Source organism: Geodermatophilus sp. SYSU D00705, assembly GCF_054050135.1.
In genome coordinates this window covers 1-57671 of the sequence record NZ_JBJGYT010000027.1, presented here as the reverse complement: position 1 = coordinate 57671, position 57671 = coordinate 1, and the positions used below count along the sequence as shown (strand labels likewise).

General features: G+C 74.7%; 51 protein-coding genes and 1 pseudogene (1 of these 52 running past the window's edge). 40 read left to right on the top strand and 12 right to left on the bottom strand.

The features are described from left to right. Both ACI78Q_RS18310 and ACI78Q_RS18305 read right to left on the bottom strand, forming a co-directional pair. A protein-coding gene (locus tag ACI78Q_RS18310; protein ID WP_456924864.1) for a DUF58 domain-containing protein crosses the window boundary here: on the bottom strand, positions 1 to 231 show its 5' portion. 1128 nt of this gene lie to the left of the window's left edge; the window shows 231 of its 1359 coding nt (coding positions 1-231); its start codon is at positions 229 to 231; its stop codon lies beyond the left edge, outside the window. Positions 232 to 245: 14 nt separating this feature from the next. Then, positions 246 to 1226, bottom strand: a complete 981-nt coding sequence (locus tag ACI78Q_RS18305; RefSeq protein WP_456924863.1) for an AAA family ATPase — start codon at positions 1224 to 1226, stop codon at positions 246 to 248. Between the two features lie 362 nt (positions 1227 to 1588). On the opposite strand from ACI78Q_RS18305, the gene mraZ reads away from it, so the two are divergent. The 19 genes from mraZ (at position 1589) to ACI78Q_RS18210 (ending at position 21871) form a co-directional block, all read left to right on the top strand. Continuing rightward, entirely contained in the window at positions 1589 to 2023 is a 435-nt protein-coding gene (mraZ, locus tag ACI78Q_RS18300; RefSeq protein WP_448619832.1) for a division/cell wall cluster transcriptional repressor MraZ, read from the top strand. A 418-nt stretch (positions 2024 to 2441) separates the two neighbouring features. After that, positions 2442 to 3437, top strand: a complete 996-nt coding sequence (gene rsmH / locus ACI78Q_RS18295; protein ID WP_456924862.1) for a 16S rRNA (cytosine(1402)-N(4))-methyltransferase RsmH — start codon at positions 2442 to 2444, stop codon at positions 3435 to 3437. 365 nt (positions 3438 to 3802) lie between these two features. Then, positions 3803 to 4201, top strand: coding sequence for a hypothetical protein (locus ACI78Q_RS18290; protein WP_456924861.1), 399 nt, complete (start codon positions 3803 to 3805; stop codon positions 4199 to 4201). A 2-nt stretch (positions 4202 to 4203) separates the two neighbouring features. Then, entirely contained in the window at positions 4204 to 6030 is a 1827-nt protein-coding gene (locus ACI78Q_RS18285; RefSeq protein WP_456924860.1) for a peptidoglycan D,D-transpeptidase FtsI family protein, read from the top strand. A gap of 71 nt (positions 6031 to 6101) precedes the next feature. Next, the gene (locus tag ACI78Q_RS18280; protein WP_456924859.1) at positions 6102 to 7676 is read left to right on the top strand and encodes a UDP-N-acetylmuramoyl-L-alanyl-D-glutamate--2,6-diaminopimelate ligase; all 1575 of its coding nucleotides are present in this window, start codon (positions 6102 to 6104) and stop codon (positions 7674 to 7676) included. Between the two features lie 73 nt (positions 7677 to 7749). After that, entirely contained in the window at positions 7750 to 9147 is a 1398-nt protein-coding gene (locus ACI78Q_RS18275; RefSeq protein ID WP_456924858.1) for a UDP-N-acetylmuramoyl-tripeptide--D-alanyl-D-alanine ligase, read from the top strand. Continuing rightward, positions 9144 to 10223 carry a phospho-N-acetylmuramoyl-pentapeptide-transferase gene (gene mraY, locus ACI78Q_RS18270; RefSeq protein ID WP_456924857.1) on the top strand — a complete coding sequence of 360 codons (1080 nt, stop codon included), beginning with the start codon at positions 9144 to 9146 and terminating at the stop codon, positions 10221 to 10223. The genes ACI78Q_RS18275 and mraY overlap by 4 nt, the downstream gene beginning before the upstream one ends. 134 nt (positions 10224 to 10357) lie before the next feature. Then, positions 10358 to 11878 (top strand): putative lipid II flippase FtsW, encoded by a 1521-nt coding sequence (gene ftsW, locus ACI78Q_RS18265; protein WP_456924856.1) that lies wholly within the window; start codon positions 10358 to 10360, stop codon positions 11876 to 11878. Further along, positions 11875 to 12975: an undecaprenyldiphospho-muramoylpentapeptide beta-N-acetylglucosaminyltransferase gene (murG, locus tag ACI78Q_RS18260; RefSeq protein WP_456924855.1), complete on the top strand. Its 1101-nt coding sequence runs from the start codon at positions 11875 to 11877 to the stop codon at positions 12973 to 12975. The genes ftsW and murG overlap by 4 nt, the downstream gene beginning before the upstream one ends. Then, positions 12972 to 14429, top strand: a complete 1458-nt coding sequence (murC, locus tag ACI78Q_RS18255; protein WP_456924854.1) for a UDP-N-acetylmuramate--L-alanine ligase — start codon at positions 12972 to 12974, stop codon at positions 14427 to 14429. Before murG ends, murC begins: the two co-directional genes overlap by 4 nt. Next, positions 14426 to 15229, top strand: a complete 804-nt coding sequence (locus ACI78Q_RS18250; protein WP_456924853.1) for a cell division protein FtsQ/DivIB — start codon at positions 14426 to 14428, stop codon at positions 15227 to 15229. The genes murC and ACI78Q_RS18250 overlap by 4 nt, the downstream gene beginning before the upstream one ends. Before the next feature lie 21 nt (positions 15230 to 15250). Further along, the gene (locus ACI78Q_RS18245; RefSeq protein ID WP_456924852.1) at positions 15251 to 15835 is read left to right on the top strand and encodes a peroxidase-related enzyme; all 585 of its coding nucleotides are present in this window, start codon (positions 15251 to 15253) and stop codon (positions 15833 to 15835) included. 360 nt (positions 15836 to 16195) lie between these two features. Beyond that, entirely contained in the window at positions 16196 to 17482 is a 1287-nt protein-coding gene (ftsZ, locus tag ACI78Q_RS18240) for a cell division protein FtsZ (RefSeq protein ID WP_456924851.1), read from the top strand. A gap of 93 nt (positions 17483 to 17575) precedes the next feature. Beyond that, positions 17576 to 18277 carry a peptidoglycan editing factor PgeF gene (gene pgeF / locus ACI78Q_RS18235; protein WP_456924850.1) on the top strand — a complete coding sequence of 234 codons (702 nt, stop codon included), beginning with the start codon at positions 17576 to 17578 and terminating at the stop codon, positions 18275 to 18277. A 20-nt stretch (positions 18278 to 18297) separates the two neighbouring features. Beyond that, positions 18298 to 19038 carry a YggS family pyridoxal phosphate-dependent enzyme gene (locus ACI78Q_RS18230; RefSeq protein WP_456924849.1) on the top strand — a complete coding sequence of 247 codons (741 nt, stop codon included), beginning with the start codon at positions 18298 to 18300 and terminating at the stop codon, positions 19036 to 19038. Positions 19039 to 19079: 41 nt separating this feature from the next. Then, positions 19080 to 19880: a cell division protein SepF gene (locus tag ACI78Q_RS18225; protein WP_456924848.1), complete on the top strand. Its 801-nt coding sequence runs from the start codon at positions 19080 to 19082 to the stop codon at positions 19878 to 19880. Between the two features lie 54 nt (positions 19881 to 19934). After that, on the top strand, positions 19935 to 20231 hold the full coding sequence (locus tag ACI78Q_RS18220; RefSeq protein ID WP_097204615.1) for a YggT family protein: 297 nt from the start codon (positions 19935 to 19937) through the stop codon (positions 20229 to 20231). Between the two features lie 103 nt (positions 20232 to 20334). Beyond that, entirely contained in the window at positions 20335 to 21057 is a 723-nt protein-coding gene (locus ACI78Q_RS18215) for a DivIVA domain-containing protein (protein WP_456924847.1), read from the top strand. A gap of 103 nt (positions 21058 to 21160) precedes the next feature. Beyond that, positions 21161 to 21871, top strand: a complete 711-nt coding sequence (locus ACI78Q_RS18210; protein ID WP_456924846.1) for a hypothetical protein — start codon at positions 21161 to 21163, stop codon at positions 21869 to 21871. A 21-nt stretch (positions 21872 to 21892) separates the two neighbouring features. Here ACI78Q_RS18210 and ileS read toward each other — a convergent pair whose 3' ends face one another. Continuing rightward, entirely contained in the window at positions 21893 to 25075 is a 3183-nt protein-coding gene (ileS, locus tag ACI78Q_RS18205) for an isoleucine--tRNA ligase (RefSeq protein WP_456924845.1), read from the bottom strand. A gap of 102 nt (positions 25076 to 25177) precedes the next feature. Here ileS and ACI78Q_RS18200 point away from each other — a divergent pair, with 102 nt between their 5' ends. Continuing rightward, positions 25178 to 26689 carry a potassium/proton antiporter gene (locus ACI78Q_RS18200; RefSeq protein ID WP_456924844.1) on the top strand — a complete coding sequence of 504 codons (1512 nt, stop codon included), beginning with the start codon at positions 25178 to 25180 and terminating at the stop codon, positions 26687 to 26689. A gap of 147 nt (positions 26690 to 26836) precedes the next feature. On the opposite strand, the gene mqo is transcribed toward ACI78Q_RS18200, so the two are convergent. Continuing rightward, positions 26837 to 28330: a malate dehydrogenase (quinone) gene (mqo, locus tag ACI78Q_RS18195; protein WP_456924843.1), complete on the bottom strand. Its 1494-nt coding sequence runs from the start codon at positions 28328 to 28330 to the stop codon at positions 26837 to 26839. A 190-nt stretch (positions 28331 to 28520) separates the two neighbouring features. Here mqo and lspA point away from each other — a divergent pair, with 190 nt between their 5' ends. The 6 genes from lspA (at position 28521) to ACI78Q_RS18165 (ending at position 35815) form a co-directional block, all read left to right on the top strand. Next, positions 28521 to 29147 (top strand): signal peptidase II, encoded by a 627-nt coding sequence (gene lspA / locus ACI78Q_RS18190; RefSeq protein WP_456924842.1) that lies wholly within the window; start codon positions 28521 to 28523, stop codon positions 29145 to 29147. Between the two features lie 6 nt (positions 29148 to 29153). Beyond that, positions 29154 to 30101, top strand: a complete 948-nt coding sequence (locus ACI78Q_RS18185) for an RluA family pseudouridine synthase (RefSeq protein ID WP_456924841.1) — start codon at positions 29154 to 29156, stop codon at positions 30099 to 30101. Between the two features lie 10 nt (positions 30102 to 30111). Continuing rightward, positions 30112 to 30891: a CPBP family intramembrane glutamic endopeptidase gene (locus ACI78Q_RS18180; RefSeq protein ID WP_456924840.1), complete on the top strand. Its 780-nt coding sequence runs from the start codon at positions 30112 to 30114 to the stop codon at positions 30889 to 30891. Positions 30892 to 30902: 11 nt separating this feature from the next. Continuing rightward, positions 30903 to 31313, top strand: coding sequence for a GNAT family N-acetyltransferase (locus ACI78Q_RS18175; protein WP_456924839.1), 411 nt, complete (start codon positions 30903 to 30905; stop codon positions 31311 to 31313). A 193-nt stretch (positions 31314 to 31506) separates the two neighbouring features. Next, complete coding sequence (dnaE, locus tag ACI78Q_RS18170) at positions 31507 to 35067, top strand: DNA polymerase III subunit alpha (RefSeq protein WP_456924838.1); 3561 nt, start codon at positions 31507 to 31509, stop codon at positions 35065 to 35067. A gap of 61 nt (positions 35068 to 35128) precedes the next feature. Beyond that, the gene (locus ACI78Q_RS18165) at positions 35129 to 35815 is read left to right on the top strand and encodes a hypothetical protein (protein ID WP_456924837.1); all 687 of its coding nucleotides are present in this window, start codon (positions 35129 to 35131) and stop codon (positions 35813 to 35815) included. 118 nt (positions 35816 to 35933) lie between these two features. Here ACI78Q_RS18165 and catA read toward each other — a convergent pair whose 3' ends face one another. From catA to ACI78Q_RS18150, 3 genes are read right to left on the bottom strand one after another with little or no spacing between them, the layout of a single operon-like run. Then, the gene (gene catA, locus ACI78Q_RS18160) at positions 35934 to 36791 is read right to left on the bottom strand and encodes a catechol 1,2-dioxygenase (protein ID WP_456924836.1); all 858 of its coding nucleotides are present in this window, start codon (positions 36789 to 36791) and stop codon (positions 35934 to 35936) included. 23 nt (positions 36792 to 36814) lie between these two features. Then, the gene (locus ACI78Q_RS18155; protein WP_456924835.1) at positions 36815 to 37918 is read right to left on the bottom strand and encodes a mandelate racemase/muconate lactonizing enzyme family protein; all 1104 of its coding nucleotides are present in this window, start codon (positions 37916 to 37918) and stop codon (positions 36815 to 36817) included. Continuing rightward, complete coding sequence (locus ACI78Q_RS18150; protein WP_456924834.1) at positions 37915 to 38865, bottom strand: LysR substrate-binding domain-containing protein; 951 nt, start codon at positions 38863 to 38865, stop codon at positions 37915 to 37917. The genes ACI78Q_RS18155 and ACI78Q_RS18150 overlap by 4 nt, the downstream gene beginning before the upstream one ends. Before the next feature lie 229 nt (positions 38866 to 39094). Between ACI78Q_RS18150 and benA the strand changes: the two genes are divergently transcribed. The 5 genes from benA to ACI78Q_RS18125 are packed head-to-tail and all read left to right on the top strand — an operon-like array spanning position 39095 to position 47881. Further along, on the top strand, positions 39095 to 40483 hold the full coding sequence (gene benA, locus ACI78Q_RS18145; RefSeq protein WP_456924833.1) for a benzoate 1,2-dioxygenase large subunit: 1389 nt from the start codon (positions 39095 to 39097) through the stop codon (positions 40481 to 40483). Between the two features lie 11 nt (positions 40484 to 40494). Next, positions 40495 to 41034, top strand: coding sequence for a benzoate 1,2-dioxygenase small subunit (gene benB, locus ACI78Q_RS18140; RefSeq protein ID WP_456924832.1), 540 nt, complete (start codon positions 40495 to 40497; stop codon positions 41032 to 41034). Positions 41035 to 41047: 13 nt separating this feature from the next. Next, positions 41048 to 43774 (top strand): benzoate 1,2-dioxygenase electron transfer component BenC, encoded by a 2727-nt coding sequence (gene benC / locus ACI78Q_RS18135; protein ID WP_456924831.1) that lies wholly within the window; start codon positions 41048 to 41050, stop codon positions 43772 to 43774. A 55-nt stretch (positions 43775 to 43829) separates the two neighbouring features. Beyond that, the gene (locus tag ACI78Q_RS18130; protein ID WP_456924830.1) at positions 43830 to 45188 is read left to right on the top strand and encodes an MFS transporter; all 1359 of its coding nucleotides are present in this window, start codon (positions 43830 to 43832) and stop codon (positions 45186 to 45188) included. Further along, on the top strand, positions 45185 to 47881 hold the full coding sequence (locus tag ACI78Q_RS18125; protein WP_456924829.1) for a LuxR C-terminal-related transcriptional regulator: 2697 nt from the start codon (positions 45185 to 45187) through the stop codon (positions 47879 to 47881). Before ACI78Q_RS18130 ends, ACI78Q_RS18125 begins: the two co-directional genes overlap by 4 nt. A gap of 88 nt (positions 47882 to 47969) precedes the next feature. Here ACI78Q_RS18125 and ACI78Q_RS18120 read toward each other — a convergent pair whose 3' ends face one another. Continuing rightward, positions 47970 to 48767 carry an LON peptidase substrate-binding domain-containing protein gene (locus ACI78Q_RS18120; protein ID WP_456924828.1) on the bottom strand — a complete coding sequence of 266 codons (798 nt, stop codon included), beginning with the start codon at positions 48765 to 48767 and terminating at the stop codon, positions 47970 to 47972. Between the two features lie 122 nt (positions 48768 to 48889). Here ACI78Q_RS18120 and hisD point away from each other — a divergent pair, with 122 nt between their 5' ends. Genes hisD through ACI78Q_RS18100 form a run of 4 tightly spaced genes read left to right on the top strand, consistent with a single transcriptional unit; the run spans position 48890 to position 52108 of the window. Then, complete coding sequence (gene hisD / locus ACI78Q_RS18115; RefSeq protein WP_456924827.1) at positions 48890 to 50194, top strand: histidinol dehydrogenase; 1305 nt, start codon at positions 48890 to 48892, stop codon at positions 50192 to 50194. Continuing rightward, a complete protein-coding gene (locus ACI78Q_RS18110; RefSeq protein WP_456924826.1) occupies positions 50191 to 51330 on the top strand; it encodes a histidinol-phosphate transaminase in 1140 nt (379 codons plus the stop codon). Before hisD ends, ACI78Q_RS18110 begins: the two co-directional genes overlap by 4 nt. Before the next feature lie 4 nt (positions 51331 to 51334). Further along, complete coding sequence (gene hisB / locus ACI78Q_RS18105) at positions 51335 to 51931, top strand: imidazoleglycerol-phosphate dehydratase HisB (protein ID WP_456924825.1); 597 nt, start codon at positions 51335 to 51337, stop codon at positions 51929 to 51931. Further along, entirely contained in the window at positions 51932 to 52108 is a 177-nt protein-coding gene (locus tag ACI78Q_RS18100; RefSeq protein ID WP_456924824.1) for a hypothetical protein, read from the top strand. 17 nt (positions 52109 to 52125) lie between these two features. On the opposite strand, the gene ACI78Q_RS18095 is transcribed toward ACI78Q_RS18100, so the two are convergent. Both ACI78Q_RS18095 and ACI78Q_RS18090 read right to left on the bottom strand, forming a co-directional pair. Continuing rightward, positions 52126 to 52260, bottom strand: a complete 135-nt coding sequence (locus ACI78Q_RS18095; protein ID WP_456924823.1) for a hypothetical protein — start codon at positions 52258 to 52260, stop codon at positions 52126 to 52128. A 44-nt stretch (positions 52261 to 52304) separates the two neighbouring features. Further along, positions 52305 to 52517: pseudogene (locus ACI78Q_RS18090) on the bottom strand (metalloregulator ArsR/SmtB family transcription factor); the annotation flags it as partial. Positions 52518 to 52620: 103 nt separating this feature from the next. Here ACI78Q_RS18090 and hisH point away from each other — a divergent pair. Further along, positions 52621 to 53259 (top strand): imidazole glycerol phosphate synthase subunit HisH, encoded by a 639-nt coding sequence (gene hisH, locus ACI78Q_RS18085; RefSeq protein WP_456924822.1) that lies wholly within the window; start codon positions 52621 to 52623, stop codon positions 53257 to 53259. Positions 53260 to 53522: 263 nt separating this feature from the next. On the opposite strand, the gene ACI78Q_RS18080 is transcribed toward hisH, so the two are convergent. Then, positions 53523 to 53765 carry a hypothetical protein gene (locus ACI78Q_RS18080; RefSeq protein ID WP_456924821.1) on the bottom strand — a complete coding sequence of 81 codons (243 nt, stop codon included), beginning with the start codon at positions 53763 to 53765 and terminating at the stop codon, positions 53523 to 53525. A gap of 188 nt (positions 53766 to 53953) precedes the next feature. Here ACI78Q_RS18080 and ACI78Q_RS18075 point away from each other — a divergent pair, with 188 nt between their 5' ends. The 3 genes from ACI78Q_RS18075 to ACI78Q_RS18065 all read left to right on the top strand — a co-directional run bounded on the left by ACI78Q_RS18075 (position 53954) and on the right by ACI78Q_RS18065 (position 56472). Next, positions 53954 to 54202, top strand: a complete 249-nt coding sequence (locus ACI78Q_RS18075) for a hypothetical protein (protein ID WP_456924820.1) — start codon at positions 53954 to 53956, stop codon at positions 54200 to 54202. Positions 54203 to 54440: 238 nt separating this feature from the next. Then, positions 54441 to 55547, top strand: a complete 1107-nt coding sequence (locus ACI78Q_RS18070) for an alpha/beta hydrolase fold domain-containing protein (protein ID WP_456924819.1) — start codon at positions 54441 to 54443, stop codon at positions 55545 to 55547. Positions 55548 to 56286: 739 nt separating this feature from the next. Next, positions 56287 to 56472 (top strand): hypothetical protein, encoded by a 186-nt coding sequence (locus tag ACI78Q_RS18065; protein ID WP_456924818.1) that lies wholly within the window; start codon positions 56287 to 56289, stop codon positions 56470 to 56472. A gap of 142 nt (positions 56473 to 56614) precedes the next feature. On the opposite strand, the gene ACI78Q_RS18060 is transcribed toward ACI78Q_RS18065, so the two are convergent. Beyond that, positions 56615 to 57286 carry a FadR/GntR family transcriptional regulator gene (locus ACI78Q_RS18060; RefSeq protein WP_456924817.1) on the bottom strand — a complete coding sequence of 224 codons (672 nt, stop codon included), beginning with the start codon at positions 57284 to 57286 and terminating at the stop codon, positions 56615 to 56617. A gap of 147 nt (positions 57287 to 57433) precedes the next feature. Between ACI78Q_RS18060 and ACI78Q_RS18055 the strand changes: the two genes are divergently transcribed. Further along, the coding region (locus tag ACI78Q_RS18055) for a hypothetical protein (RefSeq protein WP_456924816.1) at positions 57434 to 57671 on the top strand (238 nt) is incomplete at its 3' end.

Genomic DNA, 57671 nt, shown 5'->3' with positions numbered 1-57671 from the left:
CTCGGCGTCCCCGCCGCGGGGCACGCGGGCCGGGGTCACCGTGCGGCGGGAGGCCACCCGGAACCGGCGCCGGGCCACGGTGGCCGCCGACAGCAGCGGCAGGGCCAGCACGAAGACGGCCACCTGGACCAGCGGACGCTCGCCCAGCAGGACGCCGAGCAGCAGGAGCGTGAGACCCGCGGCGACCAGGCAGCGCCCGCGGAGGGTGAGCGTGGCGAGGGCGGTCGCCACCGGTCCGCGCACGGTCAGCGCCCGCGCGGCACCGGGACGGTCGCCAGCAGGTCGCTCACCACCTGCTCGCCGCTGCGCCGGGCCGCCGCGGCGTCGGCGGTCAGCAGCAGCCGGTGGGCGAGCACCGGGACGGCCACGGTCTGGACGTCGTCGGGCAGGACGTGCTCGCGCCCGGCCAGCGCCGCGGCCGCCCGCGCCGTCCGCAGCAGCTGCAGGCCCGCGCGGGGGGAGGCGCCCAGGCGCAGGTCGGGGGAGCGGCGGGTGGCCTCCACCAGGGACACCACGTACCGGCGGACGGCCTCGGAGACGTGCAACCGCCCGACCGCGGCGACCAGCGCCCGCACCAGCGCGGCGTCGGCGACCGGCGTGAGGCTGGCGAGCGGGTCGGTGGTGACCAGGTCGTCGAGCATGGCCAGCTCCGCCTCGCGGTCGGGGTAGCCCATCGACACCCGCGCGGTGAACCGGTCCCGCTGCGCCTCGGGGAGGGGGTAGGTGCCCTCCATCTCGATCGGGTTCTGGGTGGCCATCACGAGGAAGGGGCGGGCCAGCTCGTAGCTGACGCCGTCCACGGTGACCTGCCGCTCCTCCATGCACTCCAGCAGGGCCGACTGCGTCTTCGGCGAGGCGCGGTTGATCTCGTCGGCGACGACGATGTTGGCGAACACCGCGCCGGGCTTGAACTCGAACTCCCGGCTCTCCTGGTCGTAGATCGCCACGCCGGTGACGTCGCTGGGCAGCAGGTCCGGGGTGAACTGGATCCGGCGCACGCTCGCGTCGATCGAGGCGGCCATCGCCTTGGCCAGCGTCGTCTTGCCCACGCCGGGCACGTCCTCGACCAGCAGGTGTCCCTCGGCCAGCAGCACCACGAGCGCCAGGTGGACGACGTCGGGCTTGCCGTGCACGACACGGGCCATGTTGGCGGCGATGCGGGCGCCCTCGGCCGCGACGTCGATCGAGGACTCCGTGCCGTCAGCGGTGCGGGTCACCTCGGTCACGTTCCCCAAGGTACGTGCGCGTGGGGACACCGGGGCGGTCGCCGGACGCCGGACCGGTGGTTTCCCCAACTTTCGGGGTCGTGGTGGGCGGGCGCCCCACGGCGACCGTGCGCGACGACCTGCCGGGGGAGGCCGCGCCCCACCCCGCCCCACCGTGCGCCCCACCCCGCCCCACCGGGGTCCGGGACCCCCGCGGACGGCGCCCTGACCAGCGGGAGCAGCGGTGGGGGAGGCCGGTCACGACATGGTGTCGAGTGGTGTTTGGTGGGGCCCAGTGGGTTACTGTGTGGCCCGGTGGGGAGGCAGGGCCCGCTCCGGGGTCCTCCCAGAGCGAGTGGAGGACCTGTGGGGGAGGTGATCCGGTGTTCGTCGGCAGCTATCCGCTGCGGCTCGACGAGAAGGGCCGGCTCGCACTCCCCGTCCGGTTCCGCGAGCAGGTGGCCGGCGGCATGGTGATCAAGAAGGGGCAGGAGCGCTGCATCTACGGCCTCACGATGTCCCGGGTCGCCGAGCAGAGCGCCGCGGCCGCCGCCATGGCGCCCTCCGACACCGCCGCCGCCCGCATGCGGGCCCGCATGAGCTTCGGGTCGATGGTGGAGGTGGAGCCCGACAAGACCGGGCGCATCACCATCCCGGCCAACCTGCGTGAGTACGCCGGTCTCGACCGCGACGTCGTCGTGGTGGGTGTCGACACCCGCTTCGAGATCTGGGACGCCGCCACCTGGGACGCCTACGTCGCGGAGCAGGAGGCGATCTACGCCGACATGGAGAGCGAGGGGATGCCCACCCTCTCCTGACCCGACGTCTCGTCCCTCCGATCCTCCGGGCCCCACCCCGACCGAGCCGACTTCCCCGCGGCTCGACCGGCCGGCCCGAGCCGCCTTCCCCGCGGCTCGGTCCGACGCGGCACGGAGGAGCAGCTCCGCCCCCCTGGGCGCGTGGCCGGCGCGGCTCCCCAGCCGCGGACCGGCACGGGCCCTCCCCGTCCCCGCGGGGCACCACCTGGCGTACTTCCCCGGCGCCAGGCGGGCCCCGCGGGGGGCGGGCCGGCCGGAGCCGCCCCACCGCGCCCCACCGGCCCCACGCCGCCCCACCCTCCACCCGACTCGGTCTCGAAACGCCCGCCGCGCTCCACCCGCCGACCACCGCCCCGCGTCACCATGGACGGGCCCCCGGGCCCCGCGCCCACCCGACCCGTTCAAGGAGCAGTCGACGATGAGCAGCACGGGTTCCGCCGCGGCGCCGGGCCCGTCCCGGCCCGCGGTGCACGTCTCCGTCCTGCTCGACCGGGTCAGCGAGCTGCTCGGCCCCGCCTGCGCCGCCCAGGGCGCCGTCCTCGTCGACGCCACCCTGGGCCTGGCCGGGCACTCCCTGGCGCTGCTGCGGGCCCACCCCGCGCTGCGCCTGGTGGGCCTGGACCGCGACCCCGACGCCCGCGCCGAGGCCGCCCGCCGGATCGAGGCGGCCGGCTGCAGCGACCGCGTCACCCTCGTGCCCGCCGTCTTCGACGAGCTGCCCGACGTGCTCGACCGGCTGGGCATCGAGGAGGTGCAGGCGGTGCTGTTCGACCTCGGCGTCTCCTCCCTGCAGCTGGACCGGCCCGACCGCGGCTTCAGCTACGCCGCCGACGCCCCCCTCGACATGCGCATGGACCCCGCCGCGCCGCGCACCGCCGCCGACGTGGTCAACACCTACTCCGTCGCCGACCTCACCCGCGTCCTGCGGGTCTACGGCGAGGAGCGCTTCGCCTCCCGGATCGCCCGGGCCATCGAGCGCGAGCGGGCGCGCGAGCCGTTCACGCGCACCGGGCGGCTGGCCGAGCTGGTGCGCGAGTCCATCCCCGCCGCCACCCGCCGCACCGGCGGGCACCCGGCCAAGCGGACGTTCCAGGCGCTGCGCATCGAGGTCAACGACGAGCTCGGCGTCCTCGAGCGGGCCCTGCCCGCCGCGATCGAGGCCCTCGCCGTGGGCGGGCGCATCGCCGTCATCACCTTCCACTCCCTCGAGGACCGGATCGTGAAGCAGACCCTCGCCGCCGGCGCCACGGACCGCACGCCGCCGGAGCTGCCGGTGCCGCTGCCCGAGCACGGCCCCATCCTCCGGCTGCTCACCCGCGGCGGCGAGGCGCCGTCGGCGGAGGAGACCGAGGTCAACCCCCGTGCCGCCTCCGCGCGCGTGCGGGCCGCCGAGCGCATCCGGCGGGCGGCGTGAGCTCCGCTGCACGCGCCGGGGGGATGCCGCCGGAGCCCCGTCCGCCGCGCGCCGGGACGCCCCGCGCCGGGACGCCGCCCGAGCCGCGGGCGGCCCGGGGCGCTGCGGCTCCCCGGCGCACACCACCGACACCGGAGCGCGCACCCCGGACGCCGGCCCGCGCCCCGCAGGCCCCGGCGACGGGGGATCGCGTCGCCGCCCCGGCTGCTCGCGGGCGCGCCGCGGCCGCCGACGGCACGGCCGCGGCCCGGCCGGCTGCCCGCACGGGAACGCCGGCCCCGGCCCGGCCGGTGCGCGCCCACACCGCGCCGGTGCGGGTCGGCTCGCTGCGGGCCCGCCCGCCCCGCGCGCAGGCTCCCGGCCCCGTGCCGAGGCCCGCGCCGGCGCCCGCCGCGCCCCGGTCCCGGCGGGTCGTGCTGACCACCCGCCGCGCGCCGTTCGTGCTGCTGGTGGTGGGCATGCTCGTGGCCACCACCCTGGGGCTGCTCATCCTCAACACGGCCATCGCGGTCAACTCGCTCAAGGCCACCCAGCTGGCCGCGGCGAACGCCGACCGTGAGCAGGAGGTGGAGCGCCTCGAGCAGCAGGTGGTCGCCGGCGGCACCTCCGCCGCGCTGGCCGCGGCCGCCACCGCCGCGGGCCTGGTGCCCGCCGGCCCGGCCGGCTACCTCGTGATCGGGGAGGACGGCACGGTCACCCTGCGGGGCGAGGCCGTGCCTGCCGAGGACCCGGCCGCGGCTCCCGAGCCCGGTGCGGGGGGCTGACCGTGCCCACCCCACCCCGGCCGCCCGCGCCCGGCCGGCGCACCGGCGACCGCCTCCCGGCCCGCGGCGGGTCCGGTGCCTTCGCGCCCCGCCGCCCGCCGGGCAGCCGCCGCGTCGCCGCCGGACTCCGGCCCGGCACCCGCCGGCTCACCATCGGCCTGGTGCTCGTCGTCGTCCCGCTGCTGGTCGTGATGGGCAAGCTCGTGCTCCTGCAGGGCGTGGACGGCGGCGACTACGCCGCGGCCGCCACGCAGGACCGGCTGCGCAGCTACCCGATCGCCGCCCTGCGCGGGCAGGTCCTCGACCGGGACGGCAACCCGCTGGCCTACACAGTCGAGGCCTCCCGCGTGGTCGCCGACCCGACCGTCGTCGCCGACCCCGCGCGCACCGCGCTGGCGCTCACCACGCTGCTCGACGTCCCCGTCTCCGAGCTCACCGACCTGCTCTCCCGCGACAGCCGCTACGTCGTGCTCGCCGGCCAGGTCTCCCCGGAGACCGTCGACGCCATCGACGAGCTCGGGCTCGGCGGGATCTTCTTCGAGGACGACCCGGTGCGGCTCTACCCGGCCGGCTCCGTCGCCGGGCAGGTCGTCGGCTTCGTCGGCCGCGAGGGCGGCGGTCTGGCCGGCATCGAGCACACCTTCGACGACGACCTCGCCGGCAGCGACGGCGAGCGGCGGGTCGAGGTGGGCTCCGGCGGGCACCCGATCCCCTCGGGCATCGACGAGTCGACCCCGGCCACCGACGGCGAGACGGTGCAGCTGACCCTCGACACCGACCTGCAGTTCGTCATGGAGCAGCGGCTCGCCGAGGCCTGCCAGGACGGCGCCACCACCCGCGCCTCGGCCGTCGTGCTCGACGTCCACACCGGCGAGGTCGCCGCCATGGGCTCCTGCCCGGGCTACGACCCGGGCGCGGCCTCCGGGACCGACCCGGAGCTGCTGGGCAACCCGGTGGTGTCCGGCGTCTTCGAGCCCGGCTCGGTGATGAAGGCGGTCACCCTCGCCGCCGCCGTCGAGGAGGGCGTGGCGGAACCGGACACCGTCCTCACCGTCAACGGGCACATCCAGGCCGGGGACGCCGTGGTCACCGACGCCCACGACCACGCCCCGATCGACTGGACGGTCACCGGCATCCTCGCCAAGTCCAGCAACGTGGGCACGATCATGCTGGCCCGCGAGGTGGGCGACGCGAAGCTCGAGCAGTACCTGCGGGCCTTCGGCGTCGGCAGCCGGACCGGCATCGAGCTGCCCGGTGAGAGCGCCGGCATCCTCCAGGACTCCGCCGACTGGGAGGACAGCCGCGCGGCCAACATCGCGATCGGCCAGGGCGTCTCGGTGACCACGCTGCAGATGGCGTCGGTCTACCAGGCGATCGCCAACGACGGCGTGCGGATCGAGCCGCGGGTGGTCGAGTCCGTCGGCGGGACGGCGACCCCGGCCCCGGAGTCCGCGCGCGTGGTCAGCGAGTCCACCGCCGACCAGATGGCCTACATGCTCGAGGCCGTCGTCGGCCCGGGTGGCACCGCGCCGCTGGCGGAGGTCGACGGCTTCCGGGTCGCGGGCAAGACCGGCACCGCCCAGCGGGCCAACCCCGAGTGCAACTGCTACGCCGGCGGTGGCTACGTGACCACCTTCGTCGGGTTCGCCCCGGCCGACGACCCGCAGTACGTCGTCGCCGTCGACCTGGAGCGCCCGACCAGCTCGGCCGAGGGCGGTCAGGTGGCCGCCCCCGTGTTCGCCGACATCATGCGGCAGGCGCTCACCGCGGACGGCATCGTGCCCTCCGGCACACCCCGCCCAGAGTTCGACCTCACGGGCTCGGACTGAAGGCCGAACCCCCTCCGCATCCTCGGGGCGGTCCCCGGGCCGGGGCCTGCCCGCCGGTAGATTGGAGCCCCGTGACCCCGACCGCGGACGGGTCGGCCGCCCGCCCGGCGGGCACCGCCCCGCCGAACCCCTCCCCGACACTCGGCGACCTCGCCGACCTGATCGGCGCGCCCGTGCAGGGCGACGCCGCGACGCCGGTCACCGGCGTCACGCTGGCCTCCGGGGAGGTCGGCCCGGGCGACCTCTACGCGGCCCTCCCCGGCGCCCGCACCCACGGCGCCCGCTTCGCCGCCGACGCCGCCGCCCGCGGCGCGGCCGCCGTCCTCACCGACCCCACCGGCCGCGAGCAGGCCGGCGCCACGGGGCTGCCGGTCTGCGTCGTCGAGGACCCCCGCGCCGTGCTGGGCGCCGTCGCCGCCCGGGTCTACGGGGAGCCCGGCCGGCGGCTGCAGGTCGTCGGGATCACCGGCACCAACGGCAAGACGACGACCAGCTACCTGGTCGAGGCCGGCCTGGCCGCCGCCGGCCGGGGGACCGGCCTGATCGGCACGGTGGAGACCCGCACCCGCGGCCGGGCCGACGACGGCACCCCGACGGTCACCACCCTGCCCAGCGTCCGGACGACGCCCGAGGCGCCCGCCCTGCACGCGCTGCTGGCCCGCATGGCCGACTCCGGCGTGCAGACGGTGGTCATGGAGGTGTCCAGCCACGCACTGGTGCTCGGCCGGGTCGGGGGCGTGCCGTTCGCCGCGGCCGGCTTCACCAACCTGGGCCGCGACCACCTGGACTTCCACGCCGACCTCGAGGACTACTTCCTCGCCAAGGCCCGCCTGTTCGACGGCCGCGCCGCGGTCGAGGTGGTCGACGTCGACGACCCGTACGGCCGGCGGCTGACCGGCATGCTGGAGGGCCGCCGGGCGGTCACCGTGTCCGGCCGCGGCACCCCCGCCGACTGGACGGCGACCGACGTCACCGTCGCTTCTGACGGTGGCTCCGCGTTCACCCTCACCGGCCCCGGCGGGCGCACCTGGCCGGCCCGGGTGCGGCTGCCGGGGGCGTTCAACGTCGCCAACGCCGTCCTGGCCGTGGCCCTGCTCGACGCCGTCGGCGTCCCTGTCGAGGCGGCGCTGACCGGGCTGGCCGAGACCGTGGTCCCCGGGCGCATGGAGCCGGTGGACGCCGGCCAGCCCTTCGTCGCCGTCGTCGACTACGCCCACACCCCGGACGCCGTCGCGACCGCGCTGTCGGCGCTGCGCGCGGCCACCGCCGGCCGGGTGGTCACGGTGCTCGGCTGCGGCGGTGACCGCGACCCGGGCAAACGGGCGGCCATGGGCGAGGCCGCCGCGCGGGGCAGCGACCTGCTCGTCGTCACCGACGACAACCCGCGCTCGGAGGACCCCGCCGCCATCCGGGCCGCCATGCTCGCCGGCGTCCCCGCCGACCGCCGCGCCGACGTCCTGGAGATCGGCGACCGGCGCGCGGCGATCGCCGAGGCCGTGGCCCGCGCCCGGCCCGGGGACGCCGTCCTCGTGGCCGGCAAGGGCCACGAGACCGGCCAGGAGGTGGCCGGCACCCTGCACCCGTTCGACGACCGCGCCGTGCTGCGCGAGGCCCTCACCCGGGCCGGAGTGGAGCCTCCCACATGACCGAGCTCGCGAGGTCATGCGAGTACACAGCATCCCGGAGCACGGGGACGACGAGCGCCGGCGAGGAGACCCCGTGATCCCCTTGAGCCTGGCCGAGGTGGCCGCTGCGGTCGACGGCCTGCTGACCCCGGACGCCGCTGCCGGCACCGTCAGGGGGAAGGTCACCGTCGACTCCCGTGCCGTCGCGCCGGGCGACCTGTTCGTCGCCGTGCCGGGGGAGCGGGTGGACGGCGCCGACTTCCTGGGCGCCGCCGCCGCCGCCGGCGCCGTGGCGGCGCTGACCACCCGGCCCGACGCCGCGCTGCCCTGCGTGGTCGTCGACGAGCCGGTCGCCGCGCTGGGCCGGCTGGCCGCCGCCGTCCACGCCCGGCTGGTGGCCGGTGGCCTGACGACGCTGGCGATCACCGGCTCCTCGGGCAAGACCTCCACCAAGGACCTGCTGGGCCAGGTCCTCGCCGGCGCCGGCCCGACGGTCAGCCCGCCGGGGTCCTACAACAACGACATCGGCCTGCCGCTGACCGTCCTCGACGCCGACGGCGCCACCCGGTTCCTGGTGCTGGAGATGGGCGCGCGCGGGGCAGGGCACATCGCCCGGCTGTGCGGCGTGGCCCGCCCGCACATCGGCGTCGTCCTCAACGTCGGCTCGGCCCACCTCGGCGAGTTCGGCTCGCCGGAGGGGATCGCCGCGGCCAAGGGCGAGCTGGTCGAGGCCCTGCCGGCCGAGGGCACCGCCGTCCTCAACGCTGACGACCCCCGCGTGCTCGGGATGGCGCCCCGCACCCGGGCGACGGTGGTCACCACCGGCCTCGCCGACGGCGCCGACGTCCGCGCCGAGGACGTCGCCCTCGACGAGAGCGGCCGGGCCGGGTTCACCCTGGTCGCCGGCGGCGCGCGGCAGCCGGTCCGGCTGCAGGTCGTCGGCGTCCACCAGGTGGCCAACGCGCTGTCGGCCGCCGCCGCCGCGCTCGCCGCCGGCATGACGCCCGCCGACGTCGCCGCCGGCCTGTCGGCGGCCGGCGCGCGCAGCCGGTGGCGGATGGAGGTCACCCGGCGCGCGGACGGCGTCACCGTGGTCAACGACGCCTACAACGCCAACCCCGAGTCGATGCGCGCCGCCCTGGCCGCGCTCGCCGGGCTGGCCGGGCAGCGGCGGATCGCCGTCCTCGGCGCGATGGCCGAGCTCGGCCCGGGGGCGGCGGCCGAGCACGAGCGGCTGGGCCGGGACGCCGTGGCCGGTGGGGTGGACCTGGTCGTGGCCGTGGGACCCGATGCGGTAGGGATAGCCCAGGGCGCGTCCCGGGCCGGAGCGCGCGAGGGGGACGGTGCGGTGCACGTGCCCGACCGGGCGGCTGCCCGGCAACTGCTGACGGAGGTGCTGGTGCCCGGTGACGTCGTGCTGGTGAAGGCCAGCCGGTCCTACGGGCTCGAGGTGCTCGCCGCCGACCTGCTCGACACCGGGGCAGGCGCGTGAAGTCCGTCCTCATCGCCGCCGCGTTCGGCCTCGTGATCTCCATCCTCGCCACCCCGGTGGCGGTGCACCTGTTCCGGCGCAAGGGCTTCGGCCAGGAGATCCGCGACGACGGCCCCGAGAGCCACCTGTCGAAGAAGGGCACGCCCACGATGGGCGGCACCGTCATCGTCGGGGCGACCGTCGGCGGCTACTTCATCGCCCACCTGTTCCTCGTCAACCAGCCCGGCCGCGGCGTCACCGCCAGCGGGCTGCTCGTGCTGTTCCTCATGGTCGGCCTCGGCACCGTCGGGTTCCTCGACGACTACCTGAAGATCCGGTACCGCCGGAGCCTGGGGCTCAACAAGACCGCCAAGCTGGTCGGGCAGCTGGTCATCGGGGTGGCCTTCGCGGTGCTCGCGGTCAACTTCCCCGACACCGCCGGCACCACCCCGGCCTCGACGTTCGTCTCCTACGTCCGCGACATCGCGCCGCTGGCCCTGGGCCCGATCCTGTTCGTGATCCTGGCGTACCTGTTCATCGCCGGGTTCTCCAACGCGGTGAACCTCACCGACGGCCTCGACGGGCTGGCCGCGGGCTGCTCGGCGATGGTGTGCGGCGCCTACACGATCATCTCGTTCTGGCAGTTCACCCACGACTGCACGACGGCGGTGATCGACGGCTGCTACACGGTGCGGGACCCGCTCGACGTCACCCTGGTCGCGGCCGCCGGCATGGGCGCCTGCCTGGGCTTCCTGTGGTGGAACACCAGCCCGGCGCGGATCTTCATGGGCGACACCGGGTCGCTGGCCCTCGGCGGGCTGCTGGCGGGGCTGGCGATCGTCACCCGCACCCAGCTGCTGCTCGTCGTCCTCGGGGGGCTGTTCGTCGCGGTCACCCTGTCGGTGGTCATCCAGGTGGCCTTCTTCCGGGCCACCCGGCGGCGGGTGTTCCGCATGGCGCCGCTGCACCACCACTTCGAGCTGGCCGGGTGGGCGGAGAACACGGTCATCGTCCGCTTCTGGCTGGTCACCGGGATGGCGGTCGCCTTCGGGTTGGGCCTGTTCTACGCCGACTGGCTCTCCATCACCGGCCTGTGACGGAGGACCGCCCTTCCCCCCACGCCTCGCGAGCTCGGCGGGGACCGCTGAGGGGTGGCCGTTCCAGCACCTCACCGATGCGACACGCCCCGCCGGTGTCCCGGACGGCGGGCCCCACCGGTCACGATGGCCGGATGGAGTCCACCGGCGTCCGTCCCGCGCCCGGCGCGCCGCGGACCGCGGGAGCCACCCGGGGCGCCGCCCGGCGCCGCCTCCGCGGTCCGGCCTGGCTCGACGGCCCCATGACCAGCTGCCACCTCGTTGTGGGCGCGGCCGGCATGCTGCTGGCCATCGGCCTGGTCATGGTCTTCTCCGCCTCGGCGATCGAGGCCGCACTCAACGACCAGCCGGCCTGGCGCCCCGGCGTCGACCAGCTGGTGTTCGCCGTCATCGGGCTCGGCGCCCTGGCCGTGGCGCTGCGGCTGCCCGCGGGGCTGATCCGCCGCTGGGCACCGCTGGCGCTGGTCGGCTCCGCCGTCCTCCTGCTGGCGGTGTTCGTCCCCGGCCTCGGGATGGAGCTCAACGGCTCCCGGGCCTGGCTGGACCTCGGCGTCACCCAGTTCCAGCCCTCGGAGCTGGCCAAGCTCGTCTTCGCGCTGTGGGGCGCGCACATGCTCGCCGTCCGCGACCGCTACCTGACGGTGAAGACGCTGCTGGTGCCGCTGCTACCGGTGTTCGGCGTCCTGTCGCTCCTGCTGTACCTGGAGCCGGACTTCGGCGGGGTGGTCAGCCTCGGCCTGGTGCTCGTCGGCCTGCTGTGGGGCGGCGGCATGCCGCTGCGCTTCTTCGCCTGGGGCGCCGGCGCCGCCGCGCTCGGCATCTGGGTCATGGTCAAGGCCGCGCCCTACCGGATGGAGCGGATCACCGCCTTCCTCGACCCCTTCGCCGACCCCACCGACTCCGGCTTCCAGGCCATCCGCGGCTTCTACGCGCTGGCCACCGGGGGCCTGTGGGGGGTCGGGCTCGGCAACAGCGCCATGAAGTGGAACCTGCTGCCCGAGGCCGAGTCGGACTACATCTTCGCGATCATCGGCGAGGAGCTCGGGTTCCTCGGCTGCCTGGTCGTGGTGACCCTCTACGGGGTGCTCGCCTACGCCGGCTTCCGGATCGCCCGCCGCTCGGCCGACCGCTTCGTGCAGCTGGCCAGCGTCGCCATCACCGTGTGGCTGGTCGGGCAGGCCGCCATGAACATGGGCTACGTGGTCGGCCTGCTGCCGGTCACCGGTGTCACCCTGCCGCTGGTCTCGGCCGGCGGCACCTCCCTGGTCCTCACCCTGTTCATCGTCGGGCTGCTGATCCGCTTCGCCCGCAGCGAGCCCGAGGCCATCGAGCACCAGCGCCGCCGCACCCCGGGGCGGCTGACCCGGCTGCTCCTGCCGGTGCCCGAGCACGCCGTCGAGCCGGTCCGCCCGCGCCGCCGTCCCCGGGCGGAGCCTCCGGACCGGGGCTCCGGCCGGGCCGAGGAGCGACCGGCCCGCGGGCCCGCCGTCTCCGGCAGCCGCACGGTGGCCCGCGTCGTCCCCGGCAGGGAGCGCGCCGCGGGCCCGCGCGAGCGGCGGGTGCCCGACCCCCGCGGCCGCGGCCAGGACGCCCGCCGGCAGCCGCCGCCGCGCGCCCGGTCCACCTCTCCCGACTCGCCCCGGAGGCCCCGATGACCACGAGCGTCGTCCTCGCCGGCGGCGGCACCGGCGGCCACATCGAGCCGATGCTGGCCCTCGCCGACGCCCTGCGCCGCCGCGGCGTCCCCGACGGAGACCTGCGGATCACCTGCCTCGGCACCGCCCGCGGCATGGAGACCCGGCTGGTCCCCGCCCGCGGCTACGACCTGCGGCTGATCCCGCCGGTGCCGCTGCCGCGCAAGCCCACCGTCGACCTGCTGCGGGTGCCCGGCCGGGTGCGCTCGTCGGTGACCGAGACCCGGGCGCTGCTGCGGGAGCTCGACGCCGACGTCGTCGTCGGCTTCGGCGGCTACGTGGCACTGCCCGCCTACCTCGCGGCGCGCCGGCAGCGGGTGCCGGTCGTGGTGCACGAGCAGAACGCGCTGCCGGGCCTGGCCAACCGGGTCGGCGCCCGCCTGGCCGCCCGCGTTGCGGTCACCGCGCCGGGTACGCCGCTGCGCGGCGCCGAGCACGTCGGCATGCCCCTGCGGACGGCGATCAGCACGCTGGACCGGCCCGCCCGCCGCGCCGAGGCCCGCAGCACCTTCGGCCTGGACGCCGACCGGCCCACGCTGCTGGTCTTCGGCGGCTCACAGGGCGCGGGATCGCTCAACCGCGCGGCGGTCGGCGCCGCCGACGCGCTCACCGCCGCCGGGGTGCAGGTGCTGCACGCCCGCGGGCCCAGGAACACCGACGTGTCCGTGCCCGCCCGGCCGGCGGGCGGCGCGCCCTACGTCGTCGTCGACTACCTGGACCGGATGGACCTCGCCTACGCCGCCGCCGACCTGGCGCTGTGCCGCTCCGGCGCGGTGACCGTCGCGGAGCTGTCCGCGGTCGGGCTGCCCGCGGCGTTCGTGCCGCTGCCCATCGGCAACGGCGAGCAGCGGCGCAACGCGCTGCCGGTGGTGGAGGCCGGGGGAGGACTGCTGGTGGACGACGCCGCCCTGTCGCCGTCCTGGATCGAGGAGAACGTGGTGCCCCTGGTCACCGACCCGGCCGCGCTGGCCGGATACGCCGAGCACGCCGCGGCCGCCGGCTCCCGGGACGCCGACGAACGGCTGGCCGACATCGTGCTGGAGGTGGCGGGGCAGTGAGCGCCGCAGCGGTGGCCGCCTGGAACGAGCCGGTGCCCTCGCTGGCCGAGCTCGGTGCGGTGCACTTCGTCGGCATCGGCGGGGCGGGCATGAGCGGGATCGCGCGGATCCTGCTCGCCCGGGGCGTCCCCGTCTCCGGCAGCGACCGCCGCGACACCCCGACCCTGCTGGCCCTGCGCGCCCTGGGCGCCCGGGTGGAGCTCGGTCACGACGCGGCCCACCTCGGGGACGCCGACACCGTCGTCGTCTCCACCGCGATCCGCGAGGACAACCCGGAGCTCGCCGCCGCCCGGTCCCGCGGCCTGCGGGTGCTGCCCCGGGCGGTCGCCCTCGCCGCGGTCATGGCCGGCAAGCGCAGCGTCGCCGTCGCCGGCACGCACGGGAAGACCTCGACCACCTCGATGCTCACCGTCGCGGTGCAGGCCTGCGGCGTGGACCCCTCCTTCGCCATCGGCGGGGACCTCAACGAGTCCGGCAGCAACGCGCACGCCGGCGAGGGCGACGTCTTCGTCGCCGAGGCCGACGAGAGCGACCGCTCGTTCCTGCTGCTCGGCCCGCACGGGGCGATCGTCACCAACGTCGAGGCCGACCACCTGGACAACTACGGCGACCTCGCGGCGGTCGAGGCCGCGTTCGACCGGTTCCTGGGCACCGTCGACCCCGCCGGCTTCGTCGTCCTGTGCGCCGACGACCCGGGCTCGGCCCGCCTGCGCGGCGTGCCCACCCCCGCTCGGGTGCGCACCTACGGCACCGCGGCGGACGCCGACCTGCGGCTGCTGGACGTCGAGGTCGGCCCGGACGCCACCGCGTGGACGGCGGTCCTCGACGGCGAGGTGCTGGGCCGGGTGCAGATCCGGGTCCCCGGCGAGCACATGGCCCGCAACAGCGCCGCGGCCCTGCTGGCCGGCCTCGAGCTGGGGCTGCCCGCCGACGGGCTCGTGGCCGGCCTCGGCCGCTTCGGCGGCGTTCACCGCCGGTTCGAGCTCAAGGGCGTCGTCGGCGGGGTGCGGGTCTACGACGACTACGCCCACCACCCGACCGAGGTCGGGGCGCAGCTGCGCGCGGCCCGCGCCGTGGCGGGCTCCGGCCGGGTCGTGGTCGCCTTCCAGCCGCACCTGTACAGCCGCACCCGGGAGTTCGCCACCGGCTTCGGCGCGGCCCTCGGCCTGGCCGACGAGGTGGTGGTGATGGACGTCTACGGCGCCCGGGAGGACCCGGTGCCCGGCATCACCGGCGCGATGGTCGCCGACGCCGTCCCCCTGCCGGCCGGACAGGTGCAGTTCGAGCCGTCGTGGTCGGCGGCGGCCCCGGCGCTGGCCGAGCGGGCCCGGCCCGGTGACCTGGTGATCACCATGGGCGCCGGGAACGTCTCCATGGTCGGGCCCGAGGTGCTCGAGGTGCTGCGGACGCGGTCGGGCGCCGCGCTCGACGAGCCGGCGGGCCCGGGCAGGTGAGCCGTTCGGGGACGACCACCCGGGACCGCTCCCGCGGCTCCGGGCCCGCTCCCGAGTCCGGACGCCGCACCGGCACCTCCGCCGTCCGCCGGCGCCGGGACAGCCCTCGCGACCGTCGCCGCCGGCTGCTGGTGCGCGCGGGCCTGGCCGTGGCGGCGCTCGCGTTGCTGGCCTGGGTGGGGTGGGGGAGCCCGGTGCTCGCCGTCTCGACCGTGCAGGTCGACGGCGCGGGCACGCTCACGGCCGAGGAGGTCGTCGAGGTCGCCGGCATCGCCGAGGGCACGCCGCTGCTGCGGGTGGACGTCGACGCGGCCGAGGCGCGGGTGGCCCGGCTGCCCCAGGTCGCGTCGGTCGAGGTGACCCGCGGGTGGCCGCGCAGCGTCGTGATCACGGTGGTGGAGCGGGTGCCGGTCGCGGTGGTCGACCAGGCCGGCACCCGGAGCCTCGTCGACCGTGACGGGGTGCTCTTCGACACGGTCACCGGCGTGCCGCCGGCCGGCGTGGTGCCGCTCGACGTGACGGCCCCGGGACCCGGCGACCGGGCCACCCGGGCCGCGCTGGCCGCGCTGGTCGCCCTGCCGCGCGAGGTCCGGACCGACGTCGCGGCGGCCTCGGCCACCACCGCGGAGGACGTCACGCTCACGCTGGCCGACGGCACCACGGTGCTGTGGGGGAGCGCCGAGCACGCCGGGGAGAAGGCCGACGTGCTCGTCGCCCTGCTGGACCAGCTGGGGTCCGGCGCGCTCGAGCCGGCCGGCACCATCGACGTGAGCGCGCCGTCCGCGGTGGTCCTCCGCTGACGCGCGGACCAGGCTGGGCCGGTGACCTCCTCGCCGATCAGCCGGTTCCCCGTCCCCACCCCTGACCAGCTCGCCCCCGAACTGCGGGAGCGCTACGCCGACGTCGAGGAGCGGTCGGGCTTCCTGCCCAACGTCTTCGGCGCGCTGGCCTGGCGTCCGGCCGAGGCGGCGGCGTTCTTCGCGCTCCACGACGCGCTGATGGACAAGGAGACCCCTGGCCTGTCCAAGGCCGACCGCGAGCTGATCGTGGTGGCGACCAGCGCGGCCAACGACTGCCTCTACTGCGTCGTCGCGCACGGGGCCATCGCCCGCATCCGGGCCCGCGACCCGCACATCGCCGACCAGGTCGCGGTCGACTGGCGCAAGGCGCCGCTGTCGCCGCGGGTGCACGCGGTGCTGGAGGTCGCCGTCCGCCTCGCGGTGGACCCGGCGGCGGTGACGGCGGCGGACCTGGAGCGCCTGGGCGGGCACGGCCTCACCGAGGACGACGTCTGGGACGTCGGCGCGATCGTGTCGCTCTTCGCACTGTCCAACCGGATCGCGCACTGGGCGGCGATCCCGCCGAACGAGGAGTTCTACCTCCTGGGCCGGCTGCCGCGGCAGTGAGCGCCCGCTCGCGGACCGGGTGGCGTCGCTGCCGGACGGCGCTGGTCAGCGGGCCGGGCGACACGCGCGGGGACGCGACACGCCCGACGCGCCAGATCACTTTCACGGGTTCCCGGTCGTCGGCGTGTCCGTGGCCTTGACCTGCACATGAGACGTTCCTGGCGCGGGTCGTCACTCTCAGTGGTGTCCATGTGACCAGTGGGTCGGCCGAGATCCGTGTGATCCGGCTCTGTCGACACGCCGGGCCCGGGAGGGTGTTTGTAGGGCCCGTGGCGGCCCATCTAACTTCGTCCGCGTCGACCCAGTTGACATAACTATAAGGCTTTACTTGAGGATGAGGGTCGAGGTCGGGAGCCCCACATGACACCTCCGCACAACTACCTCGCGGTCATCAAGGTCGTCGGCATCGGCGGCGGCGGGGTGAACGCGGTCAACCGCATGATCGAAGTCGGCCTCAAGGGGGTCGAGTTCATCGCCATCAACACCGACGCCCAGGCGCTGTTGATGAGCGACGCGGACGTCAAGCTCGACGTCGGTCGCGAGCTGACCCGTGGGCTCGGCGCCGGCGCGCAGCCCGACGTCGGCCGGCAGGCCGCCGAGGACCACCGCGAGGAGATCGAAGAGGTGCTCAAGGGCGCCGACATGGTCTTCGTCACCGCGGGGGAGGGCGGCGGTACGGGCACCGGCGGTGCGCCCGTGGTCGCCTCCATCGCCCGCAAGCTCGGTGCGCTCACCATCGGCGTGGTCACCCGCCCGTTCTCCTTCGAGGGCAAGCGGCGCGCGGTGCAGGCCGAGTCGGGCATCGAGGAGCTGCGCAACGAGTGCGACACGCTCATCGTCATCCCCAACGACCGGCTGCTGCAGCTCGGCGACCGGAACGTCAGCGTCATGGACGCCTTCCGCACCGCCGACCAGGTGCTGCTCTCCGGTGTCCAGGGCATCACGGACCTGATCACCACGCCCGGCCTGATCAACCTGGACTTCGCCGACGTCAAGTCGGTCATGTCCGGCGCCGGGTCCGCGCTCATGGGCATCGGCAGCGCGCGCGGCGACAACCGCGCCCTGCTCGCGGCCGAGCAGGCCATCGCCAGCCCGCTGCTGGAGGCCTCGATGGAGGGCGCCCACGGCGTCCTGCTGTCGATCTCCGGCGGCTCGGACCTCGGCCTGTTCGAGATCAACGAGGCCGCCTCGCTGGTGTCCGACGCGGCGCACGCCGACGCGAACATCATCTTCGGTGCGGTCATCGACGACGCCCTCGGCGACGAGGTGCGGGTGACCGTCATCGCCGCCGGGTTCGACGGCGGCAAGCCCAGCGGTCGCAAGGACGCCGGTGTCGCCTCCGTGCCCGCCGCCGCCCCGGTGGCGCCGCCCGTGGCCTCGCGGATGCCCGTGCACCCGCAGCCGGTGACCGCCGTCTCGCCGGCGCCCACCGGTGAGCGGCTGGTCGGCTCGGCCCCGCAGGTCCCCCAGGCCCAGCCGGCGCCGCTGCCCTCGACCTCGCAGCTGCCCTCCCGCCCCGCGGCCGGTGGGGGCATCACCGTGCCCCCGCTGCCCCCGGTGCCGGGTGCGGGCGGCGCGGGCCGCCGCCCGCTGTCGAACGAGGACTTCGAGGAGGAGCTCGACATCCCGGAGTTCCTCCGCCAGTAGAAGGACCCCCGTGCCCCCCACCGCTCGCACGCTCGCGGCGGGCCCCTGCACGGGGGCCGCGCCGTGAGCTCAGAGACGGCCGCCCCTCCGGCGGTGCGACCCCGCCGGGTCGTCACCGACCGGAGGGGCGGCCGGTCCCGTGCTCCCTACGACTCGTTCAACCTGGGCGGGCACGTGGGTGACGACCCCGCGGACGTCGCGGCCAACCGGGAGCGCCTGGCGCGGGAGCTCGGCGTGGACGCCGACCACCTCGTCTGGATGGACCAGGTGCACGGCGCGGGTGTCGCCGTGGTCGACGGCCCCGTCGACGGACCGCTACCGGCCACGGACGCGCTCGTCACCCGCACGCCCGGCCTGGTGCTGTGCGTGCTGGTCGCCGACTGTGTCCCGGTGCTGCTGGCCGACTCCCGCGCCGGCGTGGTCGCCGCCGTCCACGCCGGCCGGGAGGGCGTCCGGCAGGGCGTCGTGCCGGCCGCCCTGGCCGCCATGACCGGGCTCGGGGCCCGCGCCGCCGACGTCACCGCGCTGCTGGGGCCCGCCGTCTGCGGCGCCTGCTACGAGGTGCCGCGGGCCATGCAGGCCGAGGTCGCCCGGATCGCCCCGTCGGCCGCCGTCCGGACCCGCAGGGGGACCCCGGGGCTGGACCTGCGGGCCGCGCTGGCGGAGCTGCTCCGTGGCGCCGGCGTCGGCCAGGTGGTCCACGACCCGCGGTGCACCGCCGAGGACCGCTTCCTCTTCTCCCACCGGCGCGACGGCGTCACCGGGCGGCAGGCGGGCGTCACCTGGCTCGGGTGAGCGCTGGGAGGATCGCCCCCGTGACCACCCCCGCCGACCGCCTCCGGGCCGTGCGTGCGCGGGTCGCCACGGCGGCCCGTGCCGCCGGCCGCGACCCGGCCGAGGTGCGTCTCCTCGCGGTGAGCAAGACGTGGCCCGCCGCCGCGGTCCGGGAGCTCGCCGCGCTCGGCCAGGCCGACTTCGGCGAGAACCGCGCCCAGGAGCTGACCGGCAAGGCCGCCGAGCTCGCCGACCTGCCGCTGCAGTGGCACATGGTCGGCCAGCTGCAGCGCAACAAGGCCGCGGCGGTGGCCCGGCTGGGCGCGGTGGTGCACTCGGTCGACCGGCTCCCGCTCGTCCGCACGCTGGCGCGGGCGGGGGTGGAGCTGGGCCGGCCGGTCGAGGTCTTCCTGCAGGTGGACCTCGGCGGGCCCGAGGGCGAGCTCGCCGCCCGGGGAGGTGCGGCGCCCGACGACGTCCCGGCCCTGGCCGACGCCGTCGCCGCGGAGGAGGGCGTCGTGCTGCGCGGCCTCATGGCGGTGGCCCCGCGGGACAGTGACCCGGCGCCGGCGTTCGCGCGGCTCGCGGCGCTGGCCGAGCGGGTGCGGGTCGACCATCCGGGGGCGCGGGAGATCTCCGCCGGGATGAGCGCCGACCTGGAGGAGGCCATCGCGGCCGGCAGCACGCTCGTGCGTGTCGGAACCGCGCTCTTCGGGGAGCGGCCCCTACCCTCCCGGGAGGACGAGTCACACCAGTCACACGGGTCCCACCAGCCCGGGTGAGGGACGCGCGCAACGAGGACGACACCAGAGGGGGAGGGCTGATGGCCGGGACCATGCGGAAGATGGGCATCTACCTCGGGCTCGTCGAGGACGACGACGCCCGGGCCTACGGCCGGTACGACGCCCGCCAGGCGGACTACGACCGGCACGACGACCGGCGGAGCGACGAGCGGCACCTCGAGGACCGCCGCTACAGCCGGTACGCCGAGGACGCCTACGACGACCACTACGGCGACGACGGCAACCGGTACGCCGACGACGGCAACCGGTACGCCGACGCGGACTACCGCGCCGACGACCACTTCGCCGACCTCGAGGCCGACCTGCCGGCCCCCGACCCCGAGCCCCTGGCGCTGCCCCGGCGCAGCGGCGTCAACCGCAGCGCCGGCCTCTCCCCGGCCGCCTCGGCGCCCGCTGCCCGGCTCGGTGGCCCGGTCGGCGGTGGGCTCTCGTCCACCGTCGGCGGGTCGACCGCCTCCGGCGCGGCGGGGCTCGCCGTCCGGGAGCCGGTCGCGGCCGTGCCCGAGCCCGCCCCCGCTCCGGCCCCTGCCCCCGCGCCGCAGCCCTACCGGATCACCACGCTGCACCCGAAGACCTACAACGAGGCCCGTCAGATCGGCGAGGCCTTCCGCGACGGCAGTCCGGTCATCATGAACCTCACCGAACTCGACCACGCCGACGCGCGACGGCTCGTCGACTTCGCTGCGGGACTCATCTTCGGGCTGCGCGGTAGCATCGAGCCCGTCACGAACAAGGTGTTCCTGCTCAGCCCGAGGGACGTCGACGTGACGGCCGAGGACAAGGCTCGGATCCGCGAGGGCGGGTTCGTCGACCAGTCCTGAGGCCGACGCCCACGACTGGACCGGCACGCGGAGTGCCCCGAACGAACGAGGACCGTGGCTCTCTTCTGGCAGATCGTCTCATCGGTGCTGCTCGTCTTCCTCGTCCTGCTCTTCGCCCGGTTCGTCGTCGACTGGGTCATGGTGCTGGCCCGCAGCTGGCGGCCGTCCGGGCTGGTGGCAGCGGGCCTCGAGGTCGTCTACGCCACCACCGATCCCCCGCTCAAGGCGGTCCGGAAGGTCATCCCGCCCTTGAACCTCGGCACCATCCGGTTGGACCTCGGGTTTATGGTGCTGTTGATTGCCGTGTACATCCTGCGTGGCATCACGACCTCACTCGCCGCCACCGCGTGATCCCTGAACCCACCGGGGAGAGGAACGCACGGAGGGCGGGTGCGGTCCGCCGTCGCTCGTCCGAGAACGTCCCTGTTCCCGCTGTCCGACCCGAGGTGACCCGATGCCATTGACGCCTGCCGACGTGCACAACGTCGTGTTCAAGAAGCCGCCGATCGGCAAGCGTGGCTACGACGAGGACGAGGTGGACGCGTTCCTCGACGTGGTCGAGGCCGAGCTCGCGCGGCTGATCGAGGAGAACAACGAGCTCCGCTCCGGCTCAGCCACCGGCCGGACGCCCCGCCAGGAGGCCCCGGAGCCGCCGGCCGCCGCCGTCGCGCCGCCGCCCCCGCCGGTCGCCGCCCCGCGCGAGGACGACAGCGCCCGTGCCTCCCGGATGCTGGCGCTGGCCACCGAGACGGCCGACCGGTACGTCAACGAGGCCAAGGCCCAGGCCGACCAGATGGTCGTCACCGCCAAGACCAACAGCGAGCGCATGGTCGCCGAGGCCCGGGCCAAGAGCGAGCAGATGGTCAGCGAGGCGAAGATGCGCGCCGACTCGATGGTCGGCGACGCCCGCACGCGGGCGGACACGATGGAGCGCGAGGCCCGCGCCAAGGCCGCCGCCCTCGACCAGGACGCCGAGCGCCGGCACACCGAGGTCATGGGGACCCTCGAAGAGAAGAAGAGCAGCCTCGAGCGCAAGATCGAGGAGCTGCGGACCTTCGAGCGCGAGTACCGCACCCGCCTGCGGTCCTACCTCGAGTCGCACCTGCGCGACCTGGACAGCCGCGGCTCGGCCGAGCCGGCGTCCAACAGCCGGCAGACCCAGCACGCCAGCGCCTGACGGCCGCAGGAAGGGCCCCCGGACGACGTCCGGGGGCCCTTCGCCGTCCCTGCCCTGCTGCGTCCGGGGGCGGCGCTGCGGCGGCCCCGGCTAGAGTCGGTCCGTGATCTTGGCGGCGGGCCTGCTGGTGCTGATCGGCCTCGGGACGTTCGTCGCTGGGGTCGTCACAGGCACCACGGCCCTCTACTGGGTCTGCGTCGTCGCCTGCGCCCTGGCCGCGGCCCTGCTGGTGCTCCGGCGCGTGGGCACGTCGCGGGGCGTCGACGTCCCGGCCGCCGCGTCTGCTCCCGCGCGGAGTCCCGCGTCCGGCGGGCACCGGGCCGTCGGCGGCGCCGGGTCGGGGTCGGGGGAGCAGCGCGCGGTGCGCGGGCTGGCCCCGGGCGGGCACCGTGCCGCGGACGGCGTCGGGCGGCCGGTGGAGGACGAGCGGCGAGCGCAGGAGGAGCCCGCCGTCCACGAGGCGCGCGAGGACGTCCCTGCCTGGGAGCCGGTGGACGACGATCCCCCCACGGGAGCGCACGCGGCCGTCCCCGGTGCTGTCCGGGACCCCACGCCCGACGGTGAGCCCGCCGAGGAGGACGTCGAGGTGACCGACCTGCTGCTGGTCGTCGACCTCGCCGACGAGGTGCTCGTGGTCGACGAGCACCCCCGCTACCACGCGGCCGGCTGTGTGCACCTGAGTGGGCGGACGGCGATCCCGCTGCCGATGGTCGAGGCCCGCGCCGACGGGTTCACCCCGTGCGGCGCCTGCCGGCCGGTGCGGAAGCTGGCCGAGGTCGAGCGCTCGCGGCGCCGGGCCGCCCGCGGGTACTGACCCCGCGGGCGACCCCGAGGCTCAGTCGCCGGCCCGCGCCACCCAGAAGCGGGAACCGGCCGGGCCCTCCACGCCGTCACCCTGACCGGCCGTGCCGGTGTGCACCCGGACGGCGAGCACCTCGTCGGCCACCTGGGCGCCCTGCTCGGTCAGCGCCTGGCCCATCTGGGCGCCGGCGGGGGAGTCGTCGACGGTCCACCACAGCTCGATGCGGTCGCTGACGGCCAGGCCGCTGCCCTTGCGGGCCTCCTGGACCAGCCGGACGGCCTCGCGGACCAGGCCGGCCCGCTCCAGCTCCGGGGTGAGCTCCAGGTCGAGCGCCACGGTGAGCCCGCCGCCGCTGGCCACGGTCCAGCCTTCGCGCGGGGTCTCGGTGACCACCAGGTCGCCGTCCTCCAGGAGCACGGTCGCGCCGTCCACCTCGACGGTGGCCGTGCCGGCGCGGTAGGCGGCGACGAGGGCGGCCGCGTCGGCGGCGGCGACGGCCTTGGCGACGGCCTGCACCTGCTTGCCCAGCCGCCGGCCGACCGCCCGGAAGTCGACCTTGACGCTGACGTCGACCAGGTCACCGCCGACGGCCGAGAGGTCCATCAGCTCGGCCACGTTGAGCTCGTCGGCGACCTCGGCGACCAGCTCCCGCGGCAGCTCCGACCAGCCGGGTGCGGCCACGACCGCGCGGGCCAGCGGCTGCCGGGTGCGGACCTTGGCCGAGGTCCGGGCCGAGCGGCCCAGCTCCACGAGCCGGCGCACCAGCTCGACCTGCTCGACCAGCCGGTCGTCGCGGGCGTCGGCGTCCACCTCCGGCCAGGAGGCCAGGTGCACCGAGTCGGGCGAGTCCACCAGACCCGGCGTGACCGCCCGGCCCCACACCTCCTCGGTGACGAACGGGGTGAACGGCGCCATCAGCCGGGTGAGGACGTCGAGCACCTCGTGCAGCGTGGCCAGCGCGGCCGGGTCGCCGTCCCAGAACCGCCGGCGGGAACGGCGCACGTACCAGTTGGACACGTCGTCGACGAACTGGGCGATCAGCCGGCCCGCGCCCTGGGTGTCGAAGTCCTCCAGGGCCGTGGTGACGCCGTCGGTGACCGCGGCCAGCTCGGCCAGCGCCCAGCGGTCCAGCAGCGGCCGCTCCGCCCGCGGGGGAGCGGGCGAGGAGGCGGGGTCCCAGCCGTTGGTCTCGGCGTAGAGGGTGAAGAAGCTGGCGGTGTTCCAGTAGGTGAGCAGCACCTTCCGGACGACCTCGGACAGCGTCTCGTGGCCCACCCGCCGGGCCGACCACGGCGAGCCTCCGGCCAGCATGAACCAGCGGACGGCGTCGGCCCCGTGCCGGTCCATCAGCGGGATCGGCTCCAGGATGTTGCCCAGGTGCTTGCTCATCTTGCGGCCGTCCTCGGCGAGGATGTGGCCGAGGACCAGCACGTTCTCGTAGGAGTTCTGGTCGAACACCAGCGTGCCGACGGCCATCAGCGAGTAGAACCAGCCGCGCGTCTGGTCGATCGCCTCGCAGATGAACTGCGCCGGGTAGGCCGCCTCGAACTCCTCCTGGTTGCGGTGCGGCGCGCCCCACTGGGCGAAGGGCATGGAGCCGGAGTCGTACCAGGCGTCGATGACCTGGGGCACGCGCCGGTAGGTGCCCTCCTCGCCCGGCCGGGTGAAGGTGACCTCGTCGATGAAGGGCCGGTGCGGGTCGAGGTCGGACAGGTCGCGGCCGGTCAGCTCCGACAGCTCGGCCAGCGAGCCGACGACGAGCATCCGCGACGGGTCGGCGTCGTTGCGCCAGACCGGCAGCGGGGTGCCCCAGTACCGGTCGCGGGACAGCGCCCAGTCGACGTTGTTGCGCAGCCAGTCGCCGTAGCGGCCCCACTGGACGTGCTCGGGGTGCCAGTGCGTGCGCTCGTTCTGGGCCAGCAGCTGGTCCTTGACCACCGACGTCCGGATGTACCAGGACGGCTGGGCGTAGTACATGAGCGGCGTGTGGCAGCGCCAGCAGTGCGGGTAGCTGTGCTCGTAGCGCTGCTCCCGCCACAGGACGCCGCGCCGCTGCAGGTCGACCACCAGCTCGTCGTCCGCGGCCTTGAAGAAGCGGCCGCCGACCAGGCCCACCTCGGGCAGGAAGTGGCCGGTCGCGTCGATCGGGTTCACCACGGGCAGGCCGTAGCCGCGGCACACCGCGAGGTCGTCGGCGCCGAAGGCGGGGGACTGGTGGACCAGGCCGGTGCCGTCGTCGGTGGTCACGTAGTCGGCCAGGACGACGTAGTGGGCGTCGATCTCCTCCCCTTGGGGTCCTCGTGGGAACGCGACCAGCTCGAACGGCCGCCGGTAGTGCACCCGCTCCCAGTCCCGGCCGGTGGTGCGGGCCAGCACCTCGACGTCCTCGAGGTCGCCGAAGACGGCGCCCAGCAGCGGCTCGGCCACCACGAGGGTGTCCTCACCGCGCCGCGCGACGACGTAGGTGACGTCGGGGTGGACGGCGACCGCGGTGTTGGACGGCAGCGTCCACGGCGTCGTCGTCCACACGAGCAGGTCGGCCTTCCCCGCCCACTCGCCGCTGGTGACCGGGAGCCGCACGTAGACCGACGGGTCGGTGATCGACTCGTAGCCCTGGGCCACCTCGTGGTCGGACAGGCCGGTGCCGCAGCGGGGGCAGTAGGGGGCGACGCGGTGGTCCTCGACGAGCAGGCCCTTGTCGAACACCTGCTTGAGCGACCACCAGACGCTCTCGATGTAGGCCGGGTCCATCGTCCAGTAGGCGGTGGACATGTCGACCCAGTAGCCCATGCGGCGGGTCAGCTCGGTGAAGGCGTCGACGTGCCGCTCGACGGACTCCCGGCAGCGGGCGTTGAACTCCGCGATGCCGTAGCGCTCGATGTCGGGCTTGCCGGCGAAGCCCAGCTCCTGCTCGACGGCGATCTCCACCGGCAGGCCGTGGCAGTCCCACCCGGCGCGGCGGGGCACGTGCCAGCCCTGCATGGTCTTGAACCGGGGGAACACGTCCTTGAACGCGCGCGCCTCGATGTGGTGGGTGCCGGGGCGGCCGTTGGCGGTCGGCGGCCCCTCGTAGAAGTTCCACTGCGGCCGGCCGGCGGAGGCCTCCAGCGAGCGGGCGAAGACCTTGTCGGCCTCCCAGCGGCCCAGGATCTCCTGCTCGAGGGCGGGCAGGTCGACCTGAGGGGGCAGCGCGCGGAACGGGCCGGGAGAGCTCACGCCGTCCATTGTCCCCGAGGCGCGCCACCGCCCGTCGACGGACTGCCGGAACCGCGCCGGGAGCTCCGTACGGGAGACTGCGGAGGTGGACAGGGCCGCCCGGTGAACACGACGGTCACCGTCGCCCTGGCCCTCGGCGCCCTGATCGTGCTCGTGGCCGCCGTCGCCCTGCGCCTGGCCGACCGGCTCGGACTGCCCAGCCTGCTGATCTACCTCGCCCTCGGGGTGGCCCTGGGCGAGCGTGGGGTGGGCATCGACTTCGAGGACGTGCAGCTCACCCAGACCCTCGGCGTCGCCGCACTGCTGATCATCCTGGCCGAGGGCGGGCTGACCACCCGGTGGAACGACGTCCGGCGGGCGATCGGCCCGGGCGTGTCGCTGGCCACCGTGGGCGTGGTGGTCAGCGTCGTCGTCACCGCGGCGATCGTCGTCTGGCTGCTGGACTTCCCGTGGGGCTTCGCCCTCCTGCTGGGCGCGGTCATCAGCTCCACCGACGCCGCCGCCGTCTTCGCCGCGCTGCGCCGGCTGCCCCTGCCCCGCCGGCTGGCCGCCTCCATCGAGGCCGAGAGCGGCCTCAACGACGCGCCCGCCATCCTCCTGGTGGCGGCGCTGGCCACCTACCTCACCGACGGCGAGGCGCACGCCTGGTGGCTGGTCGGGCTGACGATCGTCGCCGAACTGGTCGGCGGCGCGGCCATCGGCGTCGCCGTCGGCATGGCCGGCGCCGAACTGCTGCGCCGGGTCGCCCTCCCGCTGGCCGGCTTCTACCCGCTGGCGACCCTCGCGCTGTGCGTGCTCGCGTTCTCCGCGGCGGCCCTGGCGCACACCTCCGGGTTCGTCGCGGTGTACCTGGCCGGCGTGGTGCTCGGCAACGCCGCCCTGCCGCACCGCTCGGCGAGCATCGGCTTCGCCGAGGGCATGGCCTCCCTGGCCCAGATCGGCCTGTTCGTCCTGCTCGGGCTGCTGGCCTCCCCGGATCGGCTGGACGACGCGCTCGTGCCGGCGCTGATCGTCGGCGGGGCGCTGCTGCTGGTGGCCCGGCCGCTGTCGGTGCTGGCCAGCCTCGTCTGGTTCCGGCTGCCCCTCGCCCAGCAGGTCTTCATCTCCTGGGCCGGCCTGCGAGGGGCGGTGCCGATCGTCCTGGCCACCTTCCCGGTCGCCGCCGGCGTCGAGGGCGCGGTCCGCATCTTCGACACCGTCTTCGTGCTCGTCGTCGTCTTCACCCTCATCCAGGGCTGGTCGCTGCCCTGGGTGGCCCGCCGGCTGCGCATCGCCGCGCCGGTCACCCCGCGGGACGTCGACGTGGAGTCCGCACCCCTCGACGAGCTGGAGGCCGACCTGCTGCAGCTCACCGTCCCGCACGGTTCCCGGCTGCACGGCGTCTACCTGCCCGAACTGCGCCTGCCCGAGGACGCCGCGGTGGTCCTCATCGTCCGCGACGGCCGGCCGTTCGTCCCCGACGCCACCACGCGGCTCATGCGCGGTGACCAGGCGCTGCTCGTGTCGGCCCGCCGCTCCCGGCCCGCCGCCGAGCAGCGGCTGCGCGCGGTCAGCCGCGCCGGACGGCTGGCCGGCTGGCGCGGCGAGACCGGTGCCCCGACCGAGGCTGACTGATCGGTCGTCCTCGGACGACGCCGCGGCCAGGTGCCCCCCGGCCGTCCCGCGCCGCCGGCCAGAGGCCCGACCACACGGCAGACGCCCCCTCGGCGGGGCCGAGGGGGCGTCTGGGGTGTGGTCGTCGGGAGCGCGAGCCGACCCGGGTCAGCCGTTGAGCTCCAGGGTCTGCATCGTCTCGGCGCGGACCTCGGCCAGCAGCGCCGGGTCGGCGGCGAGGCGGCGGCCGTAGGAGGGGATGGCCTCCTGCAGCGCCGGGCGCCAGGCGTCGATGCGGTCCGGGAAGCAGCGCTCGAGGACGGTGAGCATCGCCGAGACCGCCGTCGAGGCGCCCGGCGAGGCGCCCAGCAGGCCGGCGACGGTGCCCTCGCCGCCGACGACGAGCTCGGTGCCGAACTGGAGGACGCCGCGGCCGGTCTTCGGGTCCTGCTTGATCACCTGGACGCGCTGCCCGGCGGTGATCATGTCCCAGTCCTGCTCCTCGGCCCGGGGCACGAACGCCGTCAGGGTCCGGTGCCGGGCGCTGCGCGACTGCAGCAGCTCGCCGACCAGGTACTTGGTGAGGGCCATCTCGGTGCGGGCGACGCCGAGCATCGAGCCGAGGTTGTTCGGCTTGACGCTGAGCGGCAGGTCGAACATCGAGCCGGCCTTGAGGAACTTCGGCGAGAAGCCGGCGTAGGGGCCGAACAGCAGCGAGTGGTCGCCGTCGATCAGGCGCAGGTCCAGGTGCGGCACCGACATCGGCGGGGCGCCGACCGCGGCCTGGCCGTAGACCTTGGCCTGGTGCGCCGAGACCAGCTCGGGGGAGCGGGTGCGCAGGAACATGCCGCTGACCGGGAAGCCGCCGAAGCCGCGGATCTCGGGGATGCCGGCCTTCTGCAGCAGGGGCAGCGCGCCGCCACCGGCGCCGACGAAGACGAAGCGGGCGCGCACGGTGCGCTCGTCGCCGGAGACCGTGTCCCGGACCGTGACCGCCCAGCGGCCGTCGCCGCGCCGCCGCATGCCGGTGACCCGCTGGTTGACGTGCACGTGCACGCCGCGGTCCTCGGCGGCGGCGAACTGCAGCCGGGTGAGGGAGCCGAAGTCGACGTCGGTGCCGGCGGACGAGCGGGTCGCCGCGACCGGCTCGGCGGCGCTGCGGCCGGCCATCATCAGCGGGATCCACCCGGCCAGCTCGGCCGGGTCGTCGGTGTACTCCATGCCGGCGAACAGCGGGGACGCCGTCATCGCGGCGTACCGGTTGCGCATGTACGCGCGGCCGTTCTCACCCGACACGAAGCTGATGTGCGGGACGGGGGTGATGAACTCCTTGGGCGCCCCGGTCAGCCCCGCGCGGACCAGGTGGGACCAGAACTGCCGCGAGACCTGGAACTGCTCGTTGATGGTCTCGGCCTTGGTGACGTCGACCGAGCCGTCCTTGCCGGCGGGGGTGTAGTTCAGCTCGCAGAGGGCCGCGTGCCCCGTGCCGGCGTTGTTCCAGGCGTCAGAGCTCTCCCCGGCCACCGCTGACGAGGACTCGAAGACGGTGACGCTCCAGTCGGGGGCGACGACACCGAGCAGCGACGCGAGGGTCGCGCTCATGATGCCGCCACCCACGAGGACTACGTCGGGGTCGGTGGCTGGGGCGAGATCGGTGGACACGACGGCCTTCCGTGCTCGGGGGAGGTGCTGTACCTGTCCAGGTAACGGTCACTGAACGCCCCAACATGTCACTCGGAGTGGTGACATGTGTCGCAGGGCGTCATGAGATGGATCACACGCCGTTCGAGTTGCGCAGCCCGTGCGGGACGGCCGGGGGTCGAGGCGGCGCGGTTATCGTCGGGGGACGGCGGTGACCGGCCGCGCCAGCCACGACCGAGGAGCACCCCTGTCCGTACCCAGCGGCCCGCCGGACGACGCGGCCGGAGCGCCGGCGACGTCGGCCCGCCGTCCCCGCACCCGCCTGCTCCTCCTGCTCGCGGTGGCCGTGTTCTGCGCCGACCTCGCCAGCAAGCTGCTGGTCGTCGCCACGATCGACCGCGGCGAGAACATCCGGCTGCTCGGCGGGGCGCTCTACCTCACCCACGCCCGGAACACCGGCGCGGCATTCTCCTTCGCCGAGGGGTTCACCGTCGTCTTCACGCTGATCGCGGCGGCGGTCGCGGTCGTGATCGTGCGCACCGCCCGGCGCCTGTTCTCCACCGGCTGGGCGGTCGCCCTCGGGCTGGTGCTCGGCGGGGCCCTGGGCAACCTGGTCGACCGCGTCTTCCGCGAGCCGGGGTTCCTGCGCGGCGGCGTCGTCGACTTCGTGTCGGTGTTCGCCCCCGACGGGCAGGTCTATCCGATCTTCAACGTGGCCGACTCCGCGATCGTCTGCGGCGGCGTCCTCGGCGTCCTGCTGGCGCTGCGCGGGATCGAGTTCGACGGCTCGCGCGCCGCGGACGGCGCCGCCCGCGACGGCGGCGCCACGCAGTCCTGAGGAAGGATGGACGGCGTGAGCAGTCCCGCGGGCCAGCACCGTGCCCTCCCGGTGCCCGACGGGCTGGAGGGGCAGCGCGTGGACCAGGCGCTGTCCCGGCTCTTCGGCCTCTCCCGCGGGGCGGCCGCCGACCTCGCCGACGCCGGCGTGGTGCTGCTCGACGGGCGGGTCCGCGGCAAGGGCGACCGGGTCTCCGGCGGCAGTTGGCTGGAGGTCGAGCTGCCTCCGCCGCCCGGTGAGCCGACCGCGCCGGAGCCGGTGGCCGGTCTGACCGTCGTCCACGACGACGACGACATCGTGGTCGTGGACAAGCCCGTCGGCGTCGCCGCGCACCCCAGCCCCGGCTGGGAGGGGCCGACGGTGGTCGGCGGGCTGGCCGCGGCCGGGTACCGGATCTCGACCTCCGGCGCCGCCGAGCGGCAGGGCGTGGTGCACCGGCTGGACGCCGCCACGACCGGGCTGATGGTGGTCGCCAAGAGCGAGCGGGCCTACACCGTGCTCAAGGCGGCGTTCAAGGAGCGCACCGTGGACAAGGGCTACCACGCCCTCGTCCAGGGGCACCCCGACCCGTCGCGCGGCACCATCGACGCCCCCATCGACCGGCACCCGAAGCACGACTGGAAGTTCGCCGTCGTCCAGGGCGGGCGGCCCTCGGTCACCCACTACGAGGTGGTCGAGGCGTTCCCGGCCGCCAGCCTGGTCGACATCAAGCTGGAGACCGGCCGCACCCACCAGATCCGCGTGCACTTCTCGGCCCTGCGCCACCCCTGCGTCGGCGACACCACCTACGGCGCCGACCCGACGCTGGCCGCGCGGCTGGGGGTCGCCCGCCAGTGGCTGCACGCGGTGCACCTGGGCATCGCGCACCCGGCCGACGGGCACTGGATGGAGTTCCGCAGCCCGTACCCCGCCGACCTCGCCGGCGCGCTCGACGTCCTGCGCGCCGAGGCCTGAGGCCCCAGCGGTGCAGGGGCTCCCCGCCTCGCTGGCCGACTTCGGCCCCGCGGCGCTGTCCGCGGTCGTCGTCGCCGGCTACCTGGTCCTCGGCGAACCGGTCGTCGGCCACGTGCTGCACCGCCGGTTCGAGGGACGGCTGCGGGCCGACGGCGGCGCGCGCCGGTCGTTCTACCGGCGGCTGCTCGTCCTCGAGTGGGGGCTGGCCGTCCTGGTCCTCGTGGTGTGGCTGTCCGCGCCCGGGGTCTCCGCCGCGGGGGTCGGGCTGCGCTGGCCGCAGGAGTGGCCCGGGCCGGTGGCCGGCGCGGCCGCGCTCCTGACGCTGGCGTTCGTGGTCGTCTCCACCCGGGCGCTGCGGTCGGGCGCGCTGGCCGGGGCCGAGCAGGTGCAGCGCCGGCCGGGGGAGGGGCGGCACGCCGAGCCGTCGGTGCACGCGACGCTGGCCCTCCTGCCGCGCACCCGCGGCGAGCGACGGCTGTTCACCCTCGTCGGCGTCACCGCCGGCGTGTGCGAGGAGTGGCTCTACCGCGGGTTCTTCCTCGCCGTCGTCGCGGCGGTGACCGGCGGGCTGCCGACGCCGGTGCTGGTCGCCGTCGCCGCCCTCGCCTTCGGCCTGGCGCACGCCTACCAGGGTCTCGCCGGCGTGGTCACCACCGGCGTCCTCGGCGGGGTGCTGGCCGGCCTGTACCTGGACACCGGCTCGCTGCTGCTCCCGGTGCTGCTGCACGTCGTCATCGACCTGCGCTTCCTGCTCGTCCCGGCCGGCGCGCTGCCGGCGGTGGCCCGGTGAGGGGCGAGCCGGTGACGGCCGCGGATTGGCCGGTGGTGGTGGCGCTGCGCACCCGCGTCTTCGTCGAGGAGCAGGGCGTGCCGGCCGAGATCGAGCAGGACGAGCACGACGCCACCGCCGTGCACGCCCTCGCGCGGGACGACGACGGCCGCGTGGTGGCCACCGGGCGGCTGCTGGTCCGCGACGGGCGGGCGGTGGTCGGGCGCATGGCGGTCGACGCCGCCGTGCGCGGGCGGGGGTACGGCGCCGGCGTCCTCGCCGAGCTGCACCGGCAGGCGGTGCTCCTCGGCCTGACCGGGGTGGAGCTGCACGCCCAGGTGAGCGCCCGCGGCTTCTACGAGCGGGCCGGCTACACCGCCGTCGGCGAGGAGTACGTGGAGGCCGGGATCGTGCACGTCACGATGCGGCGGGACCTCGCCTGACGGGGCGTGACGGAGCGGTCCGACTGTGGCGAGACACCTTTCTGTCGGTCCCGCGGAGTAGACCTCCGTGGTGCGAGGATCGGGTCGGCCCCCGGCCGCACCCCGGACCCAGCACCGCCGGTCTTCCCCGCCGGTCGCCCGCGCCGGATCCCCGTCGGCCGGGCACGCACGACCGTGAGGAGCACCTGAGCACGTGAGCACCCCGTCCGACTCGTTCGCCCACCTGCACGTCCACACCGAGTACTCGATGCTCGACGGTGCGGCGAAGCTGCCGGAGGTCACCAAGGCCGCCGCCGAGCAGGGGATGCCGGCGCTGGCGATGACCGACCACGGCAACGTCTTCGGTGCCTACGACTTCTACAAGCAGGCGAAGTCGGCCGGCGTGAAGCCGATCATCGGCATGGAGGGGTACTACACGCCCGGCTCGCGCTTCGACCGCGCGCCGTTCGACTTCGGCGACAACCTCATCGACGAGGACGGCGAGGGCGGCTCGTCGCGGGGCAAGGCCGCCTACACGCACATGACGCTGCTGGCCCGCACCACCGAGGGCATGCACAACCTGTTCCGCATCTCCTCGCTGGCCAGCCTCGAGGGCCAGTACCGCAAGCCGCGGTTCGACCGTGACCTGCTCGAGCGCTACGGCAAGGGCCTGATCGCCACCACCGGCTGCCCCTCGGGCGAGGTGAACATGTGGCTGCGCGCCGGCAAGGAGGAGCGCGCCCGCCAGGCCGCCGCCGACTTCCAGGACATCTTCGGCAAGGAGAACTTCTACGCCGAGCTGATGGACCACGGGCTGTCCATCGAGAAGAAGACCCGCCCCGCGCTGCTGCAGATCGCGAAGGAGCTGGGCATCCCGCTGCTGGCGACCAACGACCTGCACTACACGCACAAGGAGGACGCCGAGGCCCACGACGCCCTGCTGTGCATCCAGACCGGGTCGCGGCTCAACGAGCCCAACCGCTTCAAGTTCAACGGTGACGGCTACTACCTCAAGAGCGCCGCGGAGATGCGGGCGCTGTTCCCCGGCGACCTGGCCTCGGCGTGCGACAACACGCTGCTGGTCGCCGAGCAGTGCGAGGTGACCTTCACCGAGGGCGCCGACCTCATGCCGCGCTTCCCGCTGCCGCCGGGGGAGGACGAGACCTCCTGGTTCGTCAAGGAGGTCGAGCGCGGCCTGCACAAGCGCTGGCCGAACGGCATCCCCGACCACGTCCGCAAGCAGGCGGACTACGAGGTCGGGATCATCACCCAGATGGGCTTCCCGGGGTACTTCCTCGTGGTCGCCGACTTCATCAACTGGGCCAAGGACAACGGCATCCGCGTGGGCCCCGGCCGTGGGTCGGCCGCCGGTTCGCTGGCCGCCTACGCCATGGGCATCACCGACCTGGACCCGCTGGCGCACGGGCTGATCTTCGAGCGGTTCCTCAACCCCGAGCGCGTCTCGATGCCCGACGTCGACATCGACTTCGACGACCGCCGCCGCGGCGAGGTCATCCAGTACGTCTCGCAGAAGTACGGCGAGGAGCGGGTCAGCCAGATCGTCACCTACGGCACCATCAAGGCGAAGGCCGCGATCAAGGACGCCGCGCGCGTGCTGGACCGGCCGTACTCCGTCGGCGACGAGCTGACCAAGCTCATGCCCCCGGACGTGATGGGCAAGGGCATCCCCCTGGCAGGCGTCTTCGACCCGGCCCACCCGCGCTACAAGGAGGCCGCGGAGTTCCGCGCCCGCTACGAGTCCGACCCCGGCGCGGCCGAGGTGGTCGACCAGGCCCGCAAGCTCGAGGGACTGAAGCGGCAGTGGGGCGTGCACGCGGCCGGCGTCATCATCGGCCGCTACCCGCTGATCGACTCGATCCCGATCATGCGGCGCGAGGCCGACGGCGCGATCATCACGCAGTTCGACTACCCGACCTGCGAGACGCTCGGCCTGCTCAAGATGGACTTCCTGGGCCTGCGCAACCTCACGGTCATCGACGACGCGCTGCGCAACATCGTGGCGAACGGCAAGGAGCCGGTCGACCTCGACGAGATCAGCAAGGACCTCACCGACAAGGCCACCTACGACCTGCTCTCCCGCGGGGACACCCTCGGTGTGTTCCAGTTCGACGGCGGCCCCATGCGGTCGCTGCTGCGGCTGATGCGACCGGACAACTTCGAGGACATCTCCGCCGTCGGCGCGCTCTACCGGCCCGGTCCGATGGGTGCCAACTCGCACACGAACTACGCGCTGCGCAAGAACGGCCAGCAGGAGATCACGCCGATCCACCCGGAGCTGGCCGAGCCGCTCGAGGACATCCTGGGCGGCACCTACGGCCTGATCGTGTACCAGGAGCAGGTCATGGCGATCGCGCAGAAGGTCGCCGGGTACTCCCTCGGCAAGGCCGACCTGCTGCGCCGCGCGATGGGCAAGAAGAAGAAGTCGGTCCTCGACGCGGAGTTCGTCGGGTTCGAGGCCGGCATGAAGGAGCGCGGCTACTCCGCCGCGGCGATCAAGACCCTCTGGGACATCCTCGTCCCGTTCGCCGACTACGCGTTCAACAAGGCCCACTCGGCCGCCTACGGCCTGGTGTCCTACTGGACCGCCTTCCTGAAGGCCAACTACCCGGCCGAGTACATGGCCGGGCTGCTCACCAGCGTCGGCGACGACAAGGACCGCCGGCCGATCTACCTGGCCGAGTGCCGGCGGATGGGCATCAAGGTGCTCCCGCCGGACGTCAACGAGTCCTCCTGGGACTTCGCCGCCGTCGGGAACGACATCCGCTTCGGGCTGGCGTCGGTGCGCAACGTCGGGCACAACGTCGTCGACTCGATCCGCCGGGCCCGCGAGGAGAAGGGCGCCTTCAAGGACTTCGCGGACTTCATGCGCAAGATCGACACGGTGGCCTGCAACAAGAAGGTCATCGAGTCCCTGGCCAAGGCCGGTGCCTTCGACTCCCTGGGCCACTCCCGGCAGGGCATCGTCGCCGTCCACGCGCAGGCGGTCGACTCCGCGATGGCGCTCAAGCGCAAGGAGGCCGAGGGGCAGTTCGACCTGTTCGGCAGCTTCGGCGGGGACGACGAGGGCGACGACCCCTTCGGCGGGGTGCTGGACATCACGATCCCGACGGCGGACTGGTCGAAGTCCGAGCGGCTGATGTTCGAGCGCGACATGCTCGGCCTCTACGTCTCCGACCACCCGCTGCACGGCGTCGAGCACGTCCTCGCCTCGAACGCCGACACCCCGATCGCCGAGATCAACGCCGGCGGCGTGGAGGACGGCGCGAACGTGACGATCGCCGGCATCCTCACCTCGGTCTCCCCGCGCACCAACAAGCAGGGCGCGCCGTGGGCGATCGCGACGCTGGAGGACCTCGAGTCCGGCATCGAGGTGCTGTTCTTCCCCAAGACCTGGGCGGAGGTGTCGGAGAAGGTCGTCCGCGACCAGATCGTCGTGGTCAAGGGACGGATCAGCCGGCGCGACGACCAGCCCTCGCTGTTCGGCTCCGAGGTGACCATCCCCGAGCTCACCGAGGGCCCGCGCGGTCCGGTGCTGGTGTCGATGGCGGCCGCCCGGTGCACCCCGCCGGTGGTCGAGCGGCTGCGGGAGGTGCTGGGCAGCCACCCCGGCACCACCGAGGTCCAGCTGAAGCTGGTCAACGGCAGCCGCGAGACGGTGCTGCGCCTCGACCAGGGCCTGCGGGTCCGGCCGAGCACCGCGCTCATGGGCGACATCAAGGCCCTGCTCGGCCCGACCAGCGTCGCCCTGCTGTGAGCGCCGCCGCCACGCCGGTGCCGGGGAAGAGGCACACAGCTCCGCGGGGTTGACTGGGGTCGTGGACCACCTCGACGCCCCGGGGCCCCCGGGGTCCCCGCCCGCCCGGCGGCCGACCCGGTGGGTGACCGGCCGGCGCCGGGCCGCCCTGGCCGAGCTGCGCGCCGACGTGCCGGGCGCCCTGGCGCTGACCGGCGTGCTGCTGGCGTGCGGCGTCCCGGCGGGGCTGCTGTGGTGGGCCCTCGCCCCGCGGGCGCAGTTCCGGGTGACCGCCGACGGCCCGGTCGTCGTCGGGCACCCCTCGGCCGAGCTGCTCGCCGCGGTCGACGGCGTCTACACCCTGGTGGTGGCCGGGCTGGGCCTGCTGGCCGGTGTGGTCGCCTGGCGGCTGCGCCGCCGGCGCGGCGTGGCCGTCCTGCTGGCCGTGGGCGCCGGCACGCTGCTGGCCTCGCTCGTCGCCTGGCAGGTGGGCGAGCTGCTGGCGCCCGGTCCCTCCGAGGTCGAGCTGGCCGACGTCGGGGCGACGGTGACCACCGGCCTGGCGCTCAACTCGATGGCGGCCCTCGCGGCCGGCCCGTTCCTCGGCGTCCTCGCCTACGTGGTGGCCGCGCTGTTCGCCCCCGCCGAGGACCTCGACCGGCCGGTCCCGGCGCCGCCGTTCCCCGCCGCCGGGCCGGGGCTGCCCTCGGCGGGTGGAGACCCGCGGATGCTCGTCGACGTGCCACCGGCGGAGCACCCCGGGCGCTGACCGCGGGGTGCTCCGCCGGTGGCGGAGCCGGATCTCAGGCCGGGTCCACTGGCCCGACTCCGCGCCGCGGTCCGCTCCTCGCTCGCTGGCGCTCGCTGCGATGCTCCCGCGGCTGTCGTCAGGCCGGGTCGAGCACGAAGTCGTAGGTGACCTGGTTGCCGTCGTCCGTGGCGTGGACGTCGAGCAGCAGCTCGGGCTTGACCGCCGAGGCGATGTCGTCGTCGTTGTGCGGGTCGCCCGGGAAGTACAGCTGCGTGGTGATCAGCTGGTGGCCGGGGGCGGACACCTTCAGGTGCAGGTGGGCGGGGCGCCAGGCGTGCCAGCCGGCGGCGGCGATCAGCTTGCCGCAGGAGCCGTCGGTCGGGATCTGGTACGGCGCGGGCTGGATCGTGTGGATGACGAAACCGCCGTCGGCGTCGGTGACCACCGTGCCGCGCAGGTTCCACTCCGGGATGCCTGGGGCGAACTGCGAGTAGAAGCCGTCGTCGTCGGCGTGCCACATCTCGATCCGGGCGCCGGCCAGCGGGGTGCCGTCGACGCTGGTCACGTGCCCCTGGAACGTCAGCGGCGTCCCGGGCTCGCCGTCCCGCATGGGCAGAGTGGCCTCGCCGGTCGACTCCGGGGAGCCGGGCACGTAGTAGGGGCCCTCGATGGTGCCCTTGCTGCCCTGGCGGCCGGAGTTGGCCACCTCCTCGACGACGTGCTCGACCCAGACGTCGAGGAACAGCGGCCACTCGCCGTCCTGGCCGACGCCGATCAGCCACGCCTTGAGGGCGTTGTACTCGTCGTAGGTGACCTCGTGCCGGCGCACGATGTCGTGCACGGCCGCCAGCAGCTCGCGGGCGAGGGTGTCGACGCGCTCGGGCGGGGTCGCCGCCGCGCCGGCGGACTTGTCGGCCTTGAAGCGCTCGGTGGCCGAGGCGCCGGAGGCGGCCGCGGTGGCCGTGGCAGAGGAGTCGTTCACGGTGACGGTCATGGGGTGTCCTTCCAGAGGGGTGGTCAGCGGTCCAGGCGGTAGCGGGTGAGCTTGTCGGGGTCGACGTCGACGCCGAGGCCGGCGCCGGGGCGGACGGGCAGGGTGCCGTCGCGGATCACCAGGGGCTCGGTGAGCAGGTCGTCGGTCATGTCCAGGAAGTTGGAGAGCTCGCCGGCCCGCCGCGAGGTGAGCCGGAACGCGGCCCCGAAGACGACGGTGCTCATCGAGCCGAGCTGGGTGTCGACCTGGTTGCCCATCACGACCTCGAGGCCCAGCCCCTCCGCCAGGTGGTGCACCCGTGCGGAGGCGGTGAACCCGGTGCGGGCGGTCTTGATGCTCACCGCCGTCGCCGACCCGCCCAGCACCTCGCGGGTCACGTCGGCGGGGGTCACGGCCGACTCGTCGGCGATGAACGGCACGTCGCACTGCTGCACCAGCCAGCGGCGGCCCAGGACGTCGTCGGCGGGGCAGAGCTCCTCGGCGAAGGTGAGGCCCAGGTCGCGCATCTCGGCCATCGCGCGGGCGGACTCCGACGCCGTCCAGCCGCGGTTGCCGTCGACGTAGAGCTCGACGTCGGGGCCGAGGTGCTCGCGCAGGGCCCGCACCACCGCGGTGTCCAGGAAGGTCGGCCGGCGGCCGACCTTCACCTTGAACGTCGTGATGCCGTAGGTGTCCCGCATCCGCTCGGCCTCGGTGACCATCGCCGCGGGGGTGTCGAAGCCGAGCATGTGGGAGACCCGCATCCGGTCGGTGTAGCCACCGAGCAGCGAGGTGACCGGCTGGTCCAGCGTGCGGCCCAGCGCGTCCCAGATCGCCATGTCCACCGCCGACTTCGCGGTCGGGTTGCCGACCGTGCGGGCGAGCTCCTCGGCGACCCGCTCCCGCTCCAGCAGCGTGCGGCCCACGATCTGCGGGGCGAAGAGCGACTGGAGGACCGCCACCACCCCGGCCTGGGTCTCGCCGTAGGTGAACGGGCGCGGGACGGCGTCGGCGGTGCCGACCACGCCGTCGTCGGTGTGCACGCGGACCAGCACGTGCTCGGCGGCGTGCACCTCGCCGCTGGCGAACCGCAGCGGCTTGCGGTACGGGATCGCGTAGGGGATGGCCTCGAGACGGGTGATCTTCATCGGGGGGGCTCCGAGCCGGGGGTGGTCAGGCGGACGGGGTCGTGCTCGGGGGGCAGCACCCCGGCGGTCTCCAGGACGCCGAGCACCGAGCGGATCAGCGGCGAGCCGGAGCCGGGGGAGTCCTCCCGGGGGCGCCAGGCCAGGGCCACCTCGATCGAGCCGGCGTCCGGCACCTCGCGGAACGTCACGCCGGGCACCGGGAGCGCCCGCGCCGACGCGGGGACCAGCGCGATGCCCAGGCCGGCGGCGACCAGGGCCAGCAGCACCACCGTGCCGGTGACCTCGTGCTCCCGGCGCAGGGTGAACCCGGCGTCCCGGCAGCTGCGCAGCACGGCCGCGTTCACCGCCGACTCGCGGTCGGCGTAGAGGACGAAACCCTCCGTGCGCAGGTCGGCCATCGCGATCTCGGGCTCGGACGCCAGCCGGTGGTCGCCGGGCAGGGCGAGCACCAGCGGCTCCACCTCGATGGTGCGCAGCGTCAGCCCGTCCCCGGACACCGGAGGGCGCAGGACGCCGAGGTCGAGACTGCCGTCGCGCAGGCGGTCGCACTGGGCGGGGGTGAGGACGTCGCCGTGGATCTCCAGCGCCACCCCCGGCAGCTCCTGTTTCACCACCCGGGCGATCCGCGGGAGCTGGGCGACGACGGCGGTGCCGGTGAACGCGATGCGCACCAGCCCGAGGCGGCCGTCGGCGATCCGGCGCACCCCGGAGACGCTGTCCTCCACGGCGCCGAGGACCCGTTCGGCCTCCTCGCGGAGGAACCGGCCGGCCGGGGTCAGCCGCACCTGGCGGGTCGTGCGGGTGAACAGGGTCGCGCCCAGCTCGGCCTCGAGCTGGCGGATCGCCTGCGAGAGCGCCGGCTGGGCGATGTGCAGCCGCTCGGCGGCCGCGCCGAAGTGGCACGTGTCCGCGACCGCGGCGAAGTACCGCAGGTGACGCAGCTCCACGGCGGGCTCCTCCCAGGGGTGACGCGGGCCACGCTACGGACCCAACCGATACGACACAAAGACGTATTGCCGGCACATCGATAAGCGGCGGTGATCAGTCCCCCCCTGGGTCGGGACTGGGCATTCCTCGGGTGTGACGCGCACCACCCGCTGTGACGCTGGGACGGACCGACCAGCCCACGGCCCGCGCCCCGCGGGTCCCCGGAGCGAGAGCCCCCTGGAGGACCTCATGACCCAGACGCTGACCCACGTGGAGTCGGTGCTCTCCGACGCCGTCGTCGAGGACGTCGAGGCGGGGGTCTTCCGCGCCAACCGCCGGATCTTCACCGACGAGGAGGTCTTCGAGCTCGAGATGCGGCACATCTTCGAGGGCAACTGGATCTACCTCGCCCACGAGAGCCAGGTGGAGAACCCGGGCGACTACCTCACCACCCACATCGGCCGCCAGCCCGTCGTCATCACCCGGGACAGGAACGGCGAGCTGCACTGCCTCATCAACGCCTGCGCCCACCGCGGTGCGATGATCTGCCGCCGCAAGACCGACAACCGGACGACGCTGACCTGCCCGTTCCACGGGTGGACGTTCCGCAACGACGGGACGCTGCTGAAGGTCAAGGACCCCGAGGGCGCCGGCTACCCGGAGTCGTTCAACCGCGACGGCTCGCACGACATGACGCGGGTCGCCCGCTTCGAGAGCTACCGCGGCTTCCTGTTCGGCAGCCTCGATCCCGACGTCGTCCCGCTGCGCGAGCACCTGGGCGACACGACGACGGTCATCGACATGCTCGTCGACCAGTCCCCGGAGGGGCTGGAGGTGCTGCGCGGCTCGTCGACCTACACCTACGACGGCAACTGGAAGGTGCAGGCGGAGAACGGCGCCGACGGCTACCACGTCACCGCGACCCACTGGAACTACGCCGCCACCACCTCGCGGCGCAGCACGGGGGAGTCGACCAACGCGACCAAGGCCCTGGACGCCGGGAGCTGGGGGAAGTCCGGCGGTGGCTACTGGTCCTACCCGAACGGTCACCTGTGCCTGTGGACCTGGGCCGGCAACCCGCAGGACCGGCCGCTGTGGGACCGCCTGGACGAGCTCAAGGCCCAGTTCGGCGAGACCAAGGGCGAGTTCATGGTCAAGGGCTCCCGCAACCTGTGCCTCTACCCGAACGTCTACCTGATGGACCAGTTCAGCACGCAGATCCGGCACTTCCGGCCGATCGCCCCGGACCGGACCGAGGTGACGATCTACTGCATCGCCCCGAAGGGCGAGAGCGCCGAGGCCCGCGCGCACCGCATCCGCCAGTACGAGGACTTCTTCAACGCCTCCGGCATGGCCACCCCCGACGACCTGGAGGAGTTCCGCTCCTGCCAGCTCACCTTCCGGGCCACCGCCGCGCCGTGGAACGACATGAGCCGCGGCGCCCAGCACTGGCTGCACGGCCCCGACCCGATGGCCGAGTCGCTGGGGATGACCGGCGTCGTCTCCGCCGGCCTGCGCAACGAGGACGAGGGGCTCTACCCCGTCCAGCACGGCTACTGGCTGCAGACCATGCGCGCCGCGCTCGCCCGCGAGCAGGCCGCGGCCGCCCCCGCCGCCGTCCCCGCCCCGACCGCCTGAGGAGGACCGTCATGACGATCACCGAGCCCCGGCCGCCGGTCTCCGACCGGCCGGCCCGCGACCGGATCGACCAGAACGCGATCGAGCAGTTCCTCTACCGCGAGGCCCGCTACCTCGACGACCGCGAGTTCGAGAAGTGGCTCGAGTGCTACGCCGACGACGTCGTGTACTGGATGCCCTGCTGGACCGACGACGACCGGCTCACCGAGGACCCGCAGCGGGAGATCTCGCTGGTCTACTACGCCAACAAGGGCGGCCTGGCCGACCGGGTCTTCCGCATCCGCACCGAGCGCTCCAGCGCCACGTCACTGCCCGAGCCGCGGACCAGCCACAACATCAGCAACGTCGAGGTCATCGAGCGCCGCGGCGACCTCGTCGACGTCCGCTTCAACTGGCACACGATGTACTTCCGCTACAAGACGGTGGACCCGTACTACGGGACGTCCTTCTACACGATCGACTTCTCCGGGCCGGCGCCGCTCATCCGCCGCAAGACCGTGGTGCTCAAGAACGACTACATCCACCACGTCGTCGACGTGTACCACTTCTGAGGCCGGTGCCGTCATGACGCAGACCGCTCCCACGCCGACCGGCACCCACCGCGTCGCGCTCTCCTTCGAGGACGGCGTCACCCGGTTCATCACGTGCGCGCCCGACCAGACCGTCGCCGACGCCTCCTACCGCTCGCGCATCAACATCCCGCTGGACTGCCGGGACGGCGCCTGCGGGACCTGCAAGGCCTTCTGCGAGTCCGGGGAGTACGACGGCGGCGCCTACATCGAGGACGCCCTCTCCGACGACGAGGCCCGGGCCGGCTACGTGCTGCCGTGCAGCATGCGGCCGCGGTCGGACCTGGTCCTGCAGATCGCCAGCACCTCGGCGGTCGCCAAGACCCAGGCCGCGACCCACACCGGCACCCTCACGGCGCTGGAGCGGCTGTCGCCGACCACCGTCTCGCTCACCCTCGAGACGCCGGGGCGGGCCGACCTGGCGTTCCTGCCCGGCCAGTACGTCAACCTCGCCGTGCCCGGCACCTCGGTCAGCCGCTCGTACTCCTTCAGCAACGGCCCCGACGAGGAGGCGCTGACCTTCCTGGTCAAGCTCACCCCGGGCGGGGCGATGTCGACGTACCTGACCGACCGCGCCGCCGTCGGTGACGAGATCACCTTCACCGGGCCGCACGGCAGCTTCTTCCTGCGCGAGTCCGACGACCCGGTGCTGCTGGTCGCCGGCGGCACCGGCCTGGCCCCGATCCTGTCGATGCTGCGCACGCTGCGGGACGACGGCAGCGCGCGCCCGGCGCACCTGGTCTACGGCGCCAGCACGGACGACGACGTCGTGGAGCTGGCCACGCTGGCGCAGCTCGCCGACGAGATCCCCGGCTTCACCTGGGACCACTGCGTCGCCGACCCCGCGACCACGGCCCCGAACCAGGGCTACGTCACGAGCCTGTTCCGGCCCGAGCACCTGTACGGGGGCGAGGTCGGCGTCTACCTCTGCGGCCCGCCGCCGATGGTGGAGGCCGTCCGCGGCCACTTCGCCGAGCAGGGCGTCGTCCCGGCCGGCTTCTACTACGAGAAGTTCGCGCCCTCCGGCGCCGCGGCGCCCGCCGCGCCGGCGCCCGAGCCCGCCGCGACCGCGCCGGCCCCGCGGGAGGCGGAGCCGGCGCCGGTGGCCGTCCCCGCGCCGCGGGCACCGGAGACGCCGGCCTCCGCGGCGGCGGTCGGCGCCGACGGCCGGGCCCTCGCCGGTCAGGTCCTCCTGCCGCCGGCCGAGCTCGCCCCGCTCGGCACCACCGGGGCGACGGCACCGGCCGACGAGGCCGCGACCGCCCGCACGGTCGCCGGCCAGCGGCTGGCCGTGCCCGGCGGCGACGGCCCGGTGACCCCGCTCGACCCCGACGGCGGTCTCCGCCCGGTCGGGGGTGGCCGGTCGCTCGCCGGCCAGGAGCTGTTCCCCGAGCGCGCCGACCTGGGCGGGGTCGGGCCGACCGATCCGGATGCCCGGACGCCGGCCGCGGGCGGGTACGAGATCGGCGAGGAGCACCCCTCGGTGCACCACTCCGACGCGATCTTCGAGGCCCGCAAGGCCCTGGAGCTCGGCGCGCTGGAGCTGACCCTCGGGCGGCTGTCCAGCGGGCAGGTCGCCGGATACCGGCTGCTGGCGGAGTCGACGGTGCCCCACGTCCGGGGCGACTCCTTCGTCGACGCGGCGGCCTACACCGAGGCCAACGCCGCCTTCCACGACCACCTCTTCGGCCTGACCGGCAACGAGCACCTGCTGCAGGCCTACCAGGCACTCGGCGTGAAGGGGCACATGGAGAAGGTGCTGCGGCGCGCCACCTGGTGCCACCCGCGCTGCACGCAGGACCACCTCGACATCGTCGACGCGGTCGAGGCGGGCGACCGGACGCGGGCCCGGGAGCTGATCACCCAGCACGCCGAGCGGTCGAAGCAGACGGTGCGGCGGGCGATGGCCGACGCCGACGCCCGCACCCGGCCGGCCTTCGTCAGCCCGGGCCGTTTCGACGGCAGGGTCGTGCTGGTCACCGGTGCCGCCCAGGGCATCGGGGAGCGCACGGCCCGCCGGATCAGCGCCGAGGGCGGTGCGCTCGTGCTCGCCGACCGCGCCGACCTGGTCCACGACCTCGCCGGCGAGCTCACCGACGCCGGCCGGGAGGCGCTCGCCGTCACCGCCGACCTGGAGACGTGGGCGGGCGCGCACGACGTCGTCGAGAAGGCGCTGACCCGCTTCGGCCGCATCGACGTCGCCATCCACACCGTCGGCGGCACGATCTGGGCCAAGCCCTTCGCCGACTACCCGCCGGAGCAGATCGAGGCCGAGATCAGCCGGTCGCTGTTCCCGACGCTGTGGTCGTGCCGGGCGGTCGCGCCGGTCATGGTCGCGCAGGGCTCCGGCACGATCGTGAACGTCTCCTCCGTCGCCACCCGCGGCCTCAACCGGGTGCCGTACGCGGCGGCCAAGGGCGGGGTCAACGCCATCACCACCGCCCTCGCGCTGGAGCTGGCGCCCTCCGGTGTCCGGGTGGTGGCCACCGCCCCCGGCGGCACCGAGGCGCCGCCCCGGCGCATCCCGCGCGGCCCGGCGCCGCAGACGGAGCAGGAGCAGGCCTGGTACCGGACGATCGTCGACCAGACCGTCGACTCCTCGCTGATGAAGCGCTACGGCACCCTCGACGAGCAGGCCGCCGCGCTGGCCTTCCTCGCCTCCGACGAGGCCTCCTACATCACCGGGACGGTCCTGCCCGTCGCCGGCGGCGACCTCGGCTGACCCGTCGCCCTCCCGCTCCACCCCCTCGCCCCCCTTCGACACCCGGAGTCCCGCCATGCCCGAGAACCCCCGCACGCCGGAGGAGCGCCGCCGGCGCAGCACCCTCTGGGTCGTCGCCCTGTCCACCGCCGCCCTGGTGTTCGACGGCTACGACCTGGTCGTCTACGGGACGATCGTCCCCACGCTGCTGGGCGACCCGAGCCAGCTGGGCCCGATCACGCCCGCGCAGGCCGGCACCCTCGGCAGCTACGCCCTCGTCGGCGTCCTCGTGGGCGCCCTCGCCGCGGGAGCGGTCGGCGACCGGATCGGACGCCGACGGGTGGTGGTCGTGAACCTCGCCTGGTTCTCGATCGGCATGGCGGCGACCGCGCTGGCGCCCACCGTCGGCACCTTCGCGTTCTTCCGGTTCCTCACCGGGATCGGCGTGGGCGCCCTGGTCGCCACGGTCGGCGCGCTGGTGGCCGAGTTCGCGCCGGCCGAGCGGCGCAACCGGCTCAACGCGGTCGTCTACAGCGGCGTCCCGGCCGGCGGCGTCCTCGCCTCGGTGGTGGCGCTGGTCGCGGGGGACGCCGTCGGCTGGCGGGGGCTGCTGTGGGTCGGTGCCCTGCCGCTGGTCACGCTGCTGCCCCTGGCGCTGCTCCGGCTGCCCGAGTCGCCGCGCTGGCTGGCCTCCCGGGGCCGGACGGCCGAGGCGGCAGCCGTCAGCGAGCGCACCGGCGTGCCGCTGGAGACCGCACCGGTGGTCGCGGCGCCGGCCGCGCCCGTCCGCTTCGGGTTCGCCGCACTCGTCCGCCGTCCGCTCGCGGTGCCGACCCTGCTGCTGGGCACGATGAGCTTCGCCGGCCTGCTGCTGACCTACGGCCTCAACACCTGGCTGCCGCAGATCATGACCGGCAACGGCTACGGCACGAGCGCCTCGCTGGCCTTCCTGCTGGTGCTCAACCTGGGCGCGATCTCCGGCGGCCTGCTGGCCTCCTGGTCGGCCGACCGGGTGGGCGCCAAGCGGGTCATCGCGGCCACCTTCGTGCTCGCCGCGCTCTCCCTCGCCCTGCTGCCCGCCCAGCTGCCGCTCGCGGTCCTGCTGCTCGCGGTGGCGGTCGCCGGCGTCGGGACCATCGGCACCCAGGTCCTGGTCTACGGCCTGGTCGCCAACTACTACCCGACCCGGGCCCGGGCCGCCGGCGTCGCCTGGTGCGCCGGGTTCGGCCGGCTCGGCGGGATCGTCGGGCCCGTGCTCGGCGGGGTCCTGGTCGGCGCCGGCCTGGGCGGGACGACGGCGTTCTTCCTCTTCGCCGGCATCGCCCTGCTCGGCGCGCTGGTCACCGCCCTGGTGCCCCGCACCCCGCACGCCGACACCGGACCGGTCGCGCAGACCCCGGCACCCACCGTCGCCGGGGCTACCGTTCCCGCGTGACGGGAGCCATCCCCGGGCTGGTGGCCCGGGAGGCCGAGCTCGCCGGCCTGGAGCGGCTGCTCCGGGACGGCGGGCTCGGCCCGTCCCTGGTCCGGGTCACCGGCGCACCCGGGGCCGGCAAGACCGCGCTGGTCCGGGAGGCCGTCGACCGGCACCCGGGCCCGGTCCTCGAGGCCCGCGGCGCCCCGTGGGAGGGCACCCGCCCGTACGCCGTGCTCGACCAGCTGCTGGCCGGCGTCCCGGTCCCGCCGGACCCCTTCGCCGCCGCCGAGGTCGTCGCCCGGCACGCCGGCGGCTCGGCCGAGGCCCGCGCCGTCGTCCTTGTGGACGACGCCCACTGGAGCGACCCGGAGTCGCTGCAGGCGCTGGCGACGGCGGTGCGCCACCAGCACCGCGCCGCCCTGACCGTCGTGCTGGTCAGCCCGCTCGTCCCGGCCGAGGCGACCCCGGCCACCCTCGAGGTCCTCCTGCGGTCGGCCACCGCGACCGTGGTCGTCGAGCCGTTCTCCGCCGAGGACGTCGCCCGGCTGGCCGCGGCCCGCGGCACCCCGCTGTCACCGGCCGTGGCCGAGCAGCTCTGGCGGCACACCGGGGGAGTGCCCGGCCACGTGGCCGCCCTGCTCGACGAGCTGCCCAGCGAGACCTGGTCCGGCCGGCGCCCCGACCTCCCGGCCCCGGCCGCGGTGGCCGCCCGGGTGCGCGAGCAGCTGACCCGGTGCGATCCGGGGGCCCGCGCGCTGGCCGAGGCGGTCGCCGTCCTCGGCCCCGCCCCGGTCCCCGAGGCGGCCGCCCTGTCGGGGGTCGGTGACCTGCTGGCCGCCCTGGACGCCGCCCAGAGGGCCGGCCTCCTGCGTCCGACGGGACCGGGCCGGCCCGCGGAGCTGGCGCCCGCCGACCCCCTGGTCGCCGCCGCCGTGCTCACCGCCATGGGCCCGGCCGCCGTCGCGCGCGCGCACCGCCGCGCCGCCGACGTCGTCGAGGACCCCACCCGCCGGCTGGGCCACCTCGTCGCCGCGAGCGTCGGCCCCGACGCCGCGCTCGCCGGCGACCTCGACGCGCTGGCGCGCCGGCGCGCGGCCGAGGGGGCCTGGGCGGAGGCGGCCGCGCTGCTCGCCGACGCCAGCCGGCTGTCGGAGGACCGGCGCTCGCGCGAGGACCGGCTGCTCGGGGCCGTGGACGCGCTGGTCGGCGCCGGCGACTCGATCGGTGCGGCCGCCCTCGTGCCCGAGGTGGAGAGCCTCCGGGAGACCCCGCTGCGCAACGCCGTCCTCGGGTACCTGGCCATCGTCCAGGGCCGGGCGGTGGAGGCCGAGGCCCGGCTGCGGCGCGCCTGGGACCTCGTCAACCCGGACCGCGACCCGGGCCGGGCCGCGCTGGTCAGTCAGCGGTTCGTGCTGCACGAGCTGGCGCGCTGCCGGGCCGGGGAGCTGGTCGCCTGGGCCGACCGGACCATCGAGCTGGCCGGGCCCGGGGCGCCCGAGGCGCTCGAGGCGGTCGCCATCCGCGGCCTGGGGGTGGCCGGCGCCGGCGCCCCGGCCGAGGCCCTGGCCGGCTACCGGGCGCTGTCCGAGCGGGTCCGCTCCGGCGCGCAGGCGCAACGGGTCGCCCTCGGCGAGGGCTGGCTGCACCTGGCCCTCGACGAGGTGGCGCGGGCCGCCGCCGAGCTGGAGAGCGCCGTCCCGACCACCTACCTCGGCGGCTCGCACCGCATCTCCCTCTGGGCGCTGGGCTGGCTGGCGCGGGCCCGGTTCGCCACCGGCGAGTGGGACGCCGCGCTGCGCGCCGTCCGGGAGGGCGCCGACCTCGTCACCCGCACCGGGATGGTGCTCGTCGGGCCGCTGCTGCACTGGACCGCGGCGCAGGTCCACGCGCTGCGCGGCGACTGGGCCGCCGCGGAGCAGGCGCTGCGGGACGGCGAGGCCGGGAGCTCGGACTACGCGATCATGCGGGTGCCCTCGATGCTCGCCCGCGCCCACGTCGCCGAGGCCCAGGCCGACTACGCCGGCGTGCTGCGCGCCCTCGGGCCACTGGCCGAGGCGGGTCCGCAGGGCTGGGTCGACGAGCCCGGCGCCTGGCCCTGGGCCGACGTCCACGCCAACGCGCTGGTGCTCGAGGGGCTGCTGGCCGAGGCCGACGCCTTCCTCACCCCGCACGAGCAGCGGGCCACCGAGCGCGGACACCGCTCCACCCGGGCGCGGCTCGGCTACGCCCGCGGCCGGTGGTTCGGCGCGCAGGGCGACCTCGACGCCGCCCGCGACGCGTTCGGCACGTCGCTGCGGCTGCTCGAGGACCTGCCGCTGCGCTACGACCGCGCGCGGGTGAGCTTCGCCTTCGGCCAGACCCTGCGCCGGGCGGGCAAGCGCCGCGAGGCCGACGCCGCCATCTCCACCGCGCGCGACGTCTACCTCTCCCTCGGCGCGGCCACCTCCGTCGCGCGCTGCGACCGCGAGCTGCGGGCCGCGGGCCTGGGCCCGGGCCGCCCCGAGGACGGGGCGGCCCGGCTGACCCCGCAGGAGCGGACGGTGTCCGGGCTGGTCGCCAGCGGGCTGTCCAACCGCGAGGTCGCCGCCGAGCTCTACCTCTCGGAGAAGACGGTGCAGTACCACCTGACCCGCATCTACACGAAGCTCGGCGTCCGCTCGCGCGCCGAGCTCGCCGCGCTGCGCGGCCGCGAGCCGTCGGCGCCGGCCTGAGCGCCCTCCGGTCCGGGAGGTCGGCGGGCTGTACGTCCCTGAGTGCGGGCGCACTCAGAGACGGAGGACCCGCGGGGTGGGACCGGCGTCAGTTGACGCTGCGCGGACCGGCGAAGCGCTGCAGCGGCGCGGGCACCGCGCCGAGGGTCTCCAGCAGGGTCAGCTCCCGCCGCAGCAGCCGCGACTCCGCCCGCAGCCGCCGGCGGGTCGCCGACTCGGCGAGCAGCGCCTGGCGGTCCTCGGTGGTCAGCAGGGCCGCCGAGGCGACCAGGTAGGACAGCGCCTGCGGGTCGTCGGCGACGCCCTCCAGCAACCCGGGCTCGTCGGCCTCCTCACCGGCGTCCCCGGTGAGGCCGGCCACCGCCAGGACGTACCGCGCGAACAGCTCGGCCACCCCCTGGACCAGCACGTCCAGCGAGCGGCGGGCGACGTCGGTGACCAGGTCGTCGAGCTCGGGGCCCGGCACGCCGCCGTCCGCCGGGGCCAGGCCCTCCTGGTCGCCGGCGGCCTCCTCGGCCGCCTCCTCCTCGTGCAGCCACTCCACCTCGGCCTGCAGGTAGGGCGGGTCCTCGCCGACGTGCACCTCCAGCAAGCGGAACCGGTCGCCGCCCACGGTGACGATCCGGAAGCCGCCGTCGGGTTGCGGGCGCACCACCTGCAGCCGCGCGGTGCAGCCCACGTCGTACAGCGCCTCGGCCGGCGCCACCTGCTCGACCTCCCAGCCCTGCCGGATGGCCACCACGCCGAAGAACCGTCCGTCGCCCTGGGGCTGGGCCAGCAGGTCGCGCACGAGCCGGCGGTAGCGGGGCTCGAAGACCTGCAGCGGCAGGACCACCCCGGGGAACAGCGGCGTGCCCAGCGGGAAGAGCGGGATCAGGTCGCCCACGGCAGCCGAGCCTACGGGGCAGGGGACGGCGCGAGAGCGGGCAGCGCGGCAGAGCCCCGGGCGGCCCCGTCTACCCTGGGGTGTTCCCGTTCCCCGCCTCGGAACCGCCCGGAGGTCCGCCCGTGCTCGCCCGCATCGACCTGCGTGGATCCGCGCTGCCGGGGGTGCGCGAGCTCTCCGGCCTGCTGCCCCGTGCCGCCACCGACATCGACTCGGTGCTGGCGACGGTGCGGCCGCTGTGCGAGGACGTCCGCATCCGCGGCGCCCAGGCGGTCCGGGAGATCACCGCCCGCATCGACGGCGTCGACCTCGAGGACTTCGCGGTGCCGCAGGCCGCCATCGACCGCGCCCTGGCCGAGATCGACCCGACCGTCCGGGCGGCACTGGAGGAGGCGATCGCCCGCGTCCGGCGGGTGCACGCCGACCAGGCCCGCACCGACGTCACCACCCAGGTGGTCCGCGGGGGCGCCGTCACCGAGCGCTGGCTGCCGGTGCGCCGGGTCGGCCTCTACGTGCCCGGCGGCCTGGCGCCGCTGCTGTCCAGCGTCGTCATGAACGTCGTCCCCGCGCAGATCGCCGGGGTGGAGTCGATCGCGGTGGCCTCCCCGCCGCAGCGGGACCACGGCGGCCTGCCCGACCCCGGCGTCCTCGCCGCGTGCGCGCTGCTCGGGGTCACCGAGGTCTACGCCGTCGGCGGCGCCCAGGCCATCGCGGTCTTCGGCTACGGCGCCGGCAGCTGCGAGCCGGTCGACATGGTCACCGGCCCCGGCAACGTCTACGTGACGGCGGCCAAGCGGCTGCTGCGCGGGCTCATCGGCATCGACTCCGAGGCCGGTCCCACCGAGGTGGCCATCCTCGCCGACCACACCGCCGACCCGGTGCACGTCGCCGCCGACCTGATCAGCCAGGCCGAGCACGACCCGCTGGCCGGCGCGGTGCTGGTGACGACGAGCGAGGAGCTGGCCGACGCCGTCCTCGGGCTCGTCCCGGGCCAGGTGGCCGCCACCAAGCACTCCGACCGGATCACCACGGCGCTGGACGGGAGCCAGTCGGGCATCGTGCTGGTCGACGACGTCGACGCCGGGCTGCGGGTGGTCGACGCCTACGCCGCCGAGCACCTGGAGATCCAGACCGAGAACGCCCGCGAGGTCGCGATGCGGGTGCGCAACGCCGGCGCGATCTTCGTGGGCGCCTGGTCGCCGGTGTCGCTGGGCGACTACTGCGCCGGCTCCAACCACGTGCTGCCCACCGGGGGGTGCGCCCGCCACTCCAGCGGCCTGTCGGTGCAGTCGTTCCTGCGCGGCATCCACGTCGTGGAGTACGACGAGCAGGCCCTCGCCGAGGTCGCCGGCCACATCGACGCCCTCGCCGGCGCCGAGGACCTCCCGGCCCACGCCGCCGCCGTCCGGGCCCGGCAGCGCCCGTGACCGAGCTCGCGAGGTCACGCAACGGGCAGAGCGCGACGCTCGAGGAGCTCCCGCTGCGGCCGGAGCTGCGGGGCCGCACGCCCTACGGCGCCCCGCAGCTGCCGGCGAAGTACCGGCTCAACACCAACGAGAACCCGCACCCGCTGCCGCCGGAGCTGCTGGCCGACCTGGGTGAGGCGCTCGGGCACGCGGCGCTGGAGCTGAACCGCTACCCCGACCGCGACGCCCTCGACCTGCGCCGCGACCTCGCCGCCTACCTGACCCGCACCAGCGGCCAGGAGCTCGACGCGGCGCAGGTGTGGGCCGCCAACGGGAGCAACGAGGTCCTCCAGCAGATCCTGCAGGCCTTCGGCGGCGCCGGCCGCAGCGCGCTGGGCTTCACGCCGTCGTACTCGATGCACCCGATCATCTCAGCGGGCACCGGCACCGCCTGGGTCGACGGCCACCGGCGTCCGGACTTCACCATCGACCCCGACGCCGCGGCGGCGCAGGTCCGCGAGGTCGCCCCGGACGTGGTCTTCGTGACCAGCCCGAACAACCCGACCGGCACCGCGGTGGAGCTCGCCACCATCGAGGCGCTCTACGAGGCCACCGCGGGTGTGCTGGTCGTCGACGAGGCCTACGCGGAGTTCGCCCGCACCGGCACCCCGTCGGCACTGACCCTGCTGCCGGGCCGGCCGCGGCTGATCGTCAGCCGCACGATGAGCAAGGCCTTCGGCATGGCCGGCCTGCGGCTGGGCTACCTCGCCGCCGACCCGGCCGTCGTCGACGCGCTGCAGCTGGTCCGGCTGCCCTACCACCTGAGCTCGCTGACCCAGGCCGCCGCCCGGACGGCGCTGGCCCACACCGACGCGCTGCTGGCCACCGTGGACGCGGTCAAGGCCGAGCGCGACCGGATCGTCGCCGCACTGCCCGGCCTCGGGCTGACCAGCGTGGCCAGCGACGCCAACTTCGTGCTCTTCGGCCGCTTCGCCGACGCGCGCGCGGCCTGGCAGGCGCTGCTCGACCGCGACGTCCTCGTGCGCGACGTCGGCCTCGCCGGCTGGCTGCGGGTCACGGCCGGGACGCCGGAGGAGACCGACGCCTTCCTCACCGCCCTGGGTGAGGTGGCGGCCGACCACCGCCTGGGAGACTGAACGCATGAGCAGGACTGCACGCGTCGAGCGCGAGACCAGTGAGACCAAGCTGGTCGTCGAGCTCGACCTCGACGGCACCGGCACGAGCTCGATCAGCACGGGGGTCGGCTTCTACGACCACATGCTGACCGCGCTGTCCAAGCACAGCGGCATCGACCTCACCGTGCGCGCCGACGGCGACCTGCACATCGACGCCCACCACACCGTGGAGGACGTCGCGATCGCCCTCGGCCAGGCGTTCGCCCAGGCGCTGGGGGACAAGAAGGGCATCACCCGCTACGGCGACGCCACCATCCCCATGGACGAGGTGCTGGCGCAGGCGGCGGTGGACCTCTCCGGCCGGCCGTACTTCGTGCACGCCGAGCCCGAGAACATGACGCCGATGATCGGGCCGGACTACCCGACCAGCCTGACCAAGCACGTGCTGGAGTCCTTCGCCTTCAACGCGCGGATCAGCCTGCACGTGCGGGTGCTCTACGCCGGCCGCGACGCCCACCACATCGTCGAGGGCCAGTTCAAGGCCCTGGCTCGGGCGCTGCGGGTCGCCGTGGCGCTGGACCCGCGGGTCACCGACGTCCCCTCCACCAAGGGCGCGCTGTAGGTGACCTTCGCCGTCCTGCTGCTCGTCGTCGGCGGCTTCCTGCTCGGCGGGGCCTGGAGCATCTGGAAGGCCGACTCCGACACCCGGGGCCGCACCGGCCCGCAGGTGCTCTTCGCCGTCGTCCTGCTGGCGGCGGCGCTGCTGGCGACCGCCTCGGGCATCCTCCGGATGGTCTGAGGCGGTCGCCGGCCGGCTCAGGCCGGCTCGCCCACCACGGCGGCCAGCCGGGGGAGGACGACGTCGCGCCAGCCCGGGCCCATGTCGTCGAAGGGAACCGCCCCTGCGGTCGTCCTCCACGAGGTCGGCGAGGGCGCGCAGGTGCGCGCCACCAGCGCTCGAACTGAGCCAGCCAGTCGCTCACCCGCTCCAGCGGCTCGGTGGTCAGGGAGTGGTGCCGGTGGCGCCCCGACGGCTCGTCCCGCACCAGCTCGGCCCGGCGCAGCACCGAGAGGTGCTCGGCGACGGCCGGCCGGCTGAGCTCGAACTGGGCGGCCAGCTCACCGGCGGTGCGGGGACCGTCGACCAGCAGCTCCAGCAGCCGCCGGCGCACGGGGTGCGCCAGCGGGAGGAAGACGTCCTCCGGCACGCCGCCAGGCTGCGTCGGAGATCTCCGACGTGTCACCCCGGCCCGACACGTCGTCCCGGGAATCCCCGGAGACGTCGCGGTGCTGCTCGGTACCGTGACAGGCGTGAAGAAGAAGGTCGTCGTCCTCGACTACGGGTCGGGCAATCTGCGCTCGGCCGAGCGGGCGCTGACCCGGGTCGGCGCCGAGGTCACCGTGACCGGGGATCCGCAGGCGGCCCTCGACGCCGACGGCCTCGTCGTCCCCGGCGTGGGCGCCTTCGCCGCCTGCATGGACGGGCTGCGCGCCGTCGACGGCCCGCGGGTCATCGGCCGGCGGCTGGCCGGTGGCCGCCCCGTGCTCGGGGTCTGCGTCGGCATGCAGATCCTCTTCGAGCGCGGCGTCGAGCACGGGCAGGACGCCGAGGGCTGCGGCGAGTGGCCCGGGGTGGTCGAGCCGCTGCAGGCGCCGGTTCTGCCGCACATGGGCTGGAACACCGTGCAGGTCCCGGAGCGCAGCGTCCTGTTCGCCGGGCTCGAGGACCAGCGCTTCTACTTCGTGCACTCCTACGGGGTGCGCAACTTCCCGCTCGGCGCCGAGGGGGCGCCGTCCCCGCTGGCCGCGCCGCTGGTGACCTGGGCCGAGCACGGCGACCGGTTCGTCGCCGCGGTCGAGAACGGCGCCCTGTCGGCGACCCAGTTCCACCCGGAGAAGAGCGGCGACGCCGGCGCGCAGCTGCTGACCAACTGGCTGCAGACGGTCTGAACCAGAGGTCCTCCGGGACCGCACCGCGACCTGGAGCCTTTCCCGCCTGCGCTGACTGGCCGCAACGTGCCTCTCGGTGCCCGCTCGACCTCGCCCTGAAGGCGGCCTATGAGACACCCACAGCCATCGCTCGATGGCGCTCAGCGCCGAGGCTTGGCGCGCTGAGGCTTCGCGACATGGGACGAGACCGGCCTGACGCCGCACCGAGTTCCCACCTGCGGTTGATGACCGCGCGGACAGCCTCCCCCAAGCCCATCTACCGCCTATCGAGCCCGGCCGCGTCCCTGTGTGACGAAGAACATGACGACGTGCCAGATCGTGAAACCCGCGACGCCCAGGGTGAACGCGTGCGCGAGCGTCTCGGGGCTAACAGCGGACCAGATGACGACCGCGAGAAGCAGGACCGCGAGGGACATGCGGATCACTCGCTTGCGGACCACCCCGTCGGCCAGCCCTCGCGGCGGGGATGTAGACGGCGGCGGCGGCAGGAGCGGCTGGTTGGGCACGAGCTGAACCTCTCCCGAACCGTCGTTGTACCCGCGGAGCCACGCGGCGGATGGACGGAAGTCGTGACAGCCGCTACGTATGTGCCTTCGGCAAACCAGGGCCTGTCCTGCGGATTATGTGCGCCGCGACCGCTGTCGGTGTCCGCAAGTGGGCCGCTCTGGGACATCCGGGCTGCAACACTCCGCCGGTGCCTAGCATCCAGGCGGATGATCGGCGGAACCTCGAACGGCTGGCCCTCGCCGAGTGGCCGGAGCGGGCCGGTGCACAGGTCCGGTCGGTGACCGTTGCTGGCGACCGCGCCGAGGTCGCTCTGACCGTGAACGGTCACTACGACTACCGGATGTACTTCCAGCGGGATCGAGACGGTTGGGAGGAGAGAGTCTCCGGCAACGGACCCACGATCGGCTGGGAGGACCCGAACCTCATCGAGTGGTGAGAGGTTGCGCCGAGCCGCGCCCGTGGGGTGTCTCCAAGTGGGCCGCTCAGGGACACAAGACGGCTTCAAGGCGACTCGAGACCAAAACTCCTGTGCAGCTCCTCGTCCCGCCGCGTGCGTGCCATGAAGTCCCAGGCAGGCGAGTCCCACGACTCCTCCCGGACTCCTTGACGCTCGAAAGTGACCCATGCCACGGTCCGCTGCGGCAGATCAGAACTTGTCGCAGGTCGGAGGCCACATGAGCGAGACGGCGCAGGAGAGGGTCCACGCACGGCAGGAGGGGCGGCTCGCCGACCCCGACGTCGAGCTGCGCACCGATCCCCGGCTGCACCCGGGGCTGCGCGCCGGTCTCGCCGCGTTCGGGCTCGACGGCCGAGCTGCTCCCGCCCCGTTCGACCGCACCGCCGCGCCGGAGGTGGTCGCGGAGTTCGTCGGCCAGTCGCACGCGGGGTTCGAGGGCCTGTACGCGGCGGTTCCCAGCGACTGGCCGGACGAGGTGCGGGCCGACGTCGAGTACCGGCTGGAGACCGCGACGGGCGTGGACGGCAACGAGATCCCGCTGCATGTCTTCCGTCCGGCCGGCGTCGAGGGACGGCTGCCCTGCACCGTCTACCTCCACGGCGGGGGCATGACGATCCTCGAAGCTCACAACGCGGTGCACCGGCGCTGGAGCGAGGACCTCGCGGCGACCGGCATGGTCGTGGTGACGCCCGGCTTCCGGAACGCCTGGACCGCCGATGGGTTGAACCCCTTCCCGGCCGGTCTGAACGACTGCAGCACCGCGCTGGACTGGGTGCACGAGCACCGTGACGCGCTCGGCATCTCCCGAATCGTCCTGCAGGGCGAGTCCGGCGGGGCGAACCTCGTGCTGGCGACGACGCTCAAGGCCAAGCGAGAAGGTCGGCTGGACCGCATCGACGGGGTGTACGCGATGGTGCCCTACATCAGCGGAGGCTACGGCTGGGACCGCGACCGCAAGTTGCGCGAGCTGCCGTCGATGGTGGAGAACGACGGGCACTACATCGACTGCTCGATGATGGACATGCTGGTGGCGGTGTACGACCCCACGGGTGAAAACGCGGAGAACCCGCTGGCGTGGCCGTACTTCGCCACCGAGCGCGACGTGGAGGGCCTGCCGCCGCACGTCATCTCGGTCAACGAGCTCGATCCACTGCGCGACGAGGGCATCGCGTACTTCCGGCTGCTGCAGCGCGCAGGCGTCCCGGTGGTCGGGAGGGTCAACCTCGGCCTCACTCACGCCGCGGACATGTCGTTTCGCGCCGCCATCCCGGAGTCGTACAAGGCGGTGGTGCGTGACATCCGGGGATTCGCCGACGCGCTCTGAGCGTTACCGTCCGCGCGCTCCGCTGGGCCGTCGATGCGATACCCGGACCGAGATCACCACACGCCCGCTGACCATCGGCAGACGCGTTGAAGGGCCGCTCAGGGCGAGGAGGCCTGGTGGCCTCGTCGGCGCTCAGACCTCGGACACTCGCATGTGGCCGTTCGCGTAGGTGACCCAGAACCGATGCTCCGACGCTGACCAGGCATTGCCACGTGTCAGAGCCGCTGCAGCCCACTCGCAACCTTGTCGCAGGAGGCCCTCCTCCAGCTGGTGCACGACATGGCGTCGATCCGCAGTGGGGACAGCGGTCCACCTCACGCGCAGGCGGCTGCTCCCGGTCCGAATCTCGCCGAAGTAGCCGGCCGGGGCGTCGCCGAGCCACACGACGTCGAAGACGGTCAGCGGTCCAGACTTCGCCGGCAGGTCTGGTCTCCCGAGGCTGAGGGAACCCACGACTGCGCCGACGTCCTTGAGCGCTTCGGCAATCCGCTCTGGCCCACGCGGGTAAGCCCAGCCCCGAGGGAGTCTCGCCTTCCGGTACTCGTCCCACGGTTGGCCCACGGTCACAGCCTGGACCTAGAGTCCGGGCTGCTCCTGCTTGGTGGGCACGGGGTGTCCTCAAGTGGGCCGCTCAGGGACGCGAGGCGGCTTCTGGGAGGGTGCGCGACCCCGCTCAGCCATACTCCCGGACGTGCGCCGTGATCTGCGGTTCCTTTGGGAGCGCCCTGTTCTAGGAGCAGTGCTCATCGCTGTGCTTCAGACCGGCTTCCTCGACCTGGCGCTGGGCTTGGTTCTGAATCGCGGGAACCTCGGCTGGTTCGGCTGGATCGTCTACGGCGTGGGCTTCTTCGTCCTCAACAGCGTTGTCCTCACCCGCGAGCGCCGTCGCCGACGTCGAGCAGAGGCGTCTCAGCAGTCGCCCTGAGTGGGCCGCTCAGGGACACAAGACGGCTTCAGAGACACCTCGGCCGCCCATCCGCAAACGGCTCCACCGGCAACCGCGCCCGGCCCATCCCCACGTGCGCTGATGACGTAGGCCCACACGGGATCGCGTGCCCCGGGGTGGGTCAGGGGCGGCCGAGGAGGTTGTCGGCGACATGCCGCAGGTGGTCGCGCATCGCGGTCTCGGCGCCGTCGGGGTCGCGGTCACACAGCGCCTCGACGATCGCGGTGTGCTCGGTGTGGTAGCAGCGACGCCGCTCGGGGCTGGAGGTGCGCCGCTTGAGGCTGCCCCACACCGGAAGCCCGCGGGCGGTGTTCATGACGTCGAACATGTTCATCAGAAGGCCGTTGTGCGCGGACTCGGCGATCGCCCGGTGCAGCTTGGCGTCGGCGGACTCGAAGCCCTCGAAGTCCTCGAAGTCCTCGGCGGCGCCGCCGGCGTCCAGGCAGGCGATGATCCGGTCCAGATCGGCCTGGTGGGCCACGCGCGCCGCCAGCCCGGCCAGCGGCGGTTCGATCACCAGGCGCGCCTGCATGATCTCGGCCGGGCTGCAGTCGGCCGGGGCGCCGCCGTTGCGGCGCAACGCCGCCTCGCTGAGGAAGGTGCCCCGCCCGACGTGGCGGATGACCAGCCCCTCGGCCTCGAGCGCGTCGAGGGCGCGGCGGACCGCGCTGCGCGGCGCGGACAACCGCTCCACCAGGTCTCGTTCGGTGGGCAGCTTCGCGCCCGGGACCAGGGAGCCCTCGGCGACCCCGTCGTCGACGAGGGCGCGCAACGCCTGCTCGATGCTCAACACCCGGCCACCGTACCGCGGGTGACCAATCAGCACCAATCTGGAACGCGGAAAAGTGGGCCGAAAGTCCCCTCGACATGGTGTGCATCACGTCGTAGCGTTCCAGCCAGACCGAGCATTGGTCCCATTGGTACAGATTGGTTGACACCCATGAAGCTCGTGACGTTCTCCACCGGCACCGACCAGCGCGTAGGCGTCGTGGACGCCGACCGCGGCGTGGTCCGCGACGTCTCCCCTCTCCTGCCCACCGGCACCGGAGTGCTGCAGCTGATCGAGCGGTGGGGGGGGGGGGGGCCCGCGCGCGCTGCGCCGCCGCCCGCCCCCCCGCCGCACCCCCACCACGCGGAGCCGCTGCTGGCGCCGATGCCGACCCCCCGGCGCCACATCA

Excerpts from the sequence above, each read along its gene's own strand:
- ACI78Q_RS18070 (WP_456924819.1), top strand. The coding sequence starts at position 54,441 with ATGAGCGAGACGGCGCAGGAGAGGGTCCACGCACGGCAGGAGGGGCGG.
- ACI78Q_RS18225 (WP_456924848.1), top strand. The coding sequence starts at position 19,080 with ATGGCCGGGACCATGCGGAAGATGGGCATCTACCTCGGGCTCGTCGAG.
- benB (WP_456924832.1), top strand. The coding sequence starts at position 40,495 with ATGACGATCACCGAGCCCCGGCCGCCGGTCTCCGACCGGCCGGCCCGC.
- benC (WP_456924831.1), top strand. The coding sequence starts at position 41,048 with ATGACGCAGACCGCTCCCACGCCGACCGGCACCCACCGCGTCGCGCTC.
- rsmH (WP_456924862.1), top strand. The coding sequence starts at position 2,442 with ATGAGCAGCACGGGTTCCGCCGCGGCGCCGGGCCCGTCCCGGCCCGCG.
- hisB (WP_456924825.1), top strand. The coding sequence starts at position 51,335 with ATGAGCAGGACTGCACGCGTCGAGCGCGAGACCAGTGAGACCAAGCTG.
- ACI78Q_RS18185 (WP_456924841.1), top strand. The coding sequence starts at position 29,154 with ATGGACGGCGTGAGCAGTCCCGCGGGCCAGCACCGTGCCCTCCCGGTG.
- ftsW (WP_456924856.1), top strand. The coding sequence starts at position 10,358 with ATGGAGTCCACCGGCGTCCGTCCCGCGCCCGGCGCGCCGCGGACCGCG.
- ACI78Q_RS18130 (WP_456924830.1), top strand. The coding sequence starts at position 43,830 with ATGCCCGAGAACCCCCGCACGCCGGAGGAGCGCCGCCGGCGCAGCACC.
- ACI78Q_RS18215 (WP_456924847.1), top strand. The coding sequence starts at position 20,335 with ATGCCATTGACGCCTGCCGACGTGCACAACGTCGTGTTCAAGAAGCCG.
- catA (WP_456924836.1), bottom strand. The coding sequence starts at position 36,791 with ATGACCGTCACCGTGAACGACTCCTCTGCCACGGCCACCGCGGCCGCC.
- ftsZ (WP_456924851.1), top strand. The coding sequence starts at position 16,196 with ATGACACCTCCGCACAACTACCTCGCGGTCATCAAGGTCGTCGGCATC.
- murG (WP_456924855.1), top strand. The coding sequence starts at position 11,875 with ATGACCACGAGCGTCGTCCTCGCCGGCGGCGGCACCGGCGGCCACATC.
- ACI78Q_RS18155 (WP_456924835.1), bottom strand. The coding sequence starts at position 37,918 with ATGAAGATCACCCGTCTCGAGGCCATCCCCTACGCGATCCCGTACCGC.
- benA (WP_456924833.1), top strand. The coding sequence starts at position 39,095 with ATGACCCAGACGCTGACCCACGTGGAGTCGGTGCTCTCCGACGCCGTC.